General features: G+C 51.3%; 30 protein-coding genes. 9 read left to right on the plus strand and 21 right to left on the minus strand.

The window, feature by feature from the left end; genetic code table 11:
- Window positions 1-488: 488 nt before the first annotated feature.
- A complete protein-coding gene (locus DCW36_RS01085; RefSeq protein WP_114783713.1) occupies window positions 489-1088 on the plus strand; it encodes a hypothetical protein in 600 nt (199 codons plus the stop codon).
- 79 nt (window positions 1089-1167) lie between these two features.
- Here DCW36_RS01085 and purE read toward each other — a convergent pair whose 3' ends face one another.
- Window positions 1168-1704 carry a 5-(carboxyamino)imidazole ribonucleotide mutase gene (purE, locus tag DCW36_RS01090; RefSeq protein ID WP_114783715.1) on the minus strand — a complete coding sequence of 179 codons (537 nt, stop codon included), beginning with the start codon at window positions 1702-1704 and terminating at the stop codon, window positions 1168-1170.
- Window position 1705: 1 nt separating this feature from the next.
- Window positions 1706-2839 (minus strand): 5-(carboxyamino)imidazole ribonucleotide synthase, encoded by a 1134-nt coding sequence (locus DCW36_RS01095; RefSeq protein ID WP_114783717.1) that lies wholly within the window; start codon window positions 2837-2839, stop codon window positions 1706-1708.
- A gap of 258 nt (window positions 2840-3097) precedes the next feature.
- On the opposite strand from DCW36_RS01095, the gene DCW36_RS01100 reads away from it, so the two are divergent.
- Together DCW36_RS01100 and hemE are read left to right on the plus strand one after the other, a co-directional pair.
- Window positions 3098-3718 carry a MarC family NAAT transporter gene (locus DCW36_RS01100; protein ID WP_114783719.1) on the plus strand — a complete coding sequence of 207 codons (621 nt, stop codon included), beginning with the start codon at window positions 3098-3100 and terminating at the stop codon, window positions 3716-3718.
- 226 nt (window positions 3719-3944) lie between these two features.
- A complete protein-coding gene (hemE, locus tag DCW36_RS01105) occupies window positions 3945-4991 on the plus strand; it encodes a uroporphyrinogen decarboxylase (RefSeq protein ID WP_114783721.1) in 1047 nt (348 codons plus the stop codon).
- A gap of 87 nt (window positions 4992-5078) precedes the next feature.
- On the opposite strand, the gene DCW36_RS01110 is transcribed toward hemE, so the two are convergent.
- From DCW36_RS01110 to DCW36_RS01135, 6 genes are all read right to left on the minus strand, one after another.
- Entirely contained in the window at window positions 5079-6878 is a 1800-nt protein-coding gene (locus tag DCW36_RS01110) for a TrkH family potassium uptake protein (protein WP_114783723.1), read from the minus strand.
- Between the two features lie 251 nt (window positions 6879-7129).
- Entirely contained in the window at window positions 7130-8149 is a 1020-nt protein-coding gene (locus tag DCW36_RS01115; protein WP_114783725.1) for a bifunctional heptose 7-phosphate kinase/heptose 1-phosphate adenyltransferase, read from the minus strand.
- The gene (locus tag DCW36_RS01120) at window positions 8149-9363 is read right to left on the minus strand and encodes a pyridoxal phosphate-dependent aminotransferase (protein ID WP_114783727.1); all 1215 of its coding nucleotides are present in this window, start codon (window positions 9361-9363) and stop codon (window positions 8149-8151) included. Before DCW36_RS01120 ends, DCW36_RS01115 begins: the two co-directional genes overlap by 1 nt.
- A gap of 171 nt (window positions 9364-9534) precedes the next feature.
- Window positions 9535-10800, minus strand: coding sequence for a glycosyltransferase family 2 protein (locus DCW36_RS01125; RefSeq protein WP_114783729.1), 1266 nt, complete (start codon window positions 10798-10800; stop codon window positions 9535-9537).
- 137 nt (window positions 10801-10937) lie between these two features.
- Window positions 10938-11546: a recombination mediator RecR gene (gene recR, locus DCW36_RS01130; RefSeq protein WP_114783731.1), complete on the minus strand. Its 609-nt coding sequence runs from the start codon at window positions 11544-11546 to the stop codon at window positions 10938-10940.
- Between the two features lie 12 nt (window positions 11547-11558).
- On the minus strand, window positions 11559-11840 hold the full coding sequence (locus tag DCW36_RS01135; RefSeq protein ID WP_114783761.1) for an ATP-dependent Clp protease adaptor ClpS: 282 nt from the start codon (window positions 11838-11840) through the stop codon (window positions 11559-11561).
- A 324-nt stretch (window positions 11841-12164) separates the two neighbouring features.
- On the opposite strand from DCW36_RS01135, the gene DCW36_RS01140 reads away from it, so the two are divergent.
- From DCW36_RS01140 to DCW36_RS01150, 3 genes are all read left to right on the plus strand, one after another.
- Entirely contained in the window at window positions 12165-12710 is a 546-nt protein-coding gene (locus DCW36_RS01140) for a hypothetical protein (protein WP_114783733.1), read from the plus strand.
- A 58-nt stretch (window positions 12711-12768) separates the two neighbouring features.
- Window positions 12769-13629, plus strand: a complete 861-nt coding sequence (locus DCW36_RS01145) for a DUF4846 domain-containing protein (RefSeq protein WP_114783735.1) — start codon at window positions 12769-12771, stop codon at window positions 13627-13629.
- 312 nt (window positions 13630-13941) lie between these two features.
- Window positions 13942-14628, plus strand: a complete 687-nt coding sequence (locus DCW36_RS01150) for a hypothetical protein (protein ID WP_114783737.1) — start codon at window positions 13942-13944, stop codon at window positions 14626-14628.
- Between the two features lie 299 nt (window positions 14629-14927).
- Here DCW36_RS01150 and DCW36_RS01155 read toward each other — a convergent pair whose 3' ends face one another.
- The 12 genes from DCW36_RS01155 to DCW36_RS01210 all read right to left on the minus strand — a co-directional run bounded on the left by DCW36_RS01155 (window position 14928) and on the right by DCW36_RS01210 (window position 32453).
- Window positions 14928-17789, minus strand: coding sequence for an outer membrane beta-barrel protein (locus tag DCW36_RS01155; protein WP_240675996.1), 2862 nt, complete (start codon window positions 17787-17789; stop codon window positions 14928-14930).
- 454 nt (window positions 17790-18243) lie between these two features.
- Complete coding sequence (locus tag DCW36_RS01160) at window positions 18244-19074, minus strand: TIGR04290 family methyltransferase (protein WP_114783741.1); 831 nt, start codon at window positions 19072-19074, stop codon at window positions 18244-18246.
- Between the two features lie 178 nt (window positions 19075-19252).
- On the minus strand, window positions 19253-20329 hold the full coding sequence (locus DCW36_RS01165; protein ID WP_114783743.1) for a CgeB family protein: 1077 nt from the start codon (window positions 20327-20329) through the stop codon (window positions 19253-19255).
- Window positions 20330-20577: 248 nt separating this feature from the next.
- Window positions 20578-21684, minus strand: coding sequence for a CgeB family protein (locus DCW36_RS01170; protein WP_114783745.1), 1107 nt, complete (start codon window positions 21682-21684; stop codon window positions 20578-20580).
- Entirely contained in the window at window positions 21681-22808 is a 1128-nt protein-coding gene (locus DCW36_RS01175) for a CgeB family protein (protein WP_114783747.1), read from the minus strand. The genes DCW36_RS01170 and DCW36_RS01175 overlap by 4 nt, the downstream gene beginning before the upstream one ends.
- A 280-nt stretch (window positions 22809-23088) precedes the next feature.
- Window positions 23089-24222 (minus strand): glycosyltransferase family 4 protein, encoded by a 1134-nt coding sequence (locus DCW36_RS01180; protein WP_240675997.1) that lies wholly within the window; start codon window positions 24220-24222, stop codon window positions 23089-23091.
- Entirely contained in the window at window positions 24197-25261 is a 1065-nt protein-coding gene (locus DCW36_RS01185; RefSeq protein ID WP_240675998.1) for a Gfo/Idh/MocA family protein, read from the minus strand. The genes DCW36_RS01180 and DCW36_RS01185 overlap by 26 nt, the downstream gene beginning before the upstream one ends.
- Window positions 25262-26272, minus strand: coding sequence for an MDR/zinc-dependent alcohol dehydrogenase-like family protein (locus DCW36_RS01190; RefSeq protein WP_205702850.1), 1011 nt, complete (start codon window positions 26270-26272; stop codon window positions 25262-25264). It abuts the gene before it with no gap.
- A gap of 120 nt (window positions 26273-26392) precedes the next feature.
- A complete protein-coding gene (locus DCW36_RS01195; protein WP_240675999.1) occupies window positions 26393-28462 on the minus strand; it encodes an SDR family NAD(P)-dependent oxidoreductase in 2070 nt (689 codons plus the stop codon).
- Between the two features lie 39 nt (window positions 28463-28501).
- A complete protein-coding gene (locus DCW36_RS01200) occupies window positions 28502-29620 on the minus strand; it encodes an NAD-dependent epimerase/dehydratase family protein (RefSeq protein ID WP_114783771.1) in 1119 nt (372 codons plus the stop codon).
- A gap of 30 nt (window positions 29621-29650) precedes the next feature.
- On the minus strand, window positions 29651-30355 hold the full coding sequence (locus tag DCW36_RS01205; RefSeq protein ID WP_164890995.1) for an SDR family oxidoreductase: 705 nt from the start codon (window positions 30353-30355) through the stop codon (window positions 29651-29653).
- A 379-nt stretch (window positions 30356-30734) separates the two neighbouring features.
- Window positions 30735-32453, minus strand: a complete 1719-nt coding sequence (locus DCW36_RS01210; protein WP_114783751.1) for an ABC transporter ATP-binding protein — start codon at window positions 32451-32453, stop codon at window positions 30735-30737.
- Window positions 32454-32887: 434 nt separating this feature from the next.
- Here DCW36_RS01210 and DCW36_RS01215 point away from each other — a divergent pair, with 434 nt between their 5' ends.
- The 3 genes from DCW36_RS01215 to DCW36_RS01225 all read left to right on the plus strand — a co-directional run bounded on the left by DCW36_RS01215 (window position 32888) and on the right by DCW36_RS01225 (window position 36782).
- Window positions 32888-35332, plus strand: a complete 2445-nt coding sequence (locus tag DCW36_RS01215) for a TonB-dependent receptor domain-containing protein (protein WP_114783753.1) — start codon at window positions 32888-32890, stop codon at window positions 35330-35332.
- A 208-nt stretch (window positions 35333-35540) separates the two neighbouring features.
- A complete protein-coding gene (locus tag DCW36_RS01220) occupies window positions 35541-36134 on the plus strand; it encodes a GNAT family N-acetyltransferase (protein WP_114783755.1) in 594 nt (197 codons plus the stop codon).
- Between the two features lie 48 nt (window positions 36135-36182).
- The gene (locus DCW36_RS01225; protein WP_114783757.1) at window positions 36183-36782 is read left to right on the plus strand and encodes a histidine phosphatase family protein; all 600 of its coding nucleotides are present in this window, start codon (window positions 36183-36185) and stop codon (window positions 36780-36782) included.
- Window positions 36783-36982: 200 nt separating this feature from the next.
- Here the strand turns inward: DCW36_RS01225 and DCW36_RS01230 are convergent, their stop codons facing one another.
- The gene (locus DCW36_RS01230; RefSeq protein WP_114783759.1) at window positions 36983-48751 is read right to left on the minus strand and encodes a Ser-Thr-rich GPI-anchored membrane family protein; all 11769 of its coding nucleotides are present in this window, start codon (window positions 48749-48751) and stop codon (window positions 36983-36985) included.
- Between the last annotated feature and the right edge of the window lie 97 nt (window positions 48752-48848).

Here is a 48848-nt window from a genome sequence, read left to right on the forward strand (position 1 = left end):
AATATATTTACCATCAGAATAAAATATATACAATAAAACAATTTCCATAACTACAAAAACAACACAGGACAACTTCAAGATTATTCCCATTTATAGAATATTGACCCACCTAAAATTATCCTCTTTTCTCATTTTTAGAATTTAAAAAAACAGGCTAATTCCCTCCACCTATCCAGTTGGAGCAGTTTACAGAAACTATTCCTGTAAGTGAGCGGACAACTCCGATGAAGCGAAGATCAGGGAAAGAAGTACAAGGTGATTTAACAGTTCAGCTATCGCAAGTGGTGCGAACTGGTTTTCATAACAAACCCTAACTGGATATTTCAACCAAACTCTACAGGTGGCTACAGATTACTGAAACACTTACACATTCCGGCAGAGTGCCTATTTTGTATTAGAAAACTACAGAATATGGTGAAACTCTAAACAATTAAGCTTCGACAGCGTTAATTTTTATATGAACATATGTTGAACTAACAGATAAAGCTATGAAAAATTTACTACTCTTAACAGCTGCACTCCTGGCTTTAACGTTTCAGGCAACTGCACAGGACTTTTCCAGACCACAGACGACCGCAGCTGTTTCCGGTGATGCTATTCAAAAAGGGAACTGGATGGTGGGCGCCGGTATCGGGAACATTGGTCACAACTTCAGCTCCGAAACCTTTTCGTTTGATTTAAGCCCCAGGGCGGGTTATTTTATCAGCGATAATGCTGTTATTGGTGCACAGGTGCAGCTAGGGGCTACCATCTGGAGCGGCGAAAACCTGTTCCGCTATGGCTTAGTTCCCTTTGCACGCTACTACTTCCCGGAAGGCTCCGCCCCTACCCACCGCTGGTTTGGCGAGGCAGTACTGGGAATTGCAGGCAGCACACAACCTGGCGAAGACACTGGCACCGTTGTGTCTAGGGTATATGGCATCAGCGCCGGCTATGCCCATTTTGTGGCTTCCAATGTGGCGCTGGAAGGGATGGTAAACCTCATCAGGAGCAATGCAAATGTCGATGTAGACGACAATACCCAAACCGGTCTGTCGCTTAGCTTAGGACTGCAAATCTACCTGCCCAGCAAGGCGAACCAGCAATAATTTCACGTTTGACTTCTTAACAAAAAAGCAGCTGAAGGCCAATCTTCAGCTGCTTTTTCCTTTTTATATCAAGCTCCCCTTAATCCAGGTGGGAATCTCCTCTTTTCAACTCTTCAACAGAACGCATTACTTTATCTTTCAGGCTGTTCTTGTATTTCTCCAGCCTGTCAGCCACAGCTGCGTTGCTGGTGCCTAGAATCTGTGCCGCCAGTATGCCGGCATTCTGCGCACCGTTCAGAGCTACCGTAGCTACCGGCACGCCGCCCGGCATCTGCAGGATAGACAGCACCGAATCCCAGCCATCGATAGAGTTAGACGATTTAACTGGTACGCCAATAACAGGCAGGGTGGTGATTGAGGCGACCATTCCGGGTAAATGCGCAGCGCCACCGGCTCCGGCTATGATTACTTTCAAGCCTCTTTTGCGGGCATTTTCGGCATATTCTACCATGCGGTGCGGCGTGCGGTGTGCCGACACAATCGTCATCTCGAAGGGTACGCCCAGCGCATCCAGTACTTCCGCAGCAGCTTCCATTACTTTGTTATCGGATAGGCTACCCATAATAATGCCTACCTGAGGCTGTGCGTGTGGTGTTTTTACAGTTTCTTCGGCCATGTTATGCTATTACTTTGATTACGTCTCTGATCGATGCTGCCCGCTCCTGTGCCTGCTCCAGGCTTTTGCCCAGCACAGTGATGTGCCCCATTTTACGCGCAGGACGGGTATATTTCTTCCCGTACAAATGGATGTAAACACCTGGTACCTGCAGGGCTTCCTCCAGCCCCTGGTAAACTGCCTCACCGGAATAACCGGGCTCACCCAGCAGGTTCAGCATAACGGCAGCACTCTGTATATCGGTGTCGCCCAGCGGAAGGTTCAGGATGGCGCGCAGGTGCTGTTCGTATTGCGAGGTAAAGTTAGCTTTAATGGTGTGGTGGCCGCTGTTGTGAGGACGTGGCGCCACTTCGTTCACTAAAATCTGCCCGTCTTTGGTCAGGAACATTTCCACGGCCAGGATACCCACCATACCGAACGCCTCAATCACACGGGTAGCGATTTCGGTTGCCTGCCGCTGCAGGTCCGCCGGCACATTGGCTGGCGTAAACAACGAATCGACCAGGTTGTGCTCCGGATGGAAACTCAGCTCCACCACCGGGAAAGCCGCCACCTCGCCATTGGCGTTACGCCCCACGATCACCGAAATCTCTTTCTCGAAATCAACCAGCTTTTCCAGCACCGACGGTTCTTCGAATGCTTTGCCCAGGTCAGATTCAGAGGTAAGGCGTGTCACGCCACGTCCATCGTAGCCCTCGCGGCGCAGCTTCTGGAACGCAGGCAGAAAAGCAAGATGGCTTTCCTGCAGTTCCTGCTTGTTTTGGAGCAGGCGGAAGTCGGCAGTTGGAATGTTGTGCTGCTGCATAAATTCCTTCTGTGCCCCCTTGTCCTGGATGGTTCTGACGGTGCGGGCATCGGGATACACCTTTACGCCTTCTTCCTCCAATTTTGCCAGCGCATCGCAGTTCACGTGCTCAATTTCGATGGTAACGATGTCGCATTTCTTCCCGAAGTTGTACACCGTATCAAAATCACGGAAGCTACCCACATAAAACTCGTTGCACAGCGGCTTGCAGGGCGCATCCTTATCGGGGTCGAGGATGAGCGTGTAGAGGTTAAAATCCAGCCCGGCCTGCAGCAGCATCCGGCCCAGTTGGCCGCCGCCCAGTATGCCCAGCTTTACTTCTCCTGTCATATAGTATAGTAGTGTTATTTCCTGAAACGCCAAAATTAGTGGTAAATGTGCTAATGTGCTAATTTGTGCAGGAGTAAATGGCTTTGAGGAGGTGCAGCGGGTGTGTAGGCAGCTGCAGCAGACTTTTCTGGCAGAAAAACAGGTAAAAGTTCTGCTGCACCAGCCACCACAGTCTCACCTGCTCCTCAAAAAAGTTTTATTCCAAACCAAGTGTTGTTTCTGTAAAGAATAAATGGCTTTTTGCATCAAATCTGATTTATGGAAATCATACTTGCTACTTTCACGGCACTTTTCTCTGTTGTAAACCCGTTCGGAGCCATGCCGGTGTTTCTAACCCTGACGCAGGACGATACGGAGGAACGCCGGAACGAGCAGGCGCTGCGGGCCTGTATTTACATGGTGGGTATCCTGGTGGTGTTTTTCCTGGCAGGGCAGTATGTGCTCAACTTTTTTGGCATCCGGATACACGACCTGCGCATTGCCGGCGGCCTGATGATTATGCGGGCCGGCTTCGATTTACTCACGCCCGGCGCCAACAAACGCAAGATTTCGCCTGACGTGGAGGAAGAAGGGCAGCAGAAAGAGGACATCTCGTTTACGCCGCTGGCCATGCCCATGCTCTCCGGTCCTGGTTCCATTGCCATTGCCATCGGCCTTTTCACCACCTCCCTCTCCTACTTTGATATGGCGCTCATCCTGGTGGGAATCATTTTTCTGGCCATCGTTACGTATATTATCCTGCGGTTTTCGTTTCAGCTGACCCGGTTTATGGGGAAATCAGGCTTAGCGGCGCTTTCCCGCATCATGGGCTTTATCGTGCTGTCTATTGGGGTGAACTTTATCATGTCGGCGCTGCGGGCGCTGTTCTTCAGCGAGTAAAAAACATTGCTGCAGCTGCCACCACACCCACTGCTCCTTGTCTGAACCGTTGATGACAGGATAAAATGATGTATGTGATTACATGTTTGCTTTCCAATATTGATTGCGAGAGAAAGGGATAAAACATTTCTTACTGGCTAACTTTTCCAGCCATTTAACCATCTAACCATTCAACAATTTAACTTTTCAGCAATTCAACCAAAAGTAAAATGAGTATCTTTGCACCATGCAACTGAAGAACGATTTGCTTTTAAGAGCTGCCAAAGGAGACGCAGTGGAACGTACGCCTGTTTGGCTCATGCGCCAGGCCGGTCGCATTTTACCCGAGTACAGAGCAGTGCGTGCGAGCCTGAGCGGGTTTAAGGAACTTGTTGAAACGCCGGAACTGGCCGCTGAAGTCACCATACAACCCGTCGATATCCTGGACGTGGATGCCGCCATCATTTTCTCCGATATCCTGGTGGTACCCGAAGCCATGGGTTTGGTTTACGAGATGCAGGAAAAAAGAGGCCCCTGGTTCCCGAGCACGATCCGTACCGAAAACGACCTGCGAAAGCTCCGGGTGGCAGACCCGCAGGAGCACCTGGGCTATGTGCTGGAAGCGATTAAAATAACCAAACGCGCCCTGAATGGCCGTGTTCCGCTCATCGGTTTTGCCGGCGCCCCCTGGACCATTCTGGCTTACATGGTAGAAGGCAGCGGTTCCAAAACGTTCTCCGCCGCCAGGGGCATGCTGTATACCAACCCCAAACTGGCGCACCAGTTGCTGCGCATGATCACCGATACGACCATTGCCTATCTCAAAGCACAGGTAAAAGCCGGCGCCAACCTGATCCAGATATTTGATTCGTGGGCAGGCATCCTGCCACCGGCGCATTACCGGGCTTTCTCGTTGCCTTACATCAGCGAGATCTGCGATGCCATCCGCGATGTGCCTGTAACCGTGTTTGCCAAAGGTGCTTTCTTTGCGCTGGAAGATTTCAGCCGCCTGAACTGCGAAACCATCGGGCTGGACTGGAACATGGATATCCGCACTTCCAGGAAACAGGTAGGACCAAATAAAACCCTGCAGGGCAACATGGACCCCTGCCTGCTCTACAGCTCTTTTGAAACCATCCAGCAAGAAACCATCAACATGCTGAAAGAATTCGGACCACAGCGCCACATTGCCAACCTGGGCCACGGCGTTTACCCCGATACCGACCCCGAAAAAGTAAAATGCTTCGTGCAGACGGTAAAAGAATACAGCTCCATCGTGAATAAAGAAGGATAAGAGAAGATTTTCTTAAAACCAGAAGCGGCGTGTACCACAGTTGAGAATAGCTGTCGTACACGCCGCTGATTTTTTGTGCCAGGTTGCTTAACCCACCGCCAGGTGCGCCACCGGGTATTTGTAAGCCGTTGAAGTAGCCCGCGTACTTAATGCCAGCGCCAGCGTAAGCGTCCCCACCCTGCCCACAAACATCGACACAATAATAATGCCCTTGCCCATATCCGACAAACCTGCCGTTATACCCGTACTCAGGCCTACCGTAGCAAAAGCCGATACCTGCTCAAAAGCCAGCCGGACCATATCGTATTGCCCATCGGTTATAGACAGGAAAAACAGGAACAGGATATTGATACTGGCCGCGAAGGTAAAAACAGAGAAGGCTTTATAAGAGACCGAGTGCGGAATAGACCTTTTGCCAATTTCTACATTCCGTTTCCCCCGGATGGTGGTGATAACAGAAAGAATGATTACCGTGAAGGTGGTGGTCTTGATACCGCCTCCCGTAGATCCCGGCGAGGCTCCGATAAACATCAGGAATATAAACAGCAGGATCGTAGGCGAGGTCAGGGCCGAAATTTCTACGGTATTAAAGCCGGCCGTACGGGTGGTAACCGACTGGAAAAAGGCTGTGATCAGCGCCTCCACAAAGTTAAGGTGCGACAGCGTATTGTAGTACTCCAGCAGAAAGAAAGCCACTGTACCGAGTGCAAGCAGCGCGGCAGAAGTGTAAATTGTAATCCGGGTAAGCATGCGCCAGTTCTTCCAGGGCGAAACCATGCGCGTGCGCATGGCCTCCGGCGAAAACACATCGATGATCGTTGGAAAGCCAATACCGCCGAAAATAATGAGCACCGCCATGGTCAGGTGCAGGATATAAGCCTCCCGGACAGGCTCCGTGTAAAGTCCTTCCGGGTAGAGCGATAAGCCTGCATTGCAAAAGGCAGACACCGAATGAAAAACCGAAAAGAAAATCTTGTTCCCCAGCGATCCGAACTGTGCCTCCGGTCCCCAGGTATTAAAAATAACAAAGGCCCCGATCGCTTCAATCGACAGCGTCATGACCACCAGTTTGCGCAGCAGGTTTTTTGTGGAATACAGCGACTCGCTTTCCATCAGTTCGTACATGGCCACGCTGTGCTTGATACCCACCCCCTGCCGCATCAGGGTAGCAAAGAAGGTCGCGAAGGTAAGGATGCCCAAACCGCCTAACTGCACCAGCAACAACAGCACCACCTGCCCTGCCTGTGTAAAATAGGTACCCGGATCAACTACAGCCAGCCCTGTTACGCACGAAGCGCTGGTGGCCATAAACAGCGCATCAACAAAGCTCATGCCGTCCGAAGCAGTCACCATTTTAGGCATCATCAGCAGGCCCGTACCCAGCAGAATCAGGAACAGGAAACTGAACAGGAACGTCACATTTGGCTGAAGCTGCAGTGTTTTCAGGTGCACCTTCGTCTGGAGCAGCTCGATTATGAGCAACAGCAGCATGTAAATGGAAACCGAGGCGCGGTAAATCTCCACCGACATGGGTATATCAATGCTCTCGAAGATGTTGTAAATAAGCGGTATCTGCAGGACGTACGTGCTTATCTGGTTTACAAAAATAAGGAGCATCAGGAGCCCCTCGAACCAGGTACGTTGCAGGAATTTTATCCGCTCGAAGGTATAAAGAATACGGAGCAGGTAAATAATGACAAAAACAGCCAGGATACCGTCGATCGCATAGTAAATGAGCTGCAGTTCCACGGGGCTCTCCACAATGCCATGCGCATACACCAGTAAGGCAATAGCCAGCAGCGTAAGCGAATAGGTGACACGCCGCATGGCAGCATAAGCTTTCAGCTTGCTGTCGTATAATACCCTGTTTAGTTTTTCTGTATTCATGAGGTATAAAACCCTGTTACGACTTCAAAAATAAAAATGGTGACAAAGGCGGCAGTAAATTTACTAAATTTATTCTGCTGCCGTTGTCACCATTTCTTCTGCACTTCCTTCCATTTAAAGAAATCAGCCAGGTAAAAACTACTTGTTGCTGTCCGATGGTGGAAGTTTACCACATTTAAAATTTAAGTTGTACCGGTTACTGCCAACACGAAGTTGCCGGTCAGGCAAGGGATTAAACCGGAACGAAGTGCTCAGGCACTTTTCAGCTCGTGCAGTTGGAAAAGCTTCAGTTGCTTTGCCTCCTCCAGCAGCTTCTGCTTGTTTATAGGCACCACGCCCACCTGTTCACACACCAATCCTCCGCCCAAATTGCTTAACCCGGCCATAAAAGGCACCGATGTCCGAAGCGCCATACACAGGGCTGCTATACTGATTACGGTATCGCCCGCACCCGACACATCGGAAATGGCTCTGCGGTGGGCCTCGATGTAGGTATTTGTTCCGCCATCGGCAATAAACACCCCCCGCTCCGACAGCGTTACCAGTACCTGCTCCACGTTAAGCTTGCGTTGCAGGGTGGCTACGGCGTCTTCGAAGGCATGCAGGTTTTCGTCTGCAAAGTCCACTTTCAGCCCTTCCTTCAGCTCTTTCAGGTTTGGCTTGAACAGGCTGCAGCTCACATAACTCAGGAAATTCTTTTTCTTGGGATCGACTACGGTGGGGATATTGCGCTGCCTGGCCGCTTGTATAAACCGGCTGATGTTCTTTTCGGAGAAGATGCCTTTGTCGTAGTCTTCAAAAATGACCACATCAGCCTGGTCGAGCAGCTTCAGGTAGCGTTCTTCCAGGTGGCGTTCTTCGTAGTCGGTCAGGTTGTGCTCTATTTCGGAGTCTACGCGCAGCAGTTGCTGGGCACCGGCAATAATGCGGTGCTTGATGGTGGTTACCCGCTCCGGGCTCTGCACCATACCTTCCGTAGCGAGTTCCCGCTCTTCCAGCAGGCGCAGCAGGTCTGCCCCGTCCTGGTCGTCGCCAATGACAGAGCATAGTAAAGGAGTGGCCCCCAATGCCTGCACATTCAGTGCAACATTGGCGGCCCCACCCAGGCGCTTTTCGCGCTTTACTACATTTACTATTGGTACCGGCGCCTCCGGGGATATCCTGTTCGACTTGCCCCATAAGTAGGAGTCGATCATCACATCGCCCACAATCAGCACCGTAAGCTTATTGAAAGCCTGAAAAATGGCTTCCAAATCGGTAAGTTGAGTCATTACTGAAGTTTTGCCAGACTCTCTTTGATGCGTTTCATCGCCTCAACCAGCTTTTCGTCGGAGGTTGCATACGAGAAACGGATGCAGTTTGGAGCTCCGAAAGCGTCGCCGCTTACCAGCGCCACATAGGCATCGGTGAGCAGGTACATGCTCAGGTCAAATGAGTCTTTAATTGTTTTGCCGTTTACGCTCTTGCCAAAGTAGTAGCTCACGTCCGGGAAAATATAGAAGGCACCGTTTGGTACGTTTGTTTTGAAGCCAGGAATTTCCTTCATCAGGCCCAGCACCAGGTCGCGGCGGCGCAGGTAGTGTGCAGCCATTTCCTCGGCAGACGCTGAACCACCCTGCAGTGCAGCATAAGCCGCTTTCTGGGCAATAGAGCAGGTACCGGACGTAATCTGGCTTTGCATTTTATCGCAGGCAGAAGCAATTTCTTTATGCGCTGCAATATAACCAACGCGCCAGCCCGTCATGGCATAGCCTTTCGAGAAGCCGTTCACCGTAATCACACGGTCTTTCAGGTAATCGAAGCCTGCGATGCTGGCATGCTTTTCACCGAAGTTGATGTATTCGTAAATTTCGTCAGCCATTACAAACACCTGCGGGTGTTTCTCCAGCACCTTTGCCAACGCTTCCAGTTCATCTTTGCTGAACACGGAACCACTTGGGTTACAAGGCGAAGAATACATCACCAGTTTGGTTTTTGGCGTAATGGCCTTCTCCAGTTGCTCGGCTGTTACTTTGTAGTCGTTCTCCAGCGTTCCCATTACCGGAACCGGAACCCCTTCGGCCAGCTTCACAATCTCTTCATACGACACCCAGTAAGGGGCAAAAACAACCACTTCATCTCCAGGGTTTACCAGGCACATCACCACATTGGCAATAGACTGCTTGGCACCTGTAGAAACCACAATATTCTCTGGTTTGTAGTCCAGGTTGTTATCGCGTTTTAGCTTGTCAACAATGGCCTGGCGCAACTCCGGGTAACCGGGCACCGGCGTGTAAAAGGTAAACCCGTCGTCGATGGCTTTTTTAGCAGCATCTTTGATGTATTGAGGCGTCTGGAAATCCGGCTCCCCAAAGCTCAGGTTTATTACATCGAATCCTTGGGCCGCCAGTTCACGGCCTTTTTTTGCCATGGCGATAGTCTGTGACTCTGCCAATGCAGTTATTCTGTCAGATAGGACAATGTTCACCGCTTCTGTATCGTACATATGGTTATAAATTTGAAAACAAAGTTAGTTAATCTGAAACAGACTTGCCAACAGCATCTGACTTTAATGGCAAAGCCGTTTCCATTCCGGCAGGTAAATTGGGAATAAGCAGCGGAAATTAAAAAGGAAATCTGGAAAATTTAGCAGATTGAAAAAACGGAGTTGTTTTTGCTACACAAACACGAGCAGTTTTTCCCCCACCTCCGATTTGGCGGTATAATAATAGCCCCGGTCGTCTTTGGAGGTACTCCCGATAATAAAGTCCGAACTATCGGGCAGAATGCTGCAGGTGATTCCTTTCCCGGAAAGGGCTGCAATGTTTTTTATGATGCAGGCGTAGGTCAGGCTTTTTTTGCAGAAAACGATTTCTGAGGGTTTGTACTGTTTCAGGAAGAATTCTGAACCTTTACCTTTTGCGTCGGCTGCAGCAATGCGGGTCACATAACGCGCTTCTATTCCGCTCTGCAGCAGTATTTGCAGCGCCCGCTCATACTCCTCTTCCTCTCCCACTACCAGCACGTTTCTGCCGGTTGCCATTTTCCGGTTTTCCAGCTGCCGCCCTGTTATGCCCAGCATTTTGCGAAGCGGCATCATCACCACCGATAAACCCGCCCGTAAATAGATAGCCAGCAATATGAGCTTTGAGAAGAAAAGCGCGTTGGAATGGGAAAAATGCTTTTTATAGAAAATGGCCATCGCTTTGTAAAAAACGAGCACATAGTTCAGGCTGCCTTTGTGGGTGCTTTCGCCTTTGTAGTGGATGATGGTGGTGCCGGGGTAGTAGTAGTTTTTGTAACCGCCCAGCACAATGCGGTACGACAGGTCGATATCCTCGCCATACATAAAGAAGGATTCATCCAGCAGCCCCACCTTGTCCAGCGTTTCGCGGCGCATCAGCATAAAGGCACCCGACAGCACCTCTACTTCGTGCAGCTCGTCGGGCGGTAGAAAGCCTAAATGGTAACGGCCAAAAGTTCTGGATTTGGGGAAAAGTCTTGAGATACCTGCTATTTTACACAGCGCCACCATTGGCGTCGGCAAACCGCGTTTCGATTCAGGCAGAAACTTTCCGGCCCCGTCTATCATTTTCACGCCCAGGCCGCCGGCGTCGGGGTGTTCATCCATAAAGGCCAGGCACTTGCGGAAAGTTGTTTCCTGCACCACCGTATCCGGGTTCAGCAGCAGCACATACTCGCCGGTAGATGCTTCTATGGCCTGGTTGTTTGCTTTTGAGAAGCCTACGTTTCCGGTATTGGCGATCAGTTTCACCTCCGGAAATTTGGCTGCCACCATTTCCACAGAACCGTCTGTTGAGTTGTTGTCTACCACAAAAATCTCGGAAGGAATACCTGCGAGCGCATCCCGGACAGACGAAAGTGCCTGTTCCAGGAAATACTGAACATTGTAGCTCACAACAATTACAGATAGCTTCTTCAAAACGCGACAATGTTAACTCCCCGGACAGCTTTACACTCCAGCTTCAGGGCAAAAATGGGACAATCGATTGCTTAAAGGCTCTAAAATAAAAAAGATACAGCTAAAAAACTGTATCTTTTACAAATATTTGTAAGTTTCTACACTTTCCCATAGGCTGTTCGCTCCACAATACTGCGCCCCAGCGTAATTTCGTCGGTATATTCCAGTTCGCCTCCTACAGGCACGCCACGGGCAATGGTCGTGATGCGCACGTTCATATCGCGCAGCTTGCGGGTCAGGTAAAAACCGGTGGTATCGCCTTCCATGGTTGGGCTGATGGCCAGCACAATTTCCTTCACCTCGGAGTTTGGCAGCCGCTCCAGCAGCGACTCAATGTGCAGATCGGACGGGCCGATGCCCTCGATGGGCGAAATAACGCCACCCAATACGTGGTACAGGCCTTTATACTGTGCTGTGTTCTCGATGGCGATGACATCGCGGATGTCGCTTACCACGCAAAGCAGGCTGCGGTCGCGCAGCGGGTTGGCGCAGATGCTGCAGACTTCCGTATCCGAAATGTTATGGCAAACGCTGCAGTGCTTTACTTCGGTACGCATTTTCACCAGCGCCTCTGCCAGCTGAAAAGACTCTTCCGACTCCTCTTTAAGCAAATGCAGGGCTAAACGCAGGGCAGTTTTACGACCAATACCCGGCAGCTTCGCCAGCTCCTCCACGGCATTCTCGATTAACTTAGACGGAAAATTCATCCAACCCTCCTGTTATTCAATATTAGCCGAAAGATCTTTGTCGTGCAGCGCGGTGCACATTCCCTCCAGTTCTTCGTAGGAGCCGGTTTTTACCGTACATTTGCCTTTGTAATGGATTAGCAGCGTACACTGCTCTGCCTGTTCTGCCGTATGCCTGCACACTTTTATAAGCGTATCGATCACATGATCAAAGGTATTTACATCGTCGTTGTAGACCACAAGATTACGGAGATCAGTTATTTCCTCCAGCACATCAATCTCTTCCTGATGCAGAATTTCAGTTCCTGTATTCATACTTTTCATACTACAAATTTACGAAATTTTATAGAGATTGATATGCAAGGTGCAAAACTAATTGCATTATTGCCTGCTACTTAGGCGGCTGCAATCTCTCCGGAACAAGGCTGCAGCAGCCAATAAACAGCCCCAGGCGCTGCGGAAACGGCGGAAGCAAGCCGCAGCAGCTACAAAAACAAGCGCTTTATTCTGCTGCAGCAGCCACCATTCCGTCTGCTCCTCCTTTCTGGCCATTGCTGCCACGCATAACAGGCTACACCGGCGCCAACTGCAAGACGTTATCTATCGTACCAACAGAAATCATAATCAGAATCAACACCTATGCCCGCTATTTCACCTGATTTCCGACAGGCCGTGCGCCAGCTCACCGACAAGGAAAAGGAAGCCATTATCCTGAAAGCTGCCAGGCGCGATGCGGAGCTGTATGAGCTGCTGTCGTTTGAGCTGCTCGAAGATGTTACGGTGCAGGTGGTGTATGAGCAGACTGCGGAAAAAATCCGGGAAATGCTGCTGCATACCTCCGGCCGCACCCTGAGCAAGGCGCTGGCGAAATCGCTGCGGAAGGTCATGAAGGAAATTGCCCGCTACAAGCGCATCACCAAAGACCCCAAAACCGAAGTGGACCTGCACCTCTACGTGCTCCGGCTGATATTCGACAACTTTACCGGCCAGTTCGACAGCTACTACAAAGGCTTTTATACCGCCACCGCCCGCCTGCTGCTGCGCACCATCCAGCTTATCCGCAAAAACCTGCACGAAGACTACCACCTCGAATACAAAAACGAACTCGACAATTACCTGCAGCAAATCCACCACCGCCACCACGGGCTGAGTTTCCAGTTGCCATATTCGTTTGAGTCAGCGTAAAAACTGATTTGAGATAAGCTGGCTGTTTTGTACCTTTAGTTGTACCTATGCTACTTTTATGCTGCTCCGCTACTGCCTGTACGTGTTGCTCTCCTGCTGCCTGTGTGCCTGCACATCCCGGGCCGAGCAGGTACAGGAAACCATTACTCCCGCTGCCACAGCCGAGGTCCTGGTAAATCCAGAAGGTGCAACCATAGCCGAACGGTTCCGGCTCCCCAAAGGCTTTACACGCGTCAGCTACCCCCAGGGCTCCTTTGCCAGTTACCTGCGCAGTTTCCCACTCAAACCACACGGCGCCGTGGTTCATTATTACGACGGCACGGTAAAGGCTAACGATGGCGTGTATGAAGCGGTACTGGACATAGATGTGGGGAAGCAGAACCTGCAGCAGTGTGCCGATGCCATTATGCGGCTGCGGGCGGAGCACCTGTACCAGCAGCAGCAATACGACAGCATCCGTTTTAACTTCAACAGCGGCTTCCGTGCCGACTATGCCACCTGGCGGCAGGGCAACCGGATACAGGTACGGGGCAACACGTGCAGCTGGATTAAAAGAGCTGCTCCTGCTACCACTTACGCGTCTTTTAAAGAGTACCTGCAGCTTGTCTTCACCTACGCCGGCACCCTGTCGCTGGAGAAGGAGTTGAAGCCAGTTCAGGTAACAGCGCTACAGGCAGGCGATGTGTTCATAAAAGGAGGCAGCCCCGGGCATGCCGTGGTTGTGGTGGACGCAGCAGTAAACCCTGCAACCGGCGAAAAGCTGTTCCTGCTGGCCCAAAGTTACATGCCCGCCCAGGAGATCCACATTCTCCGCAATCCCATGGACCCGGACAAAAGCCCCTGGTACAGCACCCGTTTCGGCAAACAACTCTTCACTCCCGAATGGACTTTTAACCAAAACCAGCTTCGCCGGTTCTGAAAATCCTGTAGGCTAACAAAACACGTACTGTACCTATTCCTCTAACTTCCCTCACCAGCAAGCGCCCGCTCTTTCCTGGATATTTAAAAGGCTGCATTCCAGTATTTTACACAGCTTTCCCTGCAGTTATCATGCGACTACGGTAGTTATTCCTGATGAAAAATATTTTGAGGCAATCTTTAAACCTGCTTTATATTACAAAATTTTATTATAATTTTGATAAAAATTTCAACAACAGGTACACAAGCCCCAATCAAATTACTTTTAGCCAACATGAAGAAAGCTTCATTTCTGCTTCTGCCGTTACTTATAATGGCACTGAACACTTTGGGCCAGCAAAAGCCACTACTGGACGAACCGCTACTCATTGCCCTGAAAGATGGCTCTGTCATATACCCGGAAACGATCAAGCCCATGGCACTGCCCCTGCAAAAGCCTTACCTGCGGGTGGACAGCCAATACAAACTCCCCTCCAATGAAATTAAATACTACAAAGACGGCACTTCTTTTTTCTACTGGGCCGAGGTAAACGAAGCCGGAGAAGGCGATTTGCTGAAGGTAAACAACAAGGGCAAGGTAACCACCTACTTCCGGAATAAAGTTTCTAACGCTACAGCAGACCCGTATGGTGGACGGGCGCCAGCAGCTAAACCTGATTACTTCCAGGTAAGCAATGGCCCCATCCGGAAAATCAGCTACAAAAACCTGGCACCTGCCCTTTCCGGTAACCAGGCGAGCAGGCAAAAATTGCAGGAGGTAAACAGGCTGAATATGACAAACAAAATCTGCCTGGTTGCAGGCGGCAGCATGTGGATAGCCGGCATTGTGCACATGCACAAGATTAATAACAACAACGAGGCGCCGTTCATTGAAACAGGTCTGGACACCAAAATTTCGCCCCTGATCCTGTTAGGAGCCCTTACCTTAACAGTTCCGCTGATAAACAAAGCTCCCGTTGAAAGAAAACTGGAAGAGGCGATTGCTATTTACAACAAATAACGACACCCAACTTATAAACGGGTAACGCTTTTGCAGATGAATCTCCAGTTGTAAAAGCGTTACCCGTTTTTTTTACTGCCCCAGCCACCACTCCCTCAGCTTCTTGCAGGTTCCACTTCATCAGGATACCACAGCATTAAACTAAAAAGCAAACCATTGCAGATTCCATCCGACGTTTTTCTGTTCACAGGCAGTAGGTGTGGCAGGATAAGTTATGAAGCAGATGGTCCGAAAACAGGAAAGCCTGCAGCGTTCGCGCTACAGGCTTTCCTGTTTATTCTTATTTGTTTCGCTTGCGGTTAACGTCCTCCTCTGTATCCTCCCGGACGATCGCCACGGTTATTTTCATCCGGAGGTGCGGCACCGGCAAAGCTGCGGATGTTGTAGGAGAAGGTCAGCATAAAGAAGCGCTGCAGCACGGTGGACTGGGTATCAACAACTGAAAAAGAAGACACATTCCGGGAGATGCTGGTGTTCTCATTCAGGAGGTCGTTTACACTCAAACTAATTTCAGCCTGCTGATTTTTAAGCAGTTTTTTGCCAATGCTCATATTCCATAAGGTAAAATTCGGATCTACACCCCTCGCTAACCCCTGGTTAAACTGGTGCGCCAGTTCGGTGCGGTAAACCAACCCTTTCCAGATAATCCAGTTGAGGCGCACGCTCGTGTTCTGGCTGAAGTAGTTATAGTTTGTGTTCTCACCCGGAATGGTATTGCGCACGAAATTTTTACTGGCATTGGTCGAAATATTAAAATCTACCTTCTCGCTGATATTGCTGCTCAGGTGCAGACCTACTCCAGCACTCGTCGTGCTGGCAAAGTTGATGGTATCATTAATCATGCCCGGGTTTCTGGAAAAACCTACTCCACCGTTTATGTTAACACTTGAACTGATAAAGTTAACCGGTTGCCCATAATTAAAGAATGACCGCACGTTCCAGTTACCATCCATATTAACCGGGCGGATAAGCCTGGCACCAGGCCTATCCAGCAAAAAGTTTCCTGTCTGCTGTTCGTAATTATTGAAAATAGCGCGTACTTCAGGATTGTTGGTAGGAATAGCAGGCTCTTCGCCTGGTTGCACAGTTCTGACCATGTAAACACTGTTAACTACCGCATCCTGGGTTAAAGTACCAAATACACCCATAAAAAAGTTTTTGCTTGTTTCCGGACTGAAATTACGGAAGCGTATGGTAAACCGGTGCTGAAAATCCTGCTCCAGGTTTGGATTACCTATGCGCGGCTGCACCGGGTTCGCCAGGTTAAGCACATCCTGCAACTGGTCTGCTGACGGCACATTGGTACTGCTGCGGTATTCCAACCTGAGGTTACGGGTATTTGTAAATTTATACTCGTACTCTGCTGATGGCAGCACACTGCCGAAACTTTGTTTTAAATCATAGTCCAGCGGGTAGGTAGCATCATTTTCAAGTGTTGCGTACTGATAGAGCGTATTTACCTGAAATCTTACTTTATCCGTACGATACTGGTAGCTTGGCCCGATGCTATGCGCAAGATAATTGCTTTCAAATGAGTTACTAAGGTTGGCTATTGTATCGGTATACTGGCTACCATCGGCCAGACGGTTGTAAGCAATACGGTCGTTATCATTTCGCTGGTTGCTGATGTTGTACTCCAACTGCAGGCGAGCCGTTTTGCTGTTATTTATAAACTGGGAGTAGTTCACATTCCCGGACCAGCTGAAGCTGTTTCTATCGGTGCTAAAGTACTGGTCGCGGTATTTATTTCCATTCTGATTAACAAAACTCTTTGTATCCTCAAACTGGAATTCATCGCCATCAGCGTTATTTACATTTGTGTTGAGATTCGCAGTAAAAATGCGCCCTGACTCTCCGAAGCGGTGCGAGTAGAGAACATTGTTGTTGAAATTAAGGCTGGCATTATCAGATTTGTTCGTAATAACAGATGTACCAATAGTTTCTTCTGATGTCTCTGTTACGGTCAGTGCATTTATTGTGCTATAATCGTTCTGCAGAGAAATGTTTGGTGTGATCAACAACCTGTTGTTCTCATTTATATTATACTGCAGCCTGAAATTTAACCGGTGGCTTTCCTCCGTGTTCAGGTTCACCCTGTTGGTTGTTTGTGTCTGGTCAATATTTAAAAAGTCCTCGAAAGAATACTGGCTGTTGTTAATTTCCCTTCTCGAAAAATTATAGCTGGCTGCCACTTCCATCTTTTTGCCCCAGTTGTCGTTGTAGTTTAAGCCGATGTTGTTCGTGTTGATGATACCGTTCGGTGAGCTACGTCCCCAGCCGCCCCGGCGACCACGCATGCCACCGCCTGGTGTTTCACCCACTGAGAAATCGAACATGTTGATGTTGTTAGTAAGCCCTGTGAAGGTAATGCGGCGGTTGTTGTTGAAGTAGTTAACGGCTGCACCTACCATGTAGCGCTCATTTGTACCGTAAGCAGCCGATGCCTTGCCAGTATAGCCTTGCCTGCGGTCACGGCGGGTGGTGAAGTTGATGGTTTTCACGCGGTTGCCGTCGTCGAAGCCACTGAAGGCAGCCCGGTCGCTTTGCCCGTCGAAAATCTGTACGCTTTCGATCATGTCGGAAGACAGGTTCCGCATGGCTGAATTCACATCCTCGCCCACATAGCGCTTGCCGTCGATCATTACCTGTTTGATGTCCTCGCCCTGCGCCTGAATGGTTCCATTCTGTACGGTTACGCCCGGCATCTTGGTCACGAGGTCTTCTGCGCTGGCGTCGGGGGCCGTTTTAAAGGCTTTGGCGTTGAATTGTGTGGTATCGCCTTTCTGCTCACCGAGTGGCACACGGCCCACTACCTCCACTTCCTTGATGTTTTTTGCTTCGCTTTCTAGTTGTAGTGTACCCAGGTTAAGTGCGGCATTCTGTACGCGTATGGTTTTGGTAAGCGTTGTAAAGCCAATATAATTTACTTTCAGGGTATACTCGCCCTGCGTCACCCCTTCCAGTTTGAACTTGCCATCCGGATCGGTAGCGGTGCCGGTGGTGGTGCCATCAGCCGTTTTGGTCAGCACGACACTGGCACCGGGCAGGGTAGTGTTATCCTGCTGGCTTTGCACGGTACCGTACACCGTCTGTCGCTGCCCCTGTGCGTGAACTTGAAAAAAGCCGGCCATAAAGACCAGCAATAGTAATAAATGTTTCATTCCGGGTATAAATAACAATTGCCAAATTTCGAAGTTTTAGACATTTGTTCTGCCCGATAGTTTAACTAATGTCGTTGTTTTTTTTCACCTGTCCCGGCAGGCTCTACTTTACTTTACAACCGGTTGTTAGCACATCAACAGATAATCTACTTATAAATAGCCGCTTGTTTTACATCGCATTAAATTATTAACGACAAGTCTTTGAACTAACAACACCAAATAAATTTAAAGTAACTTCCATTTCAGAAAACCCTTTTAGCTGACCTAAGTGCAGTTCGCCCACAATATCCCGATAAGATGACCAAAGTGGGAGTAGTTTTGGGGAACTGTGTAAATACGATTTGGTATTAATACAGGAGCAGTGGCTATGGTGGCAGGAGCAGCAAACTTTTAGACACAAAAAAGCCTGCTGTTTTCAGATACAGCAGGCCAGGAAGCAGAGGAATGCTTTCTGTTATTTATTTCCGGCAGGAGCAGTGGTCATGTATTCGTTTTTAGCGGCGACTTTTTCCTTTACAGCCTCATCCCACTCCAGGCCAACCGCCGACAAGTACTCCGACTGGTTCCACTGGTTATTTTTGCGCAACTGTTCGTCTATTTTGCAAATATAAAGCTCATGGCCCGGACGCTGGGTGACGGTAAAGCCGCAGGAACGGAGCATGGCTTTGATGGCAGCATGATTGGGCGCCCACCAGTTCGTTATATCGCCCGCCATTTTCTTTTCGATGAAAGCCATCTTCGGCCACCTTGGCTCCAGCATCCGCTGCCGGTCGTTTATGCCAAAATCGTCCGGGGTTTCCGCAGCTTCTTCGCCCGGCATGGTCAGGGTCTGGAACACCATTAAGTTTGTTGCCTTCTGCGCCAGGATGTCGAGGGAGAGCAGTGGGTAGCGTAGGTGGTACAGTACACCCATATACCAGATTAAATCAAACGTGCGGTCGAGGCGGGCTACGTCGTACACCTGCAGCTGCTTCAGTTCAATTTTATCTTCGAGCCCGAACTGCTGCGCCACCCAGGCCGCCTGCTTCAGGTAATGCGGATCAACATCTATTCCCAGCACCTGCGCCCCCCGCTTCGCCAGCTCGATGGAGTAAAAGCCGGCGTTGCAGCCAATGTCCAGCACGTTCCAGCCCGTTAAATCTGCGGGAATATAAGCCTCCAGTTCTTTCCACTTGAAGGCGGGAAAATCGCCCAGGAAGTGAGTGGGTGCCGTTTGTTCGCCAGTTGGCAGGTGGATGTTGTGGAACCAGGGACCTAGCTGTTCGATTTCCTGCTGTATGTTCATGTTGTTTGGGTTAAGCGGTATTACAAATTGTGAAGAAAGTCCCCCTTTGAAGGGGGTAAGGGGGATGTTGAACGACCTGAGGAAAATAAAAGACAGGTCTGTACATCGAAAGCTTTTATGCGCAGGTGTAAACATCCCCCTACCCCCTTCAAAGGGGGACTTTTACATATTTTATCTTCTACTCCTTTACCGCCAGCGACATGAGATTTCTGGCATAGTTTACCAGTTCCTGTGCCCGGTGGGCAGCCGTATGCTGTGTCAGCACCTTCTGCCGGGCGCGCTCGCCTATTACTTTCCGTTCCTTCTCGCTCATTTCCCGCAGGTACTGGAGGGTGTCTGCTGCCGAGTAGGCTACCAGTATTTCGCTGCCTATGGTAAAAACGGTATCCAGCCCATCCCAGTAGTCGGAGATGATGGGTGTACCGCAGGCGGCTGCTTCGAAGAGGCGGACGCTGGGCGAGTAACCGGCTTTGATCATGTCGGCACGGGTGATGTTTTGCGTGAAGCGCTGGCTGTTGTAGAACTTCCGGTGCTCCGCCGGTGGCAGGTGGTGGATGTACTGCGTATTGGCAGGCCAGTGCACCGTTTCCGGGTACTGCGGACCGGCTACTACAAATTTACCTTCGGGCCAGATGCGGGCTGCATCCAGCATCAGCTTCTCCAGTGGCGGCTGCCGGTCTTCGGAGTAGGTGCCGAGGTAGCCCAGGTCCCATTGTATTACCTGCCGTTCCGGGAAATAGAGGTCGGGGTCGAAGGAGCAGTACAGCGCGCGTGCCATAGGCGAGCCATACTTCTGCTCCAGCAGGTCCAGTGTCGGGCCGCCGGTAAAGGAGAGGTACAGGTCGTATTGCGGGATGAGGCGCGGGTGCAGGTATTCAAAATCCTGCCGCTCCAGTTTGGCCAGCGTTACGGGCGTGTCGATATCGTAAAAGGCTTTGATGCCCCGGGCTGTCTGCACCACCCACTCTCCCACCTGCACCCCTTCGGGCACATAGGAGCCTACGATCACCAGGTCCGCTTCGCGCACCTGTTCGGTGAAACGCTGCTTCAGGTCATCCAGCGATTGGTACAGTTCTGTCTGGCAGTACTCCGGGTTGGGCAGGTCGCGGCTGCTGGCGTACCAGGGCACATCCCTTTCCAGGAAGAGTACCTCATGCTTCAGGTTGTTCAGTTCACGCACCAGTCCCCGGAAGGTAGTGGCGTGGCCGTTACCCCAACTGGAGGTGATGGATAATCCTAAAATAACGATGTTCATACTGATTTTCTTCTTGATTCATGTATGCTGTCCCGGACACGGATGTCCTTTTCAGAAGGCTTTCGGACGAAAATGTTCGAAAGAAAATTTCTGCCGCAAGTTTAGCGCAGCGTAACTTGTGGCTTATCATGAAAGGAAGTTTTCAACTTCCGTAAACTATCAGCTTTCATAAGCACGTAAGTTGAAAACTTGCCTCATGTTACCCCACAAGTTACGGCTGCGCCTAAACTTGCGGGAGGTGTACAATTTTATGCAAGAGCCTTGTCTTCCTGCTTTACCTTCGCATAGAGCAATTGCTCCAGCTGCTCTGCCCGGTGGTTGTAGGTATGCTCCGACAGCACCTTTTTATAAGCAGCCTCTCCGATACGCTTCGCTTCTTCTTCCGTCAGATTTGCCATGATGTTGGCTACCTCGTCGCCGTTTTTCGCGACCAGTATTTCCTTACCCGGATCGAAGAAGAAATCAATGCCTTCCCAGAAATCGGTAATGATACAAGCGCCTGCGCCGGCTGCTTCGAACACGCGGGTGGCGGGCGAGAAACCGTAGCGGGCCATGCTCTCGCGACTGATGTTCAGCACGGCTTTGGGTGTGCAGTTGAAGGCGTTGTGGTCTTTGGTGTACACGTGGCCTACGTACTTCACGTTAGGAGTCATCGGTTTATCGCCCCAGCCGCTCCCGCCGATGATGAATGTTTTATCCGGCGTGGCCGCAGCCGGTTTCAGGAAAAATTCTTCCACACGGGATTCACGATCCGGCAGGCGGTTGCCCAGGAATGCCAGATCGCAGGCAAAACGCTCTTCAGGAGGAACAGGGAAATGGGTGGCAGTGTCGAGGGCGTTGTAGACGGGCACGCATTTTTTTGCGCCCAGTGCCTCGTACGCGTCTATCACAGGTTGCCCGCCGCCGTAGGTCAGCACCATATCATATTGCGGGATGAGTTGGTGAAACTGGTCCTGCGGGTTGTGGTGTACCCGGTCTAAGGTGGCGGGCGCATCTACATCCCAGAACACCACCAGCCTGTCGTCTGTCTGTAGCTTGAGTACTTCGCGCTCCAGCAGTTCGTCGAAAACGCCTACGCCGCTGGCTTTAACTACCATGTCAGCTTCGGCAGCCTGCGCCAGGCAGCGGTGCACGGCTTCTTCTGTGGCTTCGTAGACCACCACCGTTGCCCAGTCCGGATCTGGCATGTCGCGATTCTGCTGGCGGTCGTAGGCATCGGGTTCGTAAAACGTAACTTGGTGCCCCCGTTCGTGCAGCGCCCGCACGATGCCACGGTAATAAGTAGCGGCCCCGTTCCAGTAAGCCGACACAAGGCTGGAGCCAAAGAAGGCAACCTTCAGTTTTTTCGTCTTCATGCAATAGCGGTTTCTTTTGGGGTTATTGTAGATGTTTCGATGCCCAGTTCCCGGCAGATACTTTCCAGCTCGTCCACGCGGTGGGCACAGGTATGGCGGCTGCGGATGGTGTGTAACCCGTTCTGCGCCAGCTCCGCTGCTTTTTCTGCGTCAGTTAGCACCAACTGCAGCTGCTGCTTCATTTCTTCGCCGGTTCTGGCAACCAGGAAGTCTTTGCCTGGCGTGAATAAACCTTCGGCATCGTCCCAGGGCGAGGAGATGAGCGGAATCCCGCAAGCCATGGCCTCGAAGGGGCGGATGGTCGGGATGCCCGGCAGTGCCTCCACATACGGCCGCCGCGGCACGTGCACCGTTACTTTGTATTTGGCAAATTCTTCGGCTGCTTTGTAGTTGGGCAGCCAGCCGCCGTACTCAATACCGGCATCGGCTAAGGCTTTGCGCGCATGCTCCGGATAACGCACTCCATAGATTTTAGCTTTCAGCCCCAGTTCCTTCACGGGGTTTATCAAAAACTCATGCAGCTCGGCTGTTCGCTCTTCGTCGCCCCAGTTACCGATCCAGACCAGGTCGCCTGCCAGTTCTTTGCTTTCGTGCGGGTAAAACACGTTGGCATCGGCGGCTTCGTGCCAGGTCCAGGCGCGGGAGGTCCAGCCTTCCTGCAGGTACAGGTCGCGGATAACTTTGCCGAAAGCCAGTACGCCGTCGTAGTGTGTGAGGTCGTAATTGGCCATGCTTTTGCGTTCGGTTACCGCCCGGTGGTGCGTGTCGTGGAACAGCAGTTTGTAGTTGCTTTTGGCCCGGTGCTCCCCTACCCGCTTCACCAGCTCATGCTCACTCCACTCGTGCACAATCACCAGGTCCGAATCCCGCAGCACGTCATCCAGGTCCAGCGAATCGAGTGTGTAGAAATTTGTGCTGATGCCGGGATAGTACTGCTGCAGTTCGTCCAGCTTTTCTTTTCCGTAGCCTTCGATGAGGTTCTGCAGGCTCCAGCCGTTTTCGGGCTCATATACGCGTACCTTGTGCCCCCGCTCCTGCAGTTCCCGCACAATACCCCGCAAAAAATGGGCATTGCCGTGGTTCCAGTCTGAGAGGATGGAGTGGTAGAAGAGGGTGATGTTCATAGGTTGATTTGCTGATTTTTTAATGTGTTAATGTGCTATTTGTCTGAACCGCTGATTTTTGTGATTTGATTGATGACTATGAATTTCTGCCGGAACAAGTTTACAGGAGCAGAGGCAGTGGTGGCAGGAGCAGAAAAGTTTTGCTACCTTCTCTAACTCCCAGAAACGCTCGCAGGTCTAAAAGACGCTGCGAGGTCAGGATAACCACTAAACTTTCTACCTCTCTACCTCTCTACCTCTCTACCTCTCTAACTCCTAAACTCCCAAACTCCTAAACTTTCTAACTCACCACTGCTGCCATCGGGAAGCGGAGAAGCTGGCGGTACACATAATTATAGTCTTCGGCCATGTGGTTGGAGGTGTAGCCGTGGGAGCGCTTGACGGCGCGGCAGGCCATGATGTTGCGAGTGAACTCGTCTTCGATCAGCGTGCTGACGGTATCGCGCAGTTCGTCGGCATCGTCGGGACTTACAAACTTGGCGGCGTTGCCCCACACTTCTGCCAGGCTTTCTGTTTTACCTACTACCAAAGCACAACCCGACATGGCTGCTTCCAGGATGGATAAGCCAAACGGTTCGTAACGGGCTGGCAATACGTAAACAGAGGCCCGGGCCAGCCAGTCGGAGGCTTCTTTGTCGGTTAACTTACCCAGGAAGTGGACGTTCTCCAGCTCAATAACTTCACCGGTGGCTGGATGCTTGTCGTCGCCGGCAATGTAGACCGGCCATTGCAGGTCGGAGGCGATGTGGGCGAGCATCGAAATGTTTTTGGCTTCGTCCCAGACGCGGCCCATGCTGAACACAAATGGCTCTTTTTTCCCAAACTGAAACTGCTGCTGCTCCCGACCATTGTAGATCACAGTGCTGCGCTTGAACGGTCCGTAATACAGCTCTGCCTGGCGCATCATAGCCTGTGTTGGCGCTACCACCATGTCGGCCGCCTGCAAGCCTTCCTGCACCATTTCCCGGTACTTGTTCCAGGCGGCAGGCGCTTCTTCGTCTTTCACAGCTTTCCACCACGACAGCACGCAGGAATGCACCACCACAACCACGGGTCTGCCCCAGTCGAGGTTGCCGTGCGCCATGCCATTCAGGTGCACCAGATCGGGCTGGATTTCCTCGTTCAGCTGCAGGAGCCACTCGCCGGCGTCTACCACATCTTCCCAGGGATTATCCATCCACTCCAGTTTGTAGTTGCTTTCGTAAAGCGTCAGGTTGGTAATGTCTTTAATTTCTTTTCGCTGGTCCTGGCTTAAGGGCGCTCCCATGGTTGCCAGAGCTACCTGTGTCCCGAAGGGTTCCAGGCTTTTAATCAATTCCAGGGCATAGGTCCAGACACCTCCTACGGTGTCGGCGGTCATTAATATTTTTGAAGGCTGCTTTGCTTCCTTATCCTTCGGCATCATATCTCCCATAAATCTTATCTAATACTTCTGCTACTTTCACATACTCTTCTGCTTCGTTGTTAAATCCTTCTCCTTTTGCCAGCCGTTCGGCCCAGGCTACGCCAGCCATGCCCGACCACGCATCGGGTGGGGAGCAGAGACGTTCAGTTCTGGTGCCGTAATAGCGTTCGGCTACAAAATCGTAGAAAGAACCGTTGGTGTTTTTGAAGGCGACGCCGCCTCCTGTTCCGTAAAAAGTGGCACTGATAATGGCTTCCTGTCCGGCTGGCAGGTTCCAGGAGCAGCTTAGCTGCAGGTGTGCCCCAGTGCCCAGTGCCATGCTTGCCGTGGCAAAATCTTCTACTACCTCGTCGGGGTTGGTAACGGGCTGCCCTTTGGCAAAAAGATGGCTCTTTACATTCTGTACTTCCGGAAAATCGAGTGCCCACAGGGCCAGGTCGACCAGGTGCACGCCCAGGTCGATCACGCAGCCGCCACCCGAAAGTTTGGGATCGTAAAACCAGGCTTTGTCGGGACCATAGGCGTTGTGAAATACCAGCTCCACCGCATAAATGTGCCCCAGCTCCCCCGACTGCACCACCTTGTACACTTCCTGCATGGCCTGTGTATGGCGGTAGGAAAGGTCGACGCCGAGCAATCTGTCTGCTTTACGTGCAGCAGCTACAACTCGTTTTGTTTCGGCGGCATTTCTTCCGAGGGGCTTCTGGCAGAACACGGCTTTGCCTGCCTCAAGCGAAGCAATAGTTTGTGCGGCATGAAACGCGCTCGGCGTTGCGATTACCACGCCCTCTACTTCACTTTGCTCCAGGATAGCGTCCAGGGAGTTTATAGCATGAGCAGAGGGTATGGTGGCTAGTGCAGCAGAACAATTTTCGGGTGCTGTATCGGAAATGCAGGTAACTTCGGCCACCTGGTGCTGCGCGATTACCTCCATGCGGTTGCGGCCAATCCAGCCTACGCCCAGAAAGCCTAATTTTGGTTTGCTCGTATTTGTAATGGCTGTTGTGCCTGCTTCAGTTGTTGGGTTGGTCAGGGTGTCTTGCATCATCTAAAAGGTTATCAGGGCTTTCATAAATCCGTTGGGACGGATGGCTAAGGCGGTAAAGGCTTCGTTTATTTTTTCCAGCGGATAGCGGTGGGTGTAGAGCCTGTCCGGCTGCAGGATTCCTTTTGCTACTGCCTCGACAGCCTCTCTTATTCCTTTGATGTACTCCTGCGGGTCGCGTTCATGGGCATTGATGACGTCGAGGCCGCGCCAGTTCCAGAGTTGGATGTTTACCTGCCGCATGCCGTCCTGGTGGAAACCGGCAATAACCAGCATCCCCCGTTCGGCGCACAATTCTCCGGCCAGGTTCAGCGGCCATTCTTTCCCGGTGCATTCAATCACACGCTCGCAGAAATTGCCGTTGGTCAGTTGCTTTACTTTTTCAATGATCTGCCAGTGGTCTTCCATTTTTATCACTTCGTCGGCGCCGCATTCTTGGGCTATTTCCAGGGAGAAATCGCGTTGCGAGATGGCAATGACCCGGGCGCCTGCGTGTTTGGCCAACTGCACCAACAGTGCCCCCAGGAATCCGATACCAAGAATGGCGACGGTTTGTCCGGCTTCTATTTTGCTCCTGCGGAAGATGTTCATGGCACAGCCCAGCGGCTCGCCGGGGAATGGTTGATTGTGCAGCGCTTCGGGCAGTTTGACCACTTTGTCGGCATCGGCTACGTCGTAGGCGGCATAGGAGTTGTAGGAAAGGGCTGCTACGCGGTCACCGACGGCTACACCGGTTACGCCTTCACCTACGGCATCTACCACACCCCAGCCTTCGTGACCGGGATTGCCTGCTTCTACTGGGTAAGTAAACCAGTCGCGGCCTTCCCATACCGGAATGCTGGAAGCGCAAAGGCCGCAGCCTTCGAGTTTGAGGCGCACCTGCCCCAGCTGTGGATCGGGCAACGCTACGTCCTGTACTTCAATATGCCGGGGCGCTGTGATAACCGCGGCCTGCATGGTAGCCGCTTTTGTTTCGGCTGCTGTTGACTTTTCTGCTGTAGGGGTGTTCTGCATGGGTGTTGGTTAATGGTTAGTCCTGAACACGATTCCTACGATTAAAAGATAAACAGGATTAAGAATAAGTATTCCGAAATCTTGTCATCCTCAAATCCTGAGAATCGTGTTCAGAACAAATCAGGCGACGGCTACTTTTTTAACCCGCTCTTCTTCTTGTTGCGTGATTGTATTGAGCACCATCGGCACTTCCAGTCCGCGGTTTTCGCAGAGCCATTGGTAAAGCTTGGCTACGCCCTCCTGCACGCTGTGCTTCGGATACCAGCCGGTGGCTTTCCGGAATTTGCGGATGTCGGACACATAGTAGTGCTGGTCGCCCGGACGCCAGTTGCCGAACGAGAGCGGAATTTCCTGGCCTTTGTAGCGGCTCATAACTTTGAGCAGCTCCAGCAGGCTAACGGTATTTTCCACTCCACCGCCTATGTTAAAGGCCTGTCCGGAGATGCGCGGCATGTGCTCCTGGGCCAGCAGGAAGGCATCTACCAGGTCCTCCACAAAAAGGATATCGCGCACCTGTTTTCCGTCGCCGTAAATGCTGATAGGCTTATCTTCTATGGCCCGGATGGCAAAGTGCGCTACCCAGCCCTGGTCTTCGTTGCCATACTGGTGCGGCCCATAGATGCAGCTCATCCGGAATACAACCGCAGGCATATTGTAGGTGCGGGCGTAGTCGATCACATACTGGTCAGCGGCACCTTTGGAGCAGCCGTAGGGGCTGTGAAAATCCAGCGGTCGTTTTTCGCTGATGCCGTGCGCTTTAATGTGCTCATCGGAAGGATTGTAGCGGGAGCCGTTCTCAACGAATCGCAGGTCTTCCAGTCCGCCGTACACTTTGTTTGTAGAAGTGAACACGAGCGGTGGCGGGTTGTCCTGTGCCCGGATGGCTTCCAGCACATTGATAATACCCCGAGCATTTACCTCGAAATCGTTCACCGGCAAGTCCAGCGAAGTAGTAACGGCTACCTGGGCAGCAAAATGGAACACGGCTTCGGCATTCTGCATCACCTTCTGCACCGACTGTGCATCGCGGATATCGCCTACGTGCACCTGCAGGCGGTCGCCGTAGGTTTCGTGCAGCCACTCCAGGTTTCGCTCCACCCCGTTTCGTGACAGGCTGTCGAACACCATCACCCGCTTGCCTTCGTCGAGCAGTCGCTTGGCCAGGTTGGTGCCTACAAAACCGGCTCCGCCTGTTATGAGCGTATAGCGTTCGGTGGCCGATTTGGTAATGGCTCTATTCACATACGAAAGCTCCTCCAGTTCCTCCAGCCCGTGCTTGGCCCACAGCCTGTACAGCAGTTTGGGCGTGCCGTCGGTGTGTTTCAGGCCGAAGTAGTATTCCCGTTCGTCCACGTGAAAACCGCCTACTGTGGGCAGGCTCAAATCTAAGTCGCGGGCGCCGTACCAGTATACCCGGTCCACATTGGTTTTAAGTACTTTCTTGAACTCCTTCAGCTGCTTGTACTCGTCGAACTGCCAGGTGGAGAAACCGGCTTCGGTTATCCAGAGCTCGGCCTTGCAGTTGTAACGGTTCATTACCTCCCGCACGGCTTCAATGTTTTCGTTCCAGCCATCCCAGAGCTGGTCAAACACATCCGGGAAACCGTGAATGCCGATGGCATCTATGTACTGCATCACGCCGCGCTGGAACATCACATCGAGCCAGTTCGGGTCGATGGGGCTCATGCCGCCCAGCAGTGTTTTCTTGCCGCGCTGTTTTGCCCAGTAGGCAGCGCCGCCCACCATTTCGGCAAATTTGTACCAGCCATAATCGAGCGTGAAGTCGTACTCGGTGCGGTTGTTGGGTTCGTTCCAGAGTTCCACCCACTCAAAGTGTTCGCCTAAATCGGTGATGAACACATCCAGGAAATCGGCATAGGCTTTGGGATTTTTTGGCGGGGAAGAAGTTTTAGCCCGCACGCCGATAGAAGGCGGCGTGTACAGGAAGCAAGGCAGGATATTCACTTCTTTGGCAAGTGTCGGGATCAGCCACTCGTACCAGGCTTTTCCGCCTTCGGTGTAGTAGTCGGCCCAGGAAACGCCGGTGCGCAGCTCGGTAACACCCAACTCTTTCAGGTCGGCCAGCACCTGTTCCACATGCTCCTTTTCGCCAGGACGAAACCATTCTACTATTCCGATGGCGGGTCGTCTGGTTTGGTCTGCTGCGTTGTTGTTTATGTCCATGTTCATTGTTTGTCCTTTTGGGTTGATAGATAGTGTTTGGGCGTATCAGACCGTTAAGCCACGGGTGGCCAGCTCTTCGCTGGCTTCGTTTACACGGTCGTAAGCAATCTGTCCTTCCAGCCAGGCGGCCAGTTCTTCCAGGCCACTGTTAAAATCAACCTGTGGATAAAAACCTAGTTTTTCTTTTGCAAGGGAGATATCGGCATAGCAGTGGCGGATATCGCCAACCCGGTACTTGCCGGTAATTTGCGGCTGCAACTCCGTTTTGTCCATCACCATGGCCAGTCGTGCGGCTATTTCGCTGATGGTGTAGTTGTTGCCGCTGCCCACATTAAATACTTGTCCGTTTGCCTCCTCTTTTTCCAGCGCCAGCCGGCAGGCCAGTGCCACATCGCGCACATGCACGAAATCGCGTTGCTGGTTGCCATCTTCAAAAATCATGGGGGCATTGTTGTTGAGCAGGCGGGAAGCAAAAATGGCCAGCACCCCGGTGTAAGGATTGGAAAGCGCCTGGCGGGTGCCGTACACGTTAAAAAAGCGCATGGCCACGGTCGGGATGTTGTAAGCACGTCCTACCATCAGGCACAAACGCTCCTGGTCGTATTTGGAAAGCGCGTACACCGACGACAGGCACGGTGTTTTCGATTCATCGGTAGGCACAGGCTGCAGGACCTGCCCCTGCTCATCGGAGAGCTCCCACTGCCCTTCCTTCAGCTGCTCAATGCGGCGTTCGGGAACGGTTACCAGCTCACCGGCGGCATTTTTGTACCAGCCTTCGCCGTAGATGCTCATGCTGCTGGCCACTACCAGTTTCTTCACCGGCTTTTTGATGAGGGCTTCCAGCAGTACGGCTGTTCCCAGGTTGTTTACATCGGTGTAATCTTTGATCTGATACATGCTCTGCCCCACGCCCACCATGGCAGCAAAATGATATACGGCATCTACGCCTTCCAGCGCCCGCTCCACTGCTTTCGGGTCGCGCACATCGCCTAGCTGCAGTTCTACCTCGTCGTGCAGGTAAGCCGGGCGCACGCAGTCTTTGCCATGCACCTGCTCCGACAGACTGTCTAACGCTCTTACTTCATAACCCTGGCTGATCAGTTCGTCGGCTAAATGAGAACCGATAAATCCAGCACCTCCCGTTATCAGAATTTTCTGTTTCATAGTTTTTGTTTTTTTGTTTTGGTACAAAGCTTAAAAAGGCTGCGCCGTTGGCCGGATGGTAATCTGGTTCACCGACACGCCCTCCGGCTGACTTAAGGCATATAGTACAGCTTCCGCCACATCGTCTGGCGAAATTGTGCCGTAGCCTATGTCTTCGGCTGTATGAAATCCTGAAATTGTATTTTCGAAAAAAGATGTATCGGTTACGCCTGGCGCTACCACGCTTACCCGGATGGTTGGCAACACTTCCTGCCGCAGCGTGTGGGCTACTACCTCCAGGGCCGCCTTGGTAGCGGCATAAACACCACCGTAGGGATAAGCCTGCTGTGCCGATACGGATGATATAAACACCACATCGCCTCTGCCCTTTTCCAGCATGCCCGGCACAAAGGCCCGCACCAGCCGCAGCGCCCCCATCAGGTTGAGGTTAATGATCTGTTGCCACTTCTCCGGGTCGCCCTCCGCCAGCTTTTCATGGATGCCCTGGCCTGCACTGCATACCAGGATGTCTGGTGTGCCCATTTCCTGCTGCACCTGTGCGTAAAGTGCGTTGATGGCCGGGCCCGAAGTAACGTCACATGAAAAAAATGAAATTTGCCCGGGCAGGTCAGCAGCAGGCTTAATGTCGGCGACGGCAGTCTGAACAGCGGCGGCAGAAAGCCTGCTGGCTATCGAGCGACCAATACCAGAACTTCCCCCACTTACCAAAGCTTTTCTACCCTTTAAATGCAGCACGCAGATCAATTATAGTGATTAATATATATAGAATTTTTTCAATTCCTTTATTGATAGCTAGAACGTAGGATGCAGGCACAGGGTTGTAGAAGAAGCTGCTGATCCTGCAAAAACGTACGTTTTATTGTTCAACTTTTGCTGTCCGCCAGGCTTTGTGCAGTTTATGTAAACATTACAAACTACCTGTAACTGATCCTGTTGCCAGAAGAGGTGCGCTTCTGTTTGTTAGTTGGTTAACCCTACACTACTGATCTGGGAAAAAATAGTTATGTTTTTCAAATCTGCAGGAGCAAAGGGTGTGGTGACTGCAGCAGTAAACTTTTCACGCGATAAAAACAGGCAAGCACTTTGATTACAGCCATTCCCGCCCCGCTGAAACCTAACTAAAAGCAAACACTTCATCTTTCCTGAGACTTTCCTGCGGTTTTATTATTTTCGTTATCTGTCCGTTTTTCAGCACGATGATCCTGTCGGCATCAATGATGTTCGACATTTTATGGGATATCACGAAGGTGGTTCGGCCTTTTACCAGTTGCCTGAAAGCAGCCTGCACCAGTGCTTCCGCCTCGGCATCGAGGGCCGAGGTGGCTTCGTCGAGAATTAAAATAGCCGGGTTTTTCAGGATTGCCCGGGCAATGGCAATGCGCTGCTTCTGTCCCCCGGAAAGGTTATTGCCGCGCTCGCCTACCATTGCCTCGTAGGTGTGCGGCAGCTGCATGATAAAGTCGTGTGCGTTGGCAAGTTTTGCAGCATGCTCAATTTCTGCCTGGGTGGCATGCGGCGCTCCGTAGGCAATGTTATTCCGGATGGTATCGTTGAAGAGAAGCGTGTCCTGCAGCACAATGCCGATGTGCCGCCGGATGGCGCTTTGTTTTAACTGCCGGATGTCGGTGCCGTCTATTTTAATAGTACCCGCAGCAGGATTGATCAGGCGTAGCACCAGTGCCATGAGCGTGCTTTTTCCTACCCCGCTGGGCCCTACGATGGCGACCGTTTCGCCGGGATGTACGTGCAGGTTCAGGTTCTGGAACACCGGTTTGTGCTGCTGATAGGCAAAACTGATGTTTTCAAAATGGATCTCCCCGTACGGCTTTTCCAGCTCGCAGGCAGAGGGCAGATCGGCGACCGGATCCTCGGCATCTAAAATGGAATTGAGGATATCCAGTGACACAGAGGCTTTGCGGTAGGTCTGGTAAACCCCGGTCAGGCCCTGTACCGGCCCGAACAAACCGCCAATGTAGCCCAGAAAAGCAACCAGCGTTCCCAGCGTAATTTCGTTTATCATAATCAGGTAGCCGCCAAACGCAATGGCAGCGATGCGGGCGATGGTCACGGTCAGGTTTTTAAACGCACCTACCTGCGTGTCGGTCTTGATGCCGTTGAGCACGTGCCCGTTCGTTTCAACTACCCGCGACAGAAAATGACTGGCTTCCACCCGTTCCATGGCAAAACTTTTTACCGTCAGAATGCTCGAAAATGCTTCGCTGAAGCGTCCGTAAATCTTTGCCCAGTTTTCCATCAGGAACCGCTCCCGCTGGATCTGCTCTTTGGAAGCCCACATGCCAATGAGGGCAGGCAAAGGAGCAAAAAACAGCACGACCAGCGACAACTGCCAGTCGAGCCGGAACATGACACACAGGGAAATAACCAGGTAAGCCAGTGTTGGGAGCAGGTAGAAAATAATGTCGCAGAAGGCGCTTACGAAGCCATTGATGGCCCGGTCAAACTTAGTCATGATCGTACCCACTCCTTCTTTCTGGTGATAGGTGAGCGGCAGAAAATAAAGCTTTTCGACAGCAACGGCCTGCAGATCGACCTGTAAACTCAGCCTTACTTTCCAGACAAGCCAGTTCTGCATGCCCCCAATCACATCTTTTGCCAGCGTGAGCACAAACAAGGCACCCACCGTTAATGCGATTACCTGCACAGCCGTATTCTCCGGCGATACGATCTCATCAAAGAAAAATTTCATAATCAGGGGCTCCAGCACTCCTAACCCGGATGCGGAAAGCGCAAGCAACAGTGTCAGCAGTATCTTAAACCTAAAAGGAGCGATAGACTTTGAAACATGATTTGTAATTCGTTGCCAGTCGTTCATGAGTACTCAATATTTCTGTGTTCTACATACTTTTTCAGGAGGAAAGGCTGGAGCGTAGTGCGCACGCAAGTATTTTAACTGTACCTATCATACAGACGCAGCAATAAAACCCCAACCCTGGGTAGCAAATTAAGTTGGTTACAAAAAACAGTCGCTAAAGCACAAGATTATAGTATTTAAACCATATAAAGCACCAGCTAATGGATACCGCAGAATCAATTTTTAAAATAACTTATATTTTTTATATGATTATTACATTTACGCGTACATAAGCTAAAGGATGAACCGTTCACCCAGGTTATTCGGTCAACTGCTAAGAATTTATAAACGAACTACTTAACAGGGAATCATTTACCACCTGCACTACCTGTAGCTGTGCTCCTGCGTCGTTTGCTGCCTGCTAACATGCTTTGATAATCTTTTGAAACATCCTCATGAAAAATGCCTTGTCGTTTGTCCTATTGTGGTGCTTCGTGGGCAGCCTGGCTGTGGGCCAGCACGTAAACCCGTCGCTGCTCCTGAAAGGAACAGTGCTCGACGCTGCATCTAACCAACCAATGGAATTTGTAACGGTGGTAGTAAAAGTGGCAGGTAACACGCAACCTCTCAAGAGTACCTTAACAGACCAGGATGGCAGGTTTAGGGTGGAAGTGGTTCCGGCGCAGCAGTATGAAGTGGTGTGTTCATTCGTAGGCTACCAGGTCAGGGAAATGCCGGTGCCTGCCCAGGCGAGTGGCATTGTGGATTTAGGAAACATCCTGCTGTTGCCGGATGCAAAGCAGTTAAGCGAAGTGCAGGTTGTTTCGGAGCGGGCACTCGTGACCTACGAAATCGATAAAACAGTTTACCATGTAGCCGCAGATCCGGAAAGTAAAACGAGTCAGGCCATTGATATGCTCCGCAAAGTCCCCCACCTGACCGTAGATGCCGACGATAACATTAAACTGAAGGGAAATGGCAATTATGTTGTATTGATCAACGGAAAGCCGTCGACCCTTTTTGCGCGCAATGCAAAAGATGCTTTCCGAAGCATGCCCGCCAACTCGATCAAAAGCATAGAGGTAATGACAACGCCTCCCGCGCGGTACGATGCCGAAGGGATCGGGGGCGTGATCAATATTGTTACGCACAGGCAGCAACAGGGCGGCTACAACGGTTCCGTCAACCTGAGTGCCAGCAGGCCCGCAGGCTATTATGCAGGCGGGTACCTGACAGCGATCAGAAAGAAAGTTGGTTTTTCGGCTTATTTCGGTTACAACAAAAATGCCTCGCCCGACAGCAGGTTTTCTTTAACCAGGAAGAATCATACGCAGGGCAACAGCAGGCTGGAACAACAGGGCGAAAAAGATTACCGCGGAAACTTTCAGTACCTGGAAACGGAGTTGAGCTACGAACCCGATTCGCTGAATTTGCTTTCGGCCAGTTTCAGCTACAACGCGAACAGGGGGAGCAATTTTTATACCCAACATGTGCAGTCGTTTGACCCGGCAGGCCAGCTACAACAGGCGTATACCCAGCAGTACGACGTACAGAATACCTGGCGTGGGCACGACCTGGGTGCAGACTACCAGCGCTCCTTCCGGAAAAACAAAGAGCAGCTTTTCACGCTTTCCTATAAACTCAGAGCCACCTCCGACAATGCCACTTCCGACTTCAATTTTTTCCCGGTGCTTCACTACAACGGCTCCCTGAACAAAACGGAAAACAGCGGTTCTTTCCGGGAGCATACGTTCCAAGCCGATTATGTACATCCCATCAAGGAACAGCAGGTGGAGCTGGGTGTAAAAAGCATTTTCCGAGCTAACGAGAGCAACTACTATTACAAAAGCCTGAACGCCAACACAGACACTTACGAAGTTAACAAGGCCCTCAGCAACCTGTTTAACTACACCCAGGATATTCATGCAGCCTATGCCTCCGTAACCTTACACCACGCTAAATGGGGGCTGAAAGCAGGCGGGCGCCTGGAAAACACAAGGGTCAAAGCTGACTTCAGATCATCGGGCACCGTGGCCAGGCAGGAACAGCTGAATTTTATTCCCAACATCATTGTTTCGCGCCAGCTACAGCCTACTTCCATCCTGAAACTGGCCTACCTTCAGCGGATTGAGCGGCCCAGCCTGTACTACCTGAACCCGTACCAGAATAGCATCGACCCGAAAAACATTTCGTTCGGTAACCCGGGCTTAGTACCCGCCGTCAGCAACCAACTCGACTTATCCTACAATGCCTATTTCGGCGGCACGTCGGTTAGTGCCGGCACGTACTTCAACTTCACCAACAATTCCATCCAGCGGTTCACCACCACCGGTACCGACGGCGTTGCCCGCACCACCTATGGCAATATTGGCAGCAGCAGCAACGTTGGCATCTCCTTCAGCAGTAATATTGATCTGCTGGAGAAAATCAACATCAACCTGAACAGCAACGGCAACTATACCTGGTTAAGCAGCATCATCGACGGCAACCCCCAACACAACAAAGGGTTTACGTTCGATGCTTTTTTATACCTCAGCTATAAATTCCTTAACACCTGGCGGGTAAGCGGCAATGCCGGCTACCATGCACCCGGTATCCTGTTGCAAGGCAAATCCGGCGACTATTTTTACAACAGCTTTGCATTGAACAAGGACATCCTGAACGAAAAAGGCAGCCTGAGCTTTAACGTGAGCAACCCGTTCCGGAAAGAGCGCAGGTGGTTTAACCAGCTGGAGACGCCAGCTTTTTACCAGTTCCAGGAGTCGCACTTCCTGCAGCGCTGGTTCAGCCTCACGTTCAACTACCGCTTTGGAAAACTGGAGGAGGAAATGGTGCGAAAAAAACGCGGCATCGAAAATAACGACATCAAAGCTGCCGAAAAGAAAGTTGATGGAATTTAAGCCCTACAAAACTTACGCGCCGGTAGCAGCACCTTTTTATACCTTTCCCGTATTTGCTGTAGCTGCCACCACACCCACTGCTGCCGCATAAGCGCTCTGCAGTGCTGCTTCTATAGCTCTGGACGCTGCTGCAGCCATACCATCACCCGGGAACCCTGTTCAATTCACTACCTCAGACTATAACAATTCAATTCTTATCCTTTGCAACATGAACTTTAACTACAACATTAAGCTGGAAGACAAACGGGTGCTGCTACGCCCGATCTGTCACACAGATGCTGCCGCCTTCCAAAACATTGCGTACGAGCCCGACACCTGGCGCTTTATGATTTCCCGGATAGCTTCGGAAACGGAACTGAACACCTGGATGCAACAGGCAACAGACGCCCGGACGCAGCAACTCCGGTATACTTTTGCTATCATCGACAAAGCGTGCGGGTCCATTGCCGGCAGTACGGCTTACGGGAATATTTCGGTTCCGGACCAGCGACTGGAAATTGGCTGGACCTGGCTGGGCAGTGCCTTCCGGGGCAGTGACCTGAACAGGCACTGTAAATTCCTGCTACTGTCGTATGCCCTGGAGGTGCTGCAGTTTGAGCGGGTGGAGTTTAAAACGGATGTGCTGAACGAGCGCTCCCGGAAAGCACTCCTGAAAATAGGCGCTACCGAAGAAGGCATTCTGCGCCGGCACACCCGGATGCACGACGGCCGCATGCGCGACACCATCTACTACAGCATTCTTCGGCCGGAATGGCAGGAGCTCAAAGAGCGGGTGTTTCCTGATTTAACCTTTACTTTTTAATTCAGAGTGGTCTCCCTTTCGTATAAAAATTCAGTAGCACCTGTATTAATGGAGACAAGCGAGACCTACAAAATAGTACTCATCCGCCATGCTAAACCTAAGGTGGACCGCAGCGGCTTATTCAGCGCCGCTGCTGCCGGCCGTTTTATTACGGAATACGATGCAGCTGCTGTTGAAGATTTTGTGTTCGAGCACCACGCCATTCCTACAAACGGCATAAAAAAAGTATTCTGCAGCACCCTCGTCCGCTCCCAGCTCACAGCCAGGGCTATTTTCGGGGAGGAGGTAGAGCTGGTTGTTGGTCATGAATTCCGGGAGTTCGAACGAAAAGTGATTACCCTTCCCCTGCTTAAACTTCCGCTCAACTTCTGGCTGCTGAGCAACCGCATCCTCTGGTTGCTTGGCCTGAACAACAGCGGCATCGAAACGTTCAGGGAGGCGCGCAACCGTGCCCGCAACTGTGCGGAGCTGTTAGCCGATGAAGCCAAAGTACACGACAGTGCCATCCTGGTGGCCCATGGCCTGCTCAATAATTTTATTAAGCGGGAACTGCGCCGCAAGGGCTGGATACACACCAGCCGGGGCGGCTCCAGTTACCTGGCGGTAAATATTTTTGAGAAGGAGAAGGGGCAGAAGAGAGAGCGTTAGATAAATTCGCATTTACCAGCTTCGGTTTATCCCATTTCTTTATGCTGTTTTTGTTCTGCTGCGCCTGCCACCACAGCCTCTGCTGTGTACAGGACGTGCCTGCACAGAAACAAAAGGAGGAAACCAGCCTAAACCGATTTCCTCTTTTGCTTACTCCCTGTTGCTGAATTCACAGCCAGTTTACACCTGAATACATCAGGCTAGTACTTCACCACCCTTTGCACCGTAATGGTATTTCCTATTTCTAACCGGATCAGGTATATGCCCGTCGACTGGTCAGCGAGATCAACTTCCACGGTGTTACCTTTACGAAGGTCAATTGGCAGGGATTTTAGCTCAGCGCCATCCATGCGGAAGATCGTGAGCTTGCCTTGCTCCTGCTTGTAGCCGTGCGCAGTTACCCGGAACCTGTCTCTTGTTGGGTTAGGATAGACAATGAGCTGTTGGGCCTCACAATTTTTGCAGTCGTCTATGCCAACAGTCCCGCCGGTTGTACCACCCAGAACAGATCTGCCCCGGTAGGTAACCAATGTCTGGCCAGGGTAGCTGCCCGTGAAGGTTACCGGCACCACCGCAGATTCTCCGACTACTTTAAAGCTGATAGAAAGCAACGTTACATCTCCTTTCGGAAGATTACTAAGCGCACCGGCGGCAAAACTGATCCGGCCCGTCCTGTTGTCTACCATGTTCAGCAGTTCGACAGGCAGTTGGGTACCGGCATTTGCAGCTGTTACCTGCAGCACCTCCGGATCAAAGGCCAGGTGGACTTCGGCGCCATCTATCTCCTGCTGATTCGCATGAAGCATCACCGGCAGACTGAACTCATCTCCCACCTGGTGAACCTGCCCTGGTTTCACCAGTTCCATAAATACTGGTGAAGTAGCCAACAGCACGCCCATGCCGTTCAGCTCCTCCTCCCGGCCTCGCAAGTCTTCGTAGGAAGTAGCCGTAACTTCATCGCTGCGCTGGTTAAAGCTGCCCGACAACAATGAGAAATCCAGCAGGGTAACCTGTTGATCTTCATTAAAGTCGGCTCTGTCGTCGTAGCCGCTGCTTTCCTGCGCCAGATTGTAAGTAGATGCCAGCACACTGAAGTCAGTAATTGTAACCTGGTCATCGTTATTGGCATCCCCCTCTTTCAGTTCTCCGAAATTAATCACATTCTCGCCCGGAGCGAGTGTGGCGGCACGTGCATTCCTGAGCGTATGGCTGTTTTTCACCGTCACCACATAATTTCCTTCTGCCACCCAGACATCATTGATCGAGAAATTACCCTGTTCGTCCGTTGCAGGAGTGTAAGACGCAACAGGGGTTGTTTGTCCGGCCGGGAAAACATCCACATGAAGCGGCGCCTTCCAGTTGGCATGCGGAGCCTCCGGCCTACCCTGCAGCTGCACATTACCTTTCAGCACAATGCCCGGAGTAGGAGCAAGATTAACGACTACTTTTACAGCATCAGTGGAAAATAATGCACCGTCATGAACAACCAGCAGGAAGGAATAAGTCTTGCCCTGGTCGGAGGAGGTAACCGAAAAGAACGGATTAGCCTTGTTGGGAGCGAAAAGGGTTACACCTTCCGGAGCAATCCATTCGTAGGTCAGTTCGTCGGGATCCGGATCTGAAGAGGTTGAGCCGTCTAATGTTACAATGCCGGCAGCTGTAACGGTGATATCCCGACCAGCATTGGCAACAGGCGCCCGATTGGTTGACTGCACGGTCCAGCTCACCGAAGTTTCCCCGGTCCCCGCCATTCCACTGCTATGCTTGGCGAATGGCTGCAGGTCGAAACTCAGTTGGTAATTACCCGGCAGGTTGCCTGCGCTGCTTAACCCGGAAACACTGTAGACCGTGTCGTTTACCATCGCAAAACTTAAACCTTCTGTATCTACAGCCGTTCCGTTTCTGGTGAAGCGAATGGCATCCGGGAACGCTGTATCGCTCAGCAACTTCGCATTGAAGGCAAGCTGTACGGCATCTACCTGTGTGCTGATCGTTTGATTTGCCTTAAACTTCCATTTTGCTGAAAGCGGCACCTGGTCGATAAACAGCTGTTTCTCTGCAGTTCCCACTCCTCCGTTTACACCTGTGGCGGTTACCTTAATGCCGGTACTGCCGCCCGTTCGTAAGGTAACCGGTATGGAGACAGCTCCGGCAGCAGCGTTTGCCACAGTTTTCAGAACTACCTCCCCGCTTAAATCAACCTGCGAAACAGTTACCTGCGACGCCTCGTCGCTCAGGTTAAAGGTTACGTCCAGCGACAGGCCGGATGTAACGCCATCCGAATCGGAGAAGCCACGGTCCGGGCTTACAGCTAAGGCTGTGATGGCCGGTGCAGCAGAACGATTCACCGTCCAGGAGAGTGCCTGTGTACCCGTACCGGCATTACCAATGGCATCTGTAAAGCCTTCCAGGTTAACAGTAAAGCTATATTCGCCATCCGGATAAGTCAGCATGCTTAAGTTATTGACTGTCCAGGTCTGCAGGTCGGTGTTTGACAGCTGGTCTATTGCCAGCGGCAGCACCTCCCCGTTCCGCGTCAGCGTTAAGGAGGCCGTGTTGAAACCTTTTACATCTTCGTTGAACTCCATATTTACAGAAGCTACGTGCTGCGCATCAATGCCACCTGTTGTCGATTTTTCCAGGCGCACGACCTGCGGTCCGTTGTTATCCACTGTCAGCTGTACCGACTGCACTTTCATACCTGCTACCTGGTCCACTGATTTTATCGTTGGCAGGTCCACCTCCAGCATATAAGTTCCGCTTTCGGTCAGGATGCGGCCCAGCCCCGAGAGGTAGAAGAGCTGCTTGTCTGCCCGCACCGAGTCGATGGTAAGCAAGCCATTTTGCAGCACCTCCCCCTTCAGTACCCGGAACTTCTCAGGACCGGCCGTAGTCTCGTCGATTGGCAGGTTGAAGAGTACCTGTATGGTATCGAACGCAGCAGCTATGTTGCCTTCCGGAAGCCCCTGGAAGGCCTGCACCGCCGGCACCGTCAGGAACTGCGACCAGGTAAACTGTTTCCCGGTTTCGCCGCTGGTGCCATAGCTGTCCTGCACACCGGCAGCCTGTACCGTTAAGTTGTAGAAGCCGTTTCCGGAGGTCAGCGCAGCAACATCAACTGTGAAAGTAGCTGTATCAACTTGTGAAACCACCACGGAGTTGTCGATGATGTTCGGACCTCCCTGGAAAGTCAGGCTCAGATCTTCGTAGGTGAAGGTGGCAGGGTCGATGCTCTTGTTAAATTTAACAGTAAGCGTTTGCACCTGTTCGGAGGTGATTTCCTCAGCTGGTCCTTCGATGCTGACCACCTCCGGCACATCCTGGTTTCTCGGGCTCCAGACAACAGTATAGGTAACCGGTTCTGTAGAAGCGAACTTATCCACGAAATGGAATTTATTTTCATACACAGGCGGACGGCTAACCGGTAAAGTTACAAACGTGAGCCAGGCGTTGTCGAGCGGAATCACCTGCCCATCGCTGCGGGTCACGCTTACCAGGTCGTATTTCCTGTTGCCCGGATCAGCAAGCCTGATGTAATTCCATCCGCTGCCGGAAGGCGTTACTGTAAGCGTATTGGTAAAGGCAGGCCCTGCTACCGCAGCGGAGAAATTGCCGGCTGCTGCCACCGCTACCTGTTCGGTCCGGTTGCCTTGCGAGAAGTAGATCATATCCGGCGTATCATCAGCATCGAAATTGTCATTCACCAGAAAGTCGTTGATACCATCTTCTGATGCGCCATAAGCCCGGATACTGCGGGTAAGTTCATGCAGCTGCACGCCTTTCACCAGGCTCAGCTCCGGATTGCCGAAGCTGTTGGCATGCACCACGCTGGCTTCGTAGCTCACGAACTTACCCAGCAGGGAGCTTGTGAAGTACCACTGCCCGATACGTGTTTGCAGTGCCGGAATAGTGCCGAAGTTGATATCGGTGACGCCCAGCTTTTTCGGTTGCCCCTGGAAGTTGGAGCCTACAATGTTGAAGTTGATGGCCAGTCCTTTTTCGTTTTCGACAACTTTAGGCTGCGCCGAAGATATCATCATGTTCACCGCCGGCCCGTAGCCCTGGTTCTCTACCATCACGGCCAGTTCGGCAGGAACAGATGGTTCGATTTCAGGTGAAGTAAGGGCGTCATCCCCCAGGATGTTGCGCTCCATAAAGTAGTGCAGCATCAGGTTCGGACTAGGGTTTACAGTGAGCGGAACGTCAGCCAGTGGGAGGTTTACCATGGCCTGTGCGTATGGATCGAAATAGCGTACGGTGCCACCAAAGTTATACACCTTTGGTACTGTAGGCGCCGCACCTTGTTCCGGAATGAACAGGAACTTCACGATGCCATTCTGCTGCGAAGCAATGGCGCCGTTTCCGGCTACATCAGACAGGTTGGTCAGGCTCTTGGTCTGGATTTCGAACACCCCGTTGCTTGGCACACCGTTTTCATCCGTGATCTGGATGTCAATACTTATTAACTCCATCGGATCGGTTGGGTGGCCGTTGAAAATGTCAAGCGTACCTTCAAATGCTTCGCGGGTCATGGTGAGCTGCTGGCTGAACTGCACTTTTACAGAGGCGCAAACGGCATTCTTCTGTCCGTCCAGAATTTGATCCAATGATTCCCTGTTCTGCATGAACATATCTTCCAGAGATGTATAGCCCTTGCTTACAGCTTCATCATAGGCAGTTTTTAAAGCATAAGACCTGGTTTGCACCTGGTTCCAATTGATGATGTCAGGATACTGTTCATTTGGTGCCAGCACACCTGCCTCCAGCGCCTCTATGGATGTGTTCCAGCGGGTAAAGAAAGTCCGGATAGTGCTCTGGGGAATTTCGTATCCCTGCATGGCGGCCAGTATGGAAGTTTGAACTGCTGCCGGAATAGAATCTAAAGCAGTTATATAACCTTCCAGTTTCGGTTCAAGATCTTTCCAGGCATCGCTGTCAATCATGGTTCCGAAATATTCCCTTGCCCATGCTTCACGAAGTTCGTAAGCACTGAGCACAAACTGCAGGTTATCTCCAATTTCATAAAATACTGCCCCCAACTGATCGCTGGCAGCTGCTTGCTGCATGCCAAACACGTTCATGCTACCACCCGCGGTTTCCGTAGCTGCGCAGGTGTTTATGGCATCAATGATTCCTTTAGGACAGCCAATCCAGGGTGGCACCAGGTCAGGTATACAAGGAATGTAGTCAATGGCACCTTTTTTGGCCAGGATATTACCCAGTACGCACGTACCAGTGGCAAGCCCTGTTCCGGCAGGTCCGGCACAACCGGCGGCTGCTCCGGCTATAGCATTGATACACTCAACGCAACTGCTCTTACTTGTTTCATACTCGGGCGTTTTGCCAGTTCCGGTATATGTACCATTGGTAGGACATATGGCACAGGTAGGAGTACCTGTGCCTACACCGCCACCACTACCAGGATTTATGACGATAGGAGTACCAGTACCTGTACCTGTGCTGGTACATGACCTCCCCGAGTAAGAGAACATTGTTCCTCCCTTTTGCCACAGGCCTGTCGAAATGTTACAGGTGTACCAGTACACCACACCGGCAAAATCCTGGCAACTCAGGCTTTGCTGGGCGGCCATTGTGCTGTATTGCGATGGAGCCATGCCCAGGAAGTCAGAAATGGCCTGCACAGACGGTCCGCCTGGCAATGGCTCACCTTCTTCTGCACTCGCACGTCTGCGCATAATTACCGGCACCTGTATGCTCTGCTGGGCCAGCAGCCTGGCAGGCTGGTAGTTTGTCACAAACTCATACTCCGGATCTGTTGTTGGCAGGTTCAGTGCCACATCTTCGGCTGCAATAAGCCCGTGGTTCGTGAGTGTCACTTTAAAGGCATACACCTCACTGCCCGATAGCTGCGGCATCACTTTCGGCATATCAATCGTTACTACCGGCATGGGAACATTCGTTTCGAAGGTAGCCTCCAGCGTAATGTCATACTGGTCTTCTATGGCTGTCGGCACAACCGACCAGCTAAAGGTGATGGCCTGGTAATTGAGGAAAACAGATGTTTCGGTAGTTCCCCCCGGGTTGATCGTGATAGTACCATTGTAAGGCAGGTGTTTGTCTTTCTCAACAATAATGCGGTGCTTTCCTTCCGGAATGTCTGCTGCCGTAAACACACCGGTGGCATCTGTAACGCCTTCGGCATACACCACGCCTGTAAAGTAGTTTTTCACCTGCACGCGGGCTCCTGCTACTTTAGGCGCCCCTTCCGAATAGTAGGTAAACTGGTTTGTTACATCCACTTTGAGCGTGCCTGCAGATTCGGATTTCTTTTCGAAGGTGAATGGAATATTTAAAGCGTTACCGTTCTGCGCTTCGATCGCGACGCTGCCTTTTACAGGGTAATCGAAAGGTACTTCTGCCAACGCCATGAATTTAAGGATAACAATGGCTGTGTCGCCGCTCGACATGGAAGGCAGGCTTTTTGGTGTAACTGTCGTCAGCCAGTTTACCTGGGGCAGCCCAACCGTAATATTGCCGGTCGTACCCACACCTTTGTTAACCAGCTTTACCTCCACTAAGCGCTCCCCTTTGCTGGAAGAGGCAGCAACATGCAGCTGGCTTACATCTGCTACAAGGTAGGCACCAGGTGCCTGGCAGAAATAGAATACGTCCTGCCGCTGCAGCGTTCCCTCCTCCGAAACGGCATTCAGGCTGGCCACCTCAAAATCAGTGCCTGGCGACAGCGCAGAACCAACAACGGCATAAGGAAGGCTGATCGTAGCATTTCCGGCAACAGCAGCAAGTGTATCGAACAAAACTTGCGCTCCATTCGGCAACGTGACGGGTGCCAGCGTAAAATCAGTTAGGGTTCTGTTGCTAAGGTTATTTATGGAAAGTGCACCTTTCAGGGTGTCTCCCAGCACTACCCGGAACTGCGGAATCTGGCCACTATTTATTCTCACCCCAAGAATATCGAAGTTATCCTGCTGTGCAGTGACTCCCATGCCCGGGAAGCTAGCACCTACTGTGTAAGAACCGGCTTCGTTGGCAAGCGGAACAAACCGGGTGCTGTAGTTACCGGAACCGTCGGTGGTAGCTGTTACAGTTCTGCGCAAGCCGTTGGTGATAACGTACACTTCCACTGGCTCATTAGCCGCTGCGGCTCCATTAAACTTAGTGGCTGTGCCTGTTACCGGAACCGGCTGCCCTTTCAGGTAATACTCACCGCTCACGCTGGCCGTTGCCGTATAATCCGGGTTAATTCTGAAGGTAGCTGGAGCAGACGTGTTATTTGTAAGCAGCAGCTCCGTCAGAGTTGAAGCCGGGTTCACCCAGTAGAGCAACTTGTAATCGCCTGGCGTATTTGGCGCCTGCACCGCGTTCTGTACCTGAACAGTTTGCCCTGCCGGGATTGGATTTGCGATAACATCTTCAGAAACCTGCTTGTCCGAAGCATCGATCACATCGTCTTTAGACAGGTACCCACGCACCACCACTCCGGTTGGCGCAGTCGCAAAACCTGAGTTTTTAACCGATACTGTATAGTTAAACAGCGCCTTGGCCTGCACATTGGCATTTGGTAGGCTCACGGCAGTAAGCTGCAGATCGGGGATATTCTGGTCTGATACCATTACCCAGACGGTACCGGTAGAGAAGCCGCTGGCAGTGGCATGGAAGTACACCTGCTTGTTGCTGTCGGTTACGCCGTCGTTCACGGTGGTAACCGGTACATCCACATAAGCCTGGCCAACCGGAATTACAACAGTGGCAGGCACGGTGGCTTCATTCGTATCAGACGAAGTAAGATTCACGGTCAGGGCAACATTGGCAGGCGTGTTACGCGTTACACGAAGTTGGCCTGCATTGGCAAAACCTTCCGGCAGGGTAAGCTGACTGGCCGTTAAGCTTAAGGCAGGACCATCGTTATCTGTTACGGTTAATGCTGCAGAAACAGAACCTGAAGAGGTAGCCGGAGCATTACAGCCGCAGGAATTTACAAACACGGAGGCAGTTACCTGCACCTCCCGGTCACCATCTGCCAGCGTGTTGTCTACTACACCAATGGTAAAGGTCTTTTCATTTTCATTGGCTGCCAACGGTATAGAGGCTGGTAGTATAAGGGTATTGGGCAGGCTGGCCGACAGGTTTGCCGTAAAGGCGGTTGAGCTGCTCTGCGCAGTACGGCGCAACGTTGCCTGTGTGGCAAAAGCACCACCATCTTCTGAAACCGTACTGGTGTGAATGACCAGCTCAAGGCCCGGCACATCATCGTCTTTTACCAGTATTGTGGCACTGGCCGATTCATGATTGGAAGCGCCTGCGTTTATGGTCACAGGTAAATCCACTTCCGGAACTGCATCCTGCTCCAGGTTTACAACTACATCTGCAAACAGGCTGCCTGCCGGAATAGTAACAGAGGATGGTACCGGGAAACGGGTCTGGCTGCTGGAGTTGAGGAACACCTGCAACGGCTGAGCAGGAGCAAGATTGGTCGTTATCCGGAAAGTCGGGCTGGTACCTTCCATGGCATCTGCAGGCAGATTAGCAATTGTCAGAGAAGGCTTATCGTTATCAAGGATAGTAACAGGAGCTGAGGCAACCTCAAAACCCGTAGCAGCAACACGCAGTACATCCTGTACAGGGCCTTCCGTAAGATCATTGTTTGCAGCCGTTACGATGAAGGTAGCACTGGCATTACCGGCCGGTATGGTTACTTCCGAAGGGAAGGCAAATCGTGCAGCGTTCGTGAGACTTACTGAAATAACCAATGGCGCTGTAAACGCTCCTGTTCTGCTGACTTTCGCCGTAACTCCCGGACCTCCCTCTGTAAGTTCAGCTGCTGATAGCTCAAGGGAAAGCAGTTTTTTCGTGGTCCAGGGTGTTTCCTGAACAGCAGTATTATTCGCCTTGCCGCCAGGTACTTCTCCGATAGCAGGGTCCGGTAGTAGTTCTACTACAAAAACTCCCTGGTCACCAACATTCATTTGTGCCGGAATGGTTACCTCCCTGTTTCGCTCAAGCACCTGACCAGGAGCCAGCACATCGTTATCTGCAAAAGCAGCTTGCTGAAGCAGTGTCCTGTTCTGACCGGTTGCCGATTGCATGTAAAGGCGCTCCGTCCAGTTAATAGCAGACTGACCTCCGCCCACGTTTTCTACTTTCCAGGATACAGCTACTATCTCGCCAGGAGATACCACTGTTTTGTTGGCTGTTACACTGTGTACACTTAAATCAGGAGCAGGCACATGGTTGTTTATGCTTAAGGTAAACTTTCCTGCGCTTGTATTATTTCCTTCCACAACGAGGTAATACGTATTACCTGGCACCAAACCTTTCTTACCAAAAGAAATAGTTGATCCGGCAACCGAGGCGCCTATCACATTATCTTTAGCAGCTAACAGGTGCATTTTAGCCTGAAAATTAGCGACTATTGAGAAACTAACGGAATCGGAGACTTCAGGCACCCTAAAGGAATAGAAAATATCCGGAGCTGGTTGGTTGCCCGTTCCGGTAAACCGGTCTGAGTAATGAGTGGTTGTATCAGTAAGCGTAAAGGGTATGGAGGCAATAGCTACAGCTGTTTCAAACGTATCCCCGTTCCTTGGTGCACTGATACTAAACTGGCTGTTGCTCGTATCAGAGACACTGCTATACGTGAGGCTTGTAATTCTGACCAGCACCTGGTCTGATGTAACGCCGGATGGAATTGTCCAGTCATAGAGGCCTGAATTTGCGGCAGATTCCGTGACAACAGTCCAGGAGGCGCCATTCGTAGCAGAATACTCTATTTTCACAAAGGTGGAAGCTGCTAAGGCATTGGATGTCCACCTGATTTGTTTTACCTGCCCGTTATACCACTTTTCGCCTCCATTAGGGCTCATAACGGTAATGGTGGGTTTTGAGATGGTAAACGCACTGTTACTTACATCCTGGATAGCAGGATCAAGTACGTCCTGAATTTTTAGCAGGTAAGTACCGGGGTCGGCTTCCGCTGGAATACTCCAGTTATAAGTACCTGTGTTGCTCACGTCGCCAGCAATTTCCGTCCAGATAGTACCATTGTCTGCTGAAAGGCTGATCATTAACTTTCTGGAAGAGGCCAGGCCCTGGGAGTTCCAGCGGATAGTGCTGGTGGTTCCGGTAAACCACACTTCTCCGCCATTCGGAGCGGTTACTTCGATACCGGGCTTAATAACAGTGAACACTGCGTTGCTGTAATCAACAATAGAAGGATCTACAGCATCCTGAATCCTGATCAGGTATGTAGTACCCGGAGCAAGCGTAGTTGCTAACGTCCAGTTATAAGACTCGTTATTCGCAACAGCTTCTACAACGGTATTCCAGGTATCGCCATTGTTGGCCGAGTAATCGATACGTACGTTGGGCGAGTAGGCGCCGTCTTTTTTCCAGGTGATCAACTTGTTCTGGCCAACATACAGCACTTCTCCGCCATTCGGACTGGTAACACTGATGGACGGCTTCACCATCCTGAAAGCCACATCATTGGAATCGCTGATAGACACGTCGTTTTCGTCGCTGATTCTGATAAGTGCCTGTTCAGACGGAACTAAGGACGAAGGAATTGTCCAGTCATAAGAACCTGTATTAGTCACTAAAGCAACCAGTGTCCAGGTATCGCCATTATCCGGAGAGTATTCTATTTTGATTTTTGAATTGCTCATCCCAACATTTGTCCAGCTTATTCTTTTGGTCTGGCCTATGTACCAGCTTTCATCTGTATTGGGACTGGTAAGCGATAGAATGGGTTTGGCAATCGTGAAAGGTACATCCGAAGAATCGTTGTTTGCAGGATCAAGTACATCCGATACCTTGATGTAAGAATTGGCAGACGGAACCGTACTGTAAGGAATTGCCCAGAAATATTGCCCTGAATTTGCAGTAGAAGCGATGATGGTCGTGTATGTTGCACCACCGTCCGACGAAAGCTCTAGCTTCACATTCTCCGTAGTACCCATTCCGGCCCACTGAATCGATTTGGACTCTCCAATATACCACACCTGCCCATCGTTCGGTACTGTAACACCTACTATCGGTTTGGTAATGGTAAACGGTAAACCGTTGGTGTCTTTGCTGTCCAGATACAACACGGATGAAACCCGCACCAGGCATTGCGAGGAAGTCGAAACGTTAGGTACAGTCCATATATAAGAGCCGGAATTAGAAACTGCTTCTGCTATGGTGCTCCAGGTTTCTCCCAGGTCAGCCGAAAATGCTATATCTACCAGTGCATCACCCGGAAGCCCGGTCGTTGTCCAGGATATATTCTTGTTTTCACCGACCAACCAGTTTTCGTTGCCGGTGTTCGGGTTTGTTACCTGAATAACCGGTGCTTTGATAACAAAGGGGGCATTGTTCGTATCGTTGATATCAGGATTTGACTCCGCGCTTACCCTAATAAAAGCATTGGTGGTAGCCTGGTCAGGAACTACCCAGTTATAGGATCCATAATTTCCCTGCGATTCCCTTATGACATGCCAGACGCCATCGCCAAGCGAATACTCCAGCTTCACATTATTTACCGGAAGATTGGAGGCGCTCCACCGGATTGTTTTCGTTTCGCCGTAGTAAAAGCTTTCTCCCGGGGCAGGAGCTGTTACTGTAATAACAGGGTCATTGTTGATGGTAAAGAAGTCATCGCTGTAGTCCATTCTGCAGCTGTTGCTGTACTCATAAAGCTGAATCAGACACTTGGAGGATATCAGATTAGAAGGCAGCAGCCATTCAAATGATCCGGTGTTAGGTACGTTGTTGGCTGCCGAGCCTGCATTGTTTCGCACCCAGTCCCAGTTCGCTCCGCCGTCAGTAGAATACTTCAGCGACACATTGCCTACAGTGCCAACTGTGGTCCACTTTATTTCCTGAAGCGTACTGGATGAAAAAGTTTCCAATCCGTTTGGAGAGGTCAGGGCCAGGTAAACTGCTCCTCGCGACACGGTAAAGTTGGCATCGCTGGAGTCGCTGACGGCAGCATTGTAGTAGGACTGCACTTTTACCCTGAACTTGTCTGTGGCTACTGCAGGAACTGTCCAGTTATAAGACCCGCTGGTGCCCGACCCGGTGTAAACATCTGTTATATAGGTCCAG

Source organism: Botryobacter ruber (genome assembly GCF_003347595.2).
Classification (GTDB): Bacteria; Bacteroidota; Bacteroidia; order Cytophagales; family Hymenobacteraceae; genus Pontibacter; species Pontibacter ruber_A.

Bases quoted from the DNA above. Each gene is read 5' to 3' on its own strand.
- DCW36_RS01085 (WP_114783713.1), top strand. From the start codon at position 489: ATGAAAAATTTACTACTCTTAACAGCTGCACTCCTGGCTTTAACGTTT.
- purE (WP_114783715.1), bottom strand. From the start codon at position 1,704: ATGGCCGAAGAAACTGTAAAAACACCACACGCACAGCCTCAGGTAGGC.
- DCW36_RS01095 (WP_114783717.1), bottom strand. From the start codon at position 2,839: ATGACAGGAGAAGTAAAGCTGGGCATACTGGGCGGCGGCCAACTGGGC.
- DCW36_RS01100 (WP_114783719.1), top strand. From the start codon at position 3,098: ATGGAAATCATACTTGCTACTTTCACGGCACTTTTCTCTGTTGTAAAC.
- hemE (WP_114783721.1), top strand. From the start codon at position 3,945: ATGCAACTGAAGAACGATTTGCTTTTAAGAGCTGCCAAAGGAGACGCA.
- DCW36_RS01110 (WP_114783723.1), bottom strand. From the start codon at position 6,878: ATGAATACAGAAAAACTAAACAGGGTATTATACGACAGCAAGCTGAAA.
- DCW36_RS01115 (WP_114783725.1), bottom strand. From the start codon at position 8,149: ATGACTCAACTTACCGATTTGGAAGCCATTTTTCAGGCTTTCAATAAG.
- DCW36_RS01120 (WP_114783727.1), bottom strand. From the start codon at position 9,363: ATGTACGATACAGAAGCGGTGAACATTGTCCTATCTGACAGAATAACT.
- recR (WP_114783731.1), bottom strand. From the start codon at position 11,546: ATGAATTTTCCGTCTAAGTTAATCGAGAATGCCGTGGAGGAGCTGGCG.
- DCW36_RS01135 (WP_114783761.1), bottom strand. From the start codon at position 11,840: ATGAATACAGGAACTGAAATTCTGCATCAGGAAGAGATTGATGTGCTG.
- DCW36_RS01140 (WP_114783733.1), top strand. From the start codon at position 12,165: ATGCCCGCTATTTCACCTGATTTCCGACAGGCCGTGCGCCAGCTCACC.
- DCW36_RS01145 (WP_114783735.1), top strand. From the start codon at position 12,769: ATGCTGCTCCGCTACTGCCTGTACGTGTTGCTCTCCTGCTGCCTGTGT.
- DCW36_RS01150 (WP_114783737.1), top strand. From the start codon at position 13,942: ATGGCACTGAACACTTTGGGCCAGCAAAAGCCACTACTGGACGAACCG.
- DCW36_RS01155 (WP_240675996.1), bottom strand. From the start codon at position 17,789: ATGAAACATTTATTACTATTGCTGGTCTTTATGGCCGGCTTTTTTCAA.
- DCW36_RS01160 (WP_114783741.1), bottom strand. From the start codon at position 19,074: ATGAACATACAGCAGGAAATCGAACAGCTAGGTCCCTGGTTCCACAAC.
- DCW36_RS01165 (WP_114783743.1), bottom strand. From the start codon at position 20,329: ATGAACATCGTTATTTTAGGATTATCCATCACCTCCAGTTGGGGTAAC.
- DCW36_RS01170 (WP_114783745.1), bottom strand. From the start codon at position 21,684: ATGAAGACGAAAAAACTGAAGGTTGCCTTCTTTGGCTCCAGCCTTGTG.
- DCW36_RS01175 (WP_114783747.1), bottom strand. From the start codon at position 22,808: ATGAACATCACCCTCTTCTACCACTCCATCCTCTCAGACTGGAACCAC.
- DCW36_RS01180 (WP_240675997.1), bottom strand. From the start codon at position 24,222: ATGGGAGATATGATGCCGAAGGATAAGGAAGCAAAGCAGCCTTCAAAA.
- DCW36_RS01185 (WP_240675998.1), bottom strand. From the start codon at position 25,261: ATGATGCAAGACACCCTGACCAACCCAACAACTGAAGCAGGCACAACA.
- DCW36_RS01190 (WP_205702850.1), bottom strand. From the start codon at position 26,272: ATGCAGAACACCCCTACAGCAGAAAAGTCAACAGCAGCCGAAACAAAA.
- DCW36_RS01195 (WP_240675999.1), bottom strand. From the start codon at position 28,462: ATGAACATGGACATAAACAACAACGCAGCAGACCAAACCAGACGACCC.
- DCW36_RS01200 (WP_114783771.1), bottom strand. From the start codon at position 29,620: ATGAAACAGAAAATTCTGATAACGGGAGGTGCTGGATTTATCGGTTCT.
- DCW36_RS01210 (WP_114783751.1), bottom strand. From the start codon at position 32,453: ATGAACGACTGGCAACGAATTACAAATCATGTTTCAAAGTCTATCGCT.
- DCW36_RS01215 (WP_114783753.1), top strand. From the start codon at position 32,888: ATGAAAAATGCCTTGTCGTTTGTCCTATTGTGGTGCTTCGTGGGCAGC.
- DCW36_RS01220 (WP_114783755.1), top strand. From the start codon at position 35,541: ATGAACTTTAACTACAACATTAAGCTGGAAGACAAACGGGTGCTGCTA.
- DCW36_RS01225 (WP_114783757.1), top strand. From the start codon at position 36,183: ATGGAGACAAGCGAGACCTACAAAATAGTACTCATCCGCCATGCTAAA.